The following is a 57,671-nucleotide window of genomic DNA, read 5'->3' as shown; positions in this document are numbered from 1 at the left end:
GCCAGGGCCGCGAACACGTGGAAGACCAGGCGCCCGCCGGGCGTGGTCGTGTCGAGCGCCTCGTGTAGCGAGGTGAACCCGATGCCGCGCTTGCGCAGGCCGGACACGATCGCGATGAGGTCCTGGATGGAGCGGCCGAGCCGGTCCAGCGACGGGACGACGAGGGTGTCGCCCTCGCGCAGGTAGTCGAGGGCCTTCCACAGCTCCTCGCGTTCGGCGTTCTTGCCGGACTTCTTGTCGGACTTCTTGTCGGAGAAGATCCGGATGCACCTTGCTTCGGTGAGTGCGTGGATCTGCCGGTCGAGCAACTGGCCTTTGGTGGACACGCGTGCGTATCCCACGAGGCTGCCGGTCCGTACGGCCGGAACGGGGGCGAGGAGATCGGCGGTCTCGTTGTCCTGGGGGGGGGCTGCACCTGCCAGATCGTACAGAAAAGGGTGCTCCTCAAGTTCTTGAGCACATCGACTTTCTGACACCGTTTTATGGGCATGATCCGGTGCCGATCCGGTCGCGCGCCGCCACTTCTCGATCTTGCTCATCAATCGGTCGGTTGATGAGCACCAGTGGCTGTGGGGGCGGTCCACGCAAGCAGCATGTGAAGGGCGTCGTGGGACGAGGTGTCCGGCTGGGCCGCATACGTGATCAGTGCCTGGTCGGGGTCGTCGGCAGCGCGCAGGGTCTCGTAGGTCAGTTCCAGGTCGCCGACCAACGGGTGGTGGAACCGCTTGATGCCCGAGGTCTTGTCCTGGACCGGGTGTTCTGCCCACCAGCGGCGGAAGTCCTCGCTCTTCAACGACAGCTCCCCGATCAGGTGTGCCAGTCGCGGGTCGCTGGGGTGGTTCCGTCCAGCCTCCAGGTGGAGGTAGGCCACGTTCTCGCGGGCGCAGGAAGACCAGTCCGCGTACAGGTCTCGGGACGCCGGGTCGAGGAAGGTGATCCGGGCGATGTTGCGCTCGGCCGGGTCCACGGCGGCGTAGTCGCCGAAGAGGGCGGCCGCTGCCGGGTTCCAGGCCAGGATGTCCGTGTGCCGGCCCATCACCATGGCCGGCATGTCCTTCAGCTCGTCCAGCAGCCGCTGGAGCATCGGCCGTACGTGCTGCCGGCTGACCTGGTGCCTGCGCGCCGGACGGGCGGTCTGCCGCGGTTGGGCCAGCTGGTGCAGGTGCCGGCTCTCGTCGTCGTTCAGCCGCAGTGCGCGGGCGAGGGCGTCGAGCACGGTGTCCGAGGGGTTGGCCACGCGGCCCTGTTCCATCCGGGTGTAGTAGTCGACGCTGACCCCTGCGAGCTGGGCGACCTCCTCGCGGCGCAGGCCGGTGACCCGGCGCGTGCCGCCGAAGTCCGGCAGGGCCACATCCTGCGGGTGAAGGCGGGCGCGGCGGGTCCGGAGGAAGTCGCTCAGGCTGGTTGCGGTGCTCATACGACGATTGTGGCCGATCACGGCGGTGTGCCGCCTGGCCCTGCTGGAGCCAGGCAGCACACCCACTGATCAGGAGGCAGGGACGGCGGCCCCGGCGGGTGACCGGGAAATGTCAGGCCTGGCGGGTCGGCAGGACGATCGACTGGCGCAGGTTGACGTGCCGGCGACGGCTGACGATGTACGCGACGAGGTCGGCGATGTCCTCGGCGGTGAGGGCGGGGATCGCGGTGAACATCCCGCCGAGCTGCTCGCGCAGTTCCGGGTTGTCGATGTGCCCACCGAGTTCGGTGTCGGTCAGGCCCGGCTCGATGGTGCTGACCCGGACGTCGCGTGGGCCCAGCTCGGTGCGCAGTGCGGCGGACAGCTGGGTGAGGGCGGCCTTGGTGGCCCCGTACACGGCGTAGTCGGGGAAGAGGACGTGGGAGGCGATGGAGGAGACGTTGACCAGGTCGGCGGTGCTGCCGTCGGCCGCGGCCTCGGTGAGGTCGGGAGTGAACGCGCGGATGACGCGCAGGGCGCCGGTGAGGTTGGTGTCGATCATGCGGGTCCACTCGTCGAGCCGACCCTCGGTGAGGGGATTGGGCAGCATCACGCCCGCGTTGTTGACCACCAGGTCGACCCGGCCGTAGGCATCGTGGACGGCCTTGGCGGCGGCGTCGACGGATGCCTGGTCGGTGACGTCGGCGGTGACAGCGAGGGCCTGGCCTCCGGCGGCGGTGAGTTCGGCGGCCAGCGCGTCCAGCCGGTCGGTACGCCGGGCGAACAGGGCGACACGGGCGCCACCCGCCGCGAGCAGGCGGGCGGTGGCCGCGCCCATGCCGCTGGCCGCTCCGGTGACGACAGCGGTACGGGCGGCGAGGGCGGGGTAGCTCATGGGGTGCTCCTGGGTCTGCTGCGCGGGCCGGTCCTGGTGGACCGGCCCGGCCGGTGCGGTGGGCGGATGCGGACCACTTTGCGCCCGCTCGGGACGGCTAACCAGAGCTTGCCGTTCCCTGGGAAGGCCAGGACCACCCTGGGCCGGGCGGCCCGGTCTACGCTGCGGGCATGGAGAACGCGGGCTTGGAGAACGCGGGCAGCCGCTCGGCGACCGTATCGACCAGCTCGCCATGGCGGCCGGATACGACGCGGCGGATTGGTCGCACATCGCAGACCGGCACGAGCAGACCAGCGCGCGGGAATGGCAACGCTCACGCCTCCGTACGTTCCTCGGCCAACTCCCCATCGCCCGCAGTGCGGGGGCCGGGCACCGCGGCCACTGTGAGATCGAGACGAGCGTCCATGTCGAGGTTCACCTCGCCGTACGGACGCACGTGGGACCAGAACAGCGGGGTCAGGCCGCGTCGGTCGGCCGATGTGAGCAGGTCCGCCCACTCCGGCTCGTCCAGGACGTCCTGGAGCATGAGGGTGTTCACGTAGACCAGGGCGGACTGGAGGATGCGCAGGCACAGCACGAACATCTCTTGCTCGTCGCGCCGGTTGGAGGCGATCTCCCCGCCCTTGCCGTAGGCGATCACGGAGTTGGCGCCGTTGGAGGACTCCATGACGTTCAGGCCCTCCTCGATCTCCCGCTGGAGATCCCGAAGCCGCAGGTAGCGGGCCACGAAGATGGTCTTCTGTGCGCGGCCGACCTCCAGCATCGCCGCGTAGGTGGGGTGGGAGGCGTTGCGGGTGAAGCGGCGCAGGATCGCCTCGGTGGAGGCGGTACGGGTACGGATCGCGGTGGCGTACTTGATCATCTGGTCGTACTGCCGGGCGATGAGTTCCCAGCGGATCGGGCGGGTCAGCGCCGGGGTCAACTGCGGGTAGGCGTCCGGGTCGCCCACCACCGGCCGGTACAGCTTCACCTTGTTGATCCGCTTGATACGCGGCAGCAAGCCCACATCAGCAGTCTCGTGATGCCAAACCCGATTTCCGACTGGCCATGCGAGTCCGTGTAGTTGGCCTCGACATCCATGGTGGTTCCGTGCCGCATCGCGCCCTCGATCATCGCGGCGACCTCGGAGGCCGTGCAGTTGATCAGCTGGGAGTGGATGGCCAGGGACTTCTTCTCCACGTGCCAGTAGATGAGGACCCCGCGGCCGCCGTAGCGCGAGTGCCACTCGGTGAAGAGGTTCTGGTCGTAGGCGCGGACGTGGGTGGAGTCGGAGGCGACTGCGGTCGAGCCCTGGCCCCACAGCTCCGTGCTGCGGGCGGCGAAGGTGGCGTTCGCGATCTGGACGCCGATGGCGCGAGCGGCCTCCGCCGACAGATAGCGGCGGCGTACGTAGCGCAGCTCGTCCTCGGTATGGCCGTGGCCGCCGGACGCCACGGCCTTGATCCCGGTGTTCGTGCCGTACGCGTAGATGACCAGCAGCAGGCGTTCGGCCAGCACCTCCGGCGAGAGCCTGCCGCCGCCGGCGACGGAGGTGACCGCGTCCAGGCAGCCGGTCCGCAGCACCGCTTCCTTCAGCATGTCGACGAGCGGCACGATGCCCCAACGCCGCTGTACCTCGGCCTTGATCCTGCGCAGGTTGCGCGGCTCGGGCTGGGCCTCGGCTGCCGTCAGCCGGATCGCTCCGGACTTGCGCTCGGCGATGTCCAGCCAGGACAGCTTGGGCATCTTGTCGTTGAGCAGGGTCAGTTCGGTCGTCACCTGCTCGCGCAGCTCGTCGACGAACACCGCGGCGTCCAGCGGCTTGCGCAGCTCCCGGTAGTTCTCCTCCCGCCGGGCCTCGAAGTCCTGGGGCAGGTCCTCGTCCGGGTTGCGCCACTTGTCGGCGCCGACCACCCAGATCTCCTTGCACTTGAGCTGATCGCGCAGGGCCTGGAAGGCGGCGACCTCGTAGACCATGCGCACCACCTGGCGCCGGCCCCGCTTGTCGGCGCGGTGGACGACCTCCGCCCGGTCCCCGCCCATCGCCTTGTGGACCGGAACCGTCTCGCCCAGCGGGTAGTACGTCGTGTTCCCCGCGTTCGCGTACCGCGCCACCAGCGCCAGGGCCTCGATCACCGGCCGGTGGGCGCGGTTGCTGGAGCGGAACTCCAGCACGTCCAACAGCTTGATCAGCCCGCGCCGGTAGTGATTGGTGTAGGACGCCTTCAGCGTGGTCTGCACCGTGCGTGGTCTGCACCGTGCGCCGGTAGACCGGCCCGCGGGTCTTGAACTCGTTACCAGCTCCCGCAGCGTCGCCTCGCCCCCGGATACCGCCGGGAACACCACCTGGCGGATCGTCCCCTCCGGGGTGCCGAGCGACGCCTCGGCGAGCAGCAGCGCGGCCAGCAAGGTCACCCGCAGCGCCACCGGATGCGTCCGCAGGTGGGAAGGCGACTCCACTGCGGCCCGCGCCCGCCAGCCCGCCACGACCTTCGGCGCGACGTCGATGAACAGATCCCGTGGCAGGCCGATCGCCCGCACCGCCAGGAGCTTGTCGATCTCGGTGAGCATCGTCTCCAGGCTCACGTTGCCCGGCGCTTCCTTGACCTTCGCCAGAACCGGCGGCGCGTCCTCGCCCTCCGTACCGCCACCTGCGGGTCCGGCGTCGTCCTGGTCGGCGCCGGCCACCAGAGCCGCGATCCGCTCGATGCTCTCCACGGTCAGCCGGGAGGAGATCAGGGCCGTCAGCAACTCCTCGGCCGCCCGCAGGGCAGCCGCCACGATCCGATCGCACCGGCCCGGCGTGGGCGGCTCGATGCTCTCCGTGCGGCAGCGCGCCAGCAGTTCCACCCGGACCTGCTCGGGCCTGCGTTCCTTGTTTGCGACGTGCTCGGCCAGATACGCCGTCAGGTTCTCCGCGTCCGCGACGCTGCACTCACGGAAGCCGAGGTGCTCCCGGATCTGCGCACGGTGGTACTCGACCGTGCGGCCCGTCCAGTCGTAGGACTCCAGCTCCGAGGCAGGAACCTGCGCCTGACGGGCGACGAACTCCACGGCCTCACCGGGCAGCTCTGTCCGGTTCCGGGGAAACCGGGCCGTACTGCGTAGAGAACTTCAGCAGCACGGCGAAGCCCAGTCGCGTCGCACCACGCTTGCCGGACACGAGCACCTGCTCATCCTTCAACAGCGTCCAGTGCTCGACGAGTTCATCCACGTCCAACGGAGTACGGGCCACGATCAAAATCGTCCTCGCAGAGCTTCACCCACCGCAGCCGTACAGCCCCGGACTCACCCACACGGGTGACGCCCCGCAAGATCACTGCCGTTTGCGGCTGGTGACAGCGTTCTTACCGGCACCCCAAAACCCCCACCCCCATCCCCATCCCCTCAGTCTCACCCTCAACGCCCCCCTAGCCAGCCCTCAACCACCCGCCTCAGACACGCCCTCAGACACCCCCTCCAGCCACCGCTCAACGACCGCTCAACGACCGCCCTCAGTCACCCGCACCCCCAGTCGCCCCCCTCACCCGCCCCCCTCACCCGCCCTCCAAGCCCCCTTCCACCGCCCCGCCGCAACCGCCCCCACAGCCCGCGCCTTGGACACACAGTGCACGGGCAGCAGGCTCAGGCCCCACCCCCCGGCGGCGACCGCTCCTTCCAGCGCCCCGGCGCCTGGTGCCACGGCAAGCCGTACGGCAGCCCACCACCACAGGGCGCCGAGCCCCAGAACAGCCCCCCGGCGAACTATTCGCCCCGCCACAGCCTCACCTCCAACCCCACGCCAACCTCACGCCGACTCGACGCCACTCCGCCACTCCGCCACTCCGCCACAGGTGTCAGACGCGTCACACGTTCTCCGCCTGGAACATCCAGTGATGCTTCTCCAGATCCGCGGTGATGCCGATGAAGATGTCCTGGCTGACCGGATCCGCCTCCCCCGTGGCCGACACGCGTTCCCGCATCCGGGTGATCACCGCGCCCAGCGCCGCCACCAGCGTCCCCACCGCGTCGGAGTCCTTGACCCACCCGTCGCTCACCGCGGCGATCCCGCTGCCGGCCGCCACCGTGGCCGCCCGCCCGTCCGGTGAGACGCCCAGCGCCGAGGCGCGCTCCGCCACGGTGTCGGAGTGGGTGCGGGCGACGTCCACGACCTCGTCGAGCTGGAGGTGGACGGACCGGAATCGGGGCCCTACGACGTTCCAGTGGACCTGTTTGGAGACGAGCGACAGGTCGACCAGGTCGACGAGCGCGCCCTGCAACGCCTCGGAGACGGTCTTCAGGTCGGAGTCCGAGAGCGGACTCTTCACGACGGGCATCCGTACCTCCGGTGTTCGGCTCTCGTGCTGCCCCTCCACGATGACCTCAGCACCCGACACCGGCAAACGCACACGGAAAGACCGAACGGACGCGAAAAACCCCGACCGCCGCCTCCCCGGGTCTCCCCGGAGAAGCCCCAGCCGGGGCCTCACACAATGACGCGTCGACTCACGCGCCCAGGCACATGCCCTATGCGGCGACCACGTCCACCGCCTCGGCGGGCGCCTTGATGGTCACCCGCTCCGGTGGCACACCGGTCACCGACACGGAACCCAGCATCGGACGCACCGATGTGGGCACAGGCTGGCTGGGGGTGGCCGCAGCAGACTGGGCCAGCTCGGCGAGAGCGAGCTCGTCGCTCACTTCCCGCATGAGCTCGGACATCCGTACGTCCAGCGCGTCGCAGATGGCGGAGAGCAGCTCGGAGGATGCCTCCTTCTGCCCCCGCTCCACCTCGGAGAGATAGCCGAGTGAGACTCGGGCGGACGAGGAGACTTCGCGCAGAGTACGGCCCTGGCGCTGGCGCTGCCGACGCAGCACGTCACCCAGCAGGCGACGGAGCAGAATCATCGGTGGCTCCCTCCTCGGACCGCGTAGCCGCATCCTTCACGCCCCACCGTACCGCCTTGCGCTGCGGCCGTGCGGGGAGCGATGTCGTGTTCACTCAGGGCTGCAAACATCAAAACCCCCCGTTCTGTTCCGTATCCTGTGCCCGCTCATTCCCGGTCTGTTCGCCCGCAAGCTCCTTCAGGAGCAGTGCGAGTACGCTCCGTACACTCTCTCTACGAATTTCCGCACGGTCGCCGTTCAACCGCAGGGCCTCCACTTTTCCGCCGCCGGCGGAACCGGAATCCGGCCCGAACGGCCCGTCGACGGCCACGAAGACCGTCCCGACGGGGTGCCCGTCCTGGGTGTCGGGGCCGGCGACGCCGGTGGTCGCGACGCCCCAGTCGGCGCCCAGCGTCTTGCGTACTCCCGCCGCCATCTGGGCCGCGACCTGCGCGTCCACGGCCCCGCGCGCGGCCAGCAGGCCGGCGTCGACGCCGAGCAGCTCGTGCTTGAGCCCGGTGGCGTAGGCGGTGACCGAGCCCCGGAAGACCTTGGACGCCCCGGGGACCGATGTGATCTCCGCCGCGGCCAGGCCGCCGGTCAGCGACTCGGCCACAGCGAGCGTCTCGCCCTTCACCGTGAGTAGTCGCACCACGTCGGCGGCCGGGGAATTCACGCCCGTGTCTCCTGCGAAGCGGCCTCGCGCTCGGCGATCCCCTGCCGACGCAGCACAATGGCCTGTCTCACATAGTCGAGCCCGGTCACCACGGTCAGGACGACCGCCGCGGCCATCACCCAGAACCTCAGGGTGGCCAGCCACCCCGTGAGCGCCAGGACGTACATCCCGACGGCCACACCCTGGGTGAGCGTCTTGAGCTTGCCGCCGCGCGACGCGGGAATGACGCCGTACCGGATGACCAGGAAACGCATCAGGGTGATCCCGAGCTCCCGGCCGAGGATCACGATCGTCACCCACCACGGCAGGTCGCCGAGCGCGGAGAGGCAGATCAGCGCCGCTCCCATGATCGCCTTGTCGGCGATGGGGTCGGCGATCTTCCCGAAGTCGGTGACGAGGTCGTACGTCCGGGCCAGATGCCCGTCGAACAGATCGGTGATCATGGCGACGGCGAAGGCGGCCCAGGCGAGCGAGCGCCACGCCGGGTCGTAGCCGCCGTCGGCCAGCATCAGCGCGACGAAGCCGGGCACCAGGATCAGCCGGAGCATCGTCAGCAGATTGGCGATGTTCCAGACGCTGGCCTGGTTGACGGCGGCGGCCGCCAGCTTCCCGCCACGCGGGGACCTGCCGGCGTCGTCGAGGTCGGCGGCCGACATGCTCGCCGCCGCTTCCTTCGCCTGCGGGGAGCCGCCCGCGGCCGATGCCGGAACACCCGTCATCTGCCCGCCTCCTCACTACACCCGAACGAGCCCGGCAGAGGCTCGGCGACGAGGTCGACGCCCTCGGTGCCGACCACCTTCGCCTCGACCATACGACCGACGCTCAGGGATGCGCCCGACGTGAGCAGCACCTGGCCGTCGGTCTCCGGCGCCTGGTGCGCCCCGCGGCCGTACACGCCCTCGTCGTCCACGGACTCCACCAGCACGTGCACGGTCTCGCCCAGCCGCTCCTCGGCCCGCTGGGAGACGAGCTCCTCGGCGAGCCGGGAGACCCGCGCGAGCCGCTCGGCGACGACGTCCTCGTCGAGCTTGTTCTCGTACGTCGCGGCCTCGGTGCCCTCCTCGTCGGAGTACCCGAAGACGCCGATGGCGTCGAGCCGCGCGCCCTCGAGGAAGCGCTCCAGCTCAGCCAGGTCGGACTCGGACTCGCCGGGGAAGCCGACGATGAAGTTGGAGCGGACGCCGGCTTGGGGCGCCTTGCTCCGGATGGTGTCGAGCAGCTCCAGGAAGCGGTCGGTGTCGCCGAAGCGGCGCATCGCGCGCAGCACGCCGGGCGCGGAGTGCTGGAAGGACAGGTCGAAGTAGGGGGCGATCTTCGGCGTCGAGGTCAGCACGTCGATGAGCCCGGGCCGCATCTCGGCCGGCTGGAGGTAGCTGACGCGCACCCGTTCGAGCCCGTCGACGTCGGCCAGTTCCGGGAGCAGGGACTCCAGGAGGCGGATGTCGCCCAGGTCCTTGCCGTAGGAGGTGTTGTTCTCGGAGACCAGCATGATCTCCTTGACGCCCTGCTCGGCCAGCCACCGCGTCTCGTTCAGCACATCGCTCGGTCGGCGCGAGATGAAGGAGCCTCGGAAGGACGGGATGGCGCAGAAGGTGCAGCGCCGGTCGCAGCCCGAGGCGAGCTTGACGGAGGCGACCGGGGCGCCGTCGAGGCGGCGACGCAGGGGCGCACGGGGGCCCGAGGCGGGCGCGAGGCCGTCCGGAAGGTCCACCGGGCCGTGTCCGGGCAGCGCGACCTCGGCGGCCGACTCCTGCCGCTGCGCCGGGCTGATCGGCAGCAGCTTGCGGCGGTCGCGCGGGGTGTGGGAGGCGTGGATCCCGCCGTTCAGGATGGTCTGGAGGCGGTCGGAGATGTCGGCGTAGTCGTCGAAGCCGAGGACGCCGTCGGCTTCGGGAAGGGCTTCGGCGAGTTCCTTGCCGTACCGCTCGGCCATGCAGCCCACCGCCACGACGGCCTGGGTTCTGCCGTGCCCCTTGAGGTCGTTGGCCTCCAGGAGGGCGTCGACGGAGTCCTTCTTGGCGGCCTCGACGAAGCCACAGGTGTTGACGACGGCGACGTCGGCTTCCTCGGCGTCCTCCACGAGCTGCCAGCCGTCCGCCTCCAAACGGCCTGCGAGCTCCTCCGAGTCCACCTCGTTACGGGCGCAGCCAAGAGTGACGAGTGCGACGGTACGGCGTTCAGGCATGGGCTCAAGACTACTTTGTCTCACCGACAGCCCACGTCGACGGGGGCTGGCGATCTTCGCCAACCCCCGTCCGCGCCTGACGACGCCCGCTCGGACGCCCGCTCGGACGCCCGCTCGGACGTCCACTCAGCCGACCTGCGGGTCGCCCTTCGTGTACGTCAGGCGCTCCACCGCGCCCGGCTGGAAGTCGTCCTCGATCTTCTTGCCGTTGACGAACAGATCGATCGCGCCGGCGTCGCCGAGGACGAGGTTGATCTTCTCGCTGTCCTGGAAGGTCTGGGAGTCGCCCTGCTTGAGCAGGCCGTCGAACAGCAGTCGGCCGTTGTGGTCCTTGGCGGAGATCCAACTGCGGCCGTCGGTGGCGCTGACCTGGACGGTCACCTTGTCCTGGGGAGCCGCCGCGATGGCGCTGTCGGAGGGTTCGGGCTTCTCGTCGACGGTCTTGTCGGTCTTCGGCGTGGGCGAGGCGGTCGGGCTGGTCGCCGGCGTGGAGCCCTCGGCGACCTGCTCCTTCGACCCGCCGCCGTCGCCCTTGAAGGCGGTGAAGCCGACGAAGCCGACCACGGCGACGATCGCCGCGACCATGGCCGCGGTCCAGTTCGGCCCGCGCCGCTCGGGGCGGATGCGTTCCGCCTCGAAAAGGGGCGCGGCGGGGGTGGGCGCCGGACGGCCGCCGTGGGCGGCGTCGTACTGCTCCATCAGCGGGGCGGGATCGAGGTGCACGGCTCGGGCCAGGGTCCGGATGTGCCCGCGCGCGTAGACGTCTCCGCCGCAGGGGGCGAAGTCGTCCGACTCGATGGCGTGGACGATGGCGATGCGGACCCGGGTGGCGGTACTGACGTCGTCGACGGTCAGCCCTGCGGCGATGCGCGCCTGCTGCAGGGCACGACCGATGGAGATGTTGGCTTCCTCGGACGGGTCTTCGAAGGGACGCTCGTCTTCAGGGGAGTTGCCGATGGACACGGGGGCGCCTTTCGAGCGTGTAGCCACCTGTGCTGGAAGTTCAGTCTAGGGGGGGTGCCAAAGGGAGGGGCAACCGGGCGGTGGGACTTTGTACGCCATCGGAATGGCCGGACACGCCGATGACGGGCCACGTACGGCTTCCCTGTTGAAAGCCGTACCTGTCCTCTCGCTCAACTGGACGTACGCCAAAGGGAAACGGTTGCCCTGCGTTTTCTAACGGGTGAGTCACGCTCGTCCGTCTCCTCACCAGCGCGCCTACTCCGCCGACTCCCCACGAATCACCGCGAGCACGCCGTCCAGCTCGTCGGGTTTGACGAGGACGTCGCGCGCCTTGGAGCCCTCGCTCGGTCCGACGACACCCCGGGACTCCATGAGGTCCATCAGCCGCCCGGCCTTGGCGAAGCCGACCCGCAGCTTGCGCTGGAGCATCGAGGTCGATCCGAACTGCGTGGAGACGACCAGCTCGGCCGCCTGGCACAACAGGTCGAGGTCGTCGCCGATGTCCTCGTCGATCTCCTTCTTCTGCTTGGTCCCCACGGTGACGTCGTCCCGGAAGACCGGCGCCATCTGGTCCTTGCAGTGCTGGACGACGATCGCGACCTCGTCCTCGGTCACGAAGGCGCCCTGCATACGGGTGGGCTTGTTCTGGCCCATCGGCAGGAACAGTCCGTCGCCCTTGCCGATCAGCTTCTCGGCGCCCGGCTGGTCGAGGATGACCCGCGAGTCGGCGAGCGAGGAGGTGGCGAACGCGAGCCGCGAGGGCACGTTCGCCTTGATCAGACCGGTGACGACGTCGACCGACGGCCGTTGCGTGGCGAGCACCAGATGGATGCCGGCCGCGCGCGCGAGCTGCGTGATGCGCACGATGGCGTCCTCGACGTCCCTCGGCGCGACCATCATCAGGTCGGCGAGCTCGTCGACGATCACCAGCAGATACGGGTACGGCTGAAGCTCGCGCTCACTGCCCGCGGGCGCCTTGACCTTGCCGTTCCTTATGGCCTCGTTGAAGTCGTCGATGTGCCGGAACCCGTACGCCGCCAGGTCGTCGTACCGAAGATCCATCTCGCGCACGACCCACTGGAGCGCCTCGGCGGCCCGCTTCGGGTTGGTGATGATCGGCGTGATCAGGTGGGGAATGCCCTCGTACGCGGTGAGCTCGACGCGCTTGGGGTCGACGAGGACCATCCGCACGTCCTCGGGGGTCGCGCGGACCATGATCGACGTGATGAGGCAGTTGATGCACGACGACTTTCCGGAACCGGTGGCTCCGGCGACGAGGATGTGCGGCATCTTCGCCAGGTTGGCCATCACATAGCCGCCCTCGACGTCCTTGCCGAGAGCCACCAGCATCGGGTGGTCGTCCTCGGCCGCGTCCGCGAGCCGCAGCACGTCGCCGAGGTTGACCATCTCCCGGTCGGTGTTCGGGATCTCGATGCCGACCGCGGACTTGCCGGGGATCGGCGAGATGATCCGCACGTCCGGGCTGGCGACGGCGTACGCGATGTTCTTCGTCAGCGCGGTGATCCGCTCGACCTTCACGGCCGGGCCCAGCTCGACCTCGTAGCGGGTGACCGTCGGCCCGCGCGTGAAGCCGGTGACGGCGGCGTCGACCTTGAACTCCGTGAAGACGTTCGTCAGCGAGGCGACGACGGCGTCGTTGGCCGCGCTGCGCGCCTTGCCCGGGCCCCCGCGCGTGAGCAGGTCGAGCGACGGCAGGGAGTACGTGATGTCGCCGGACAGCTGGAGCTGCTCGGCGCGCGGCGGCAGATCGCGCGGCGCGTCGGGGGCCGCCTTGGTCAGGTCGGGGACCATCCCGCTCTTGAGCTTCTCCTGCCTGGGCCGCCCGGCGGGGGCCGGGACGGGCGTCGGCGTGGTCGGCTCACGGTCGCCCACGCGCACGCCCTGCGTGAGGTCGGCGACGATCGGCGAGGGCGGCATGCCGTGCAGGACGGCGCCGTCGAGGTCGGCCGCGGCGGCCGCCGCGATGTCCACGGCGTCCAGCTGCCGGTCCATGGCGGGCTGCGGCACCGCCGAGCGCCTCGGACGGCCCCGACGCTTGGAGAGGGCCTCCTGCTCGGCCTCGTCGGGGTCGTACGCCCGATCGCCGCCCGAACGGCGACGCGGGCGGCCGGGCAGCGCCTCGCGCCACTGGTCGTCGTAGCGCGAGTCGTCGTCCGCGAACTCGTCGTACTCGCCGGCCTCGGGGTCGTCCAGCACCCCCAGCCGCACCCCGAGCTGCCGCAGCCGCTGCGGAATGGCGTTGACCGGAGTCGCCGTGACCACCAGCAACCCGAACACGGTCAGCAACACGAGCAGCGGTACGGCGAGGACCTCGCCCATGGTGTACGTCAGCGGGGTCGCCGCCGCCCAGCCGATGAGGCCGCCGGCGTCCCTTATCGCCTGCATGCCGTCACTGCGGGCGGGCGCGCCGCAGGCGATGTGGACCTGCCCGAGCACGCCGATGACGAGCGCGGACAGACCGATCACGATGCGGCCGTTGGCCTCGGGCTTCTCCGGGTGCCGGATGAAGCGCACGGCGATCACCGCGAGGAGGATCGGCACGAGCAGGTCGAGCCGGCCGAAGGCGCCGGTCACCAGGATCTCGACGAGGTCGCCGACGGGGCCGCGCAGATCGGCCCAGGTGCCCGCGGCGACGATCAGCGCGACGCCGAACAGCAGCAACGCCACGCCGTCCTTGCGGTGCGCCGGGTCGAGGTTCTTGGCGCCGTTCCCTATCCCGCGGAACACGGCGCCGACGGCGTGCGCCAGGCCGAGCCAGAGGGCGCGCACGAGCCGGTAGATGCCTCCGGTCGGGTTCGGCGCCGGCTTGGGCGCCGGCGCCGCCTTCTTCGCCGCGGCTTTCCGGGCGGGCGCTTTCTTCGCCGGAGCCTTTTTCGCGGCGGCGGCCTTCTTCGCCGGAGCCTTCGAGGGAGCGGCCGCCTTCTTGGCGGGCTGCTTCTTGGCTGCGGAGGGACGTGAGGCCATGGGTGTGAGGTTACCGGTGGAGACGACAGCGGACACGTGTGCCCACTGCTTCACCCGTTCGTGTCGCCTCCACAGAGGCCTGGATTTGACGCGCCCTGCGTAGGACGGCGGGGAACTGACATACGCTCACGCGCAACTCCTGCCGCCCCTCGCGTCAGTTCTGCGACGGCAACGAGGGCGCGCCGCTGCCGGCGCCCGGCTCCAGCGCGTCCAGAGCCCTGCGCAGGCCGGTGAGTTTGCGCTCCAGATGGGCCGCCGTGGCCACCGCCGCCGCGTCCGCCGACTCGTCGTCGAGCTGCTTGGACAGGGCCTCCGCCTGCTCCTCGACGGCCGCGAGCCGCGCGGACAGCTCGGCCAGCAGCCCGGGCGACTCCTTGGCCCCGCCGCCCGCCGACGCCTTGCCGCCGCCCTCCAACTGCAGCCGCAGCAGCGCCGCCTGCTCACGCAGCTGACAGTTCTTCATGTACAGCTCGACGAACACCGAGACCTTGGCCCGCAGCACCCACGGGTCGAACGGCTTCGAGATGTAGTCCACCGCGCCGGCCGCATACCCGCGGAAGGTGTGATGCGGGCCGTGGTTGATCGCGGTGAGGAAGATGATCGGGATGTCCCGCGTCCGCTCCCGCCTCTTGATGTGCGCGGCCGTTTCGAAACCGTCCATCCCTGGCATCTGGACGTCCAGCAGAATGACCGCGAAATCGTCCGTCAGCAGTGCTTTGAGCGCCTCTTCCCCGGACGATGCCCGCACCAGCGTCTGATCGAGCGCAGAGAGGATCGCCTCCAGCGCCAGCAGATTCTCCGGCCGGTCATCGACCAGGAGGATCTTGGCCTTCTGCACCATGGCCCGCCCTCCTCGCCCCGGCAGTGCACCGGGCGCCGCCCCTGGGGACGACTCCTTTGCGCCGCCCTTACCTGTGCCGGTCATGGTAGCCGCACCCCGACCGTCGCCACACCCTGTCACCGTGATGTCACTGTGCACGTAGCAGGAACGCGGCAGGAGACCAGAAGGTTCCCCGAATCCCGCCCCGCTACACGGCCATGGCCACCCTCGGTCAGCAACTCCGCACTCCCTCCGAAGGTTCCCCTCAGCCCTCCCGCATCCACTGCTCCATCACCGACAGCAGGTGATCGGGATCGACGGGCTTGGTGACGTAGTCGGACGCACCGGACTCGATGGCCTTCTCCCGGTCGCCCTTCATCGCCTTCGCGGTCAGCGCGATGATGGGCAGCCCGGAGAACTGCGGCATCCTGCGGATCGCCGTCGTCGTCGCGTAGCCGTCCATCTCCGGCATCATGATGTCCATCAGCACGACCGCCACGTCGTCGTGCTGCTCCAGGACCTCGATGCCCTCCCGGCCGTTCTCGGCGTACAGCACCGACAGACCGTGCTGCTCCAGGACGCTGGTCAGCGCGAACACATTGCGGATGTCGTCGTCGACGATCAGCACCTTCTCGCCGCCGAACCGAATGCCCACGCGCGCGTGCGCCGCCGCCTCCGGGCCGCCCGCCGTCCACGACTCGGGCTGCCCCAACTGCTCGCCGCCGTTCACGGAGCGGCGCCGACGCCGGAAGAGGGCGGCCGGCCCGTTCTGCGCGTCCTGATACGACTTCACCTCGGCCGGCGTCCGGATCTCCGCCTCGGACAGCTCCGACAGCTCCGCCGCCCCGTTCTCCGAGGCCACCAGGTCACCGGCCTCCAAGGCGGGCACGACCTGCTGGTAGCCCTGCGGCGGCAGCTCGCTCGGGTGCAGCGGCAGATACAGCGTGAACGTCGAGCCCCGGCCCGGCTCGCTCTGCGCATAGATCTCGCCGCCGAGCAGCTGGGCGATCTCCCGCGAGATCGACAGCCCCAAACCCGTACCGCCGTACTTGCGGCTGGTGGTGCCGTCCGCCTGCTTGAACGCCTCGAAGATCACCCGCATCTTGCTCGCGGCGATCCCGATGCCGGTGTCGGTCACCGAGAAAGCGATCAGCGGAGCGTCCGGATCGGTCAGCGAACCGGTCTCCAGGAGCTGCTCCCGGATGATCACCGGAACATCCGTCCCCGCCGGCCTGATGACCAGCTCGACCGACCCGGAGTCGGTGAACTTCACCGCGTTGGACAGCAGGTTGCGCAGCACCTGAAGAAGTCGCTGCTCGTCGGTGTGCAGCGTGGCGGGAAGCTCCGGCGACACCCGTACGGACAGGTCGAGGCCCTTCTCCGCGGTCAGCGGCCGGAAGGTGGCCTCCACGTAGTCCACGAGCTGGACGAGCGCGATCCGCGTCGGCGAGACGTCCATCTTGCCCGCCTCGACCTTCGACAGGTCGAGGATGTCGTTGATCAGCTGGAGCAGGTCGGAGCCCGCCCCGTGGATGGTCTCGGCGAACTCGACCTGCTTCGGCGAGAGGTTGCCCTCCGCGTTGTCGGCGAGCAACTTGGCCAGGATCAGCAGCGAGTTGAGCGGCGTACGCAGCTCGTGCGACATGTTCGCCAGGAACTCGCTCTTGTAGCGCATCGACACGGCGAGCTGCTCGGCGCGCTCCTCCAGGACCTGCCGCGCCTCCTCGATCTCGGTGTTCTTCACCTCGATGTCGCGGTTCTGCTGGGCCAGCAGTTCGGCCTTCTCCTCCAGTTCGGCGTTGGACGCCTGAAGGGCCTTCTGCCGCTGCTCCAACTCGGCCGACCGCTCCCGGAGCTGCTCGGTCAGCTCCTGCGACTGCTTCAGCAGCAGCTCCGTCTTGGTGTTGACGGAGATCGTGTTGACGCTGGTCGCGATCATCTCGGCGAGCTGGTTGAGGAAGTCCTTCTGGATCTGGGTGAACTTCGTGAACGACGCCAGCTCGATGACCCCGAGCACCTTGCCCTCGAACAGCACCGGCAACACGATCACCTGCGCGGGCGGCGCCTCACCGAGCCCGGAGGAGATCTTCAGATAGCCGCTCGGCGCGTTCTCCACCAGGATCGTGCGCTTCTCCTCGGCCGCCGTCCCCACAAGCGCCTCACCCGGCCGGAACGACGTCGGCATGGACCCCATGGAGTAGCCGTACGACCCCAGCATCCGCAGCTCGTACGGGTCGTCCGCGGACGCCATCGCCAGGAAGAACGCGCCGTGCTGCGCGGCCACCAGGGGAGGCAGCTCGCTCATGATCAGCGAGGCCACGTCCTCCAGGTCGCGCCGGCCCTGCATCAGAGCGGACACACGCGCGAGGTTGCCCTTGAGCCAGTCCTGCTCCTTGTTGGCGATCGTGGTGTCGCGCAGGTTGGCGATCATCTTGTTGATGTAGTCCTGGAGCTCCTGGATCTCCCCGGACGCGTCCACGTCGATCTTCAGGTTCAGGTCGCCCCGGGTCACCGCGGTCGCCACGCGCGCGATGGCACGCACCTGCCGGGTCAGGTTCCCGGCCATCTCGTTCACCGACTCGGTGAGGTCGCGCCAGGTTCCGTCGACGTCACGCACGCGTGCCTGCCCGCCGAGCTGTCCCTCCGTGCCCACCTCGCGGGCCACACGGGTGACCTCCTCGGCGAACGACGACAGCTGGTCGACCATCGTGTTGATGGTCGTCTTCAGCTCGAGGATCTCCCCGCGCGCATCGATGTCGATCTTCTTCGTCAGGTCGCCCTTGGCGATCGCCGTCGTGACCATGGCGATGTTGCGCACCTGGCCGGTCAGGTTGGACGCCATGCCGTTCACCGAATCGGTGAGGTCCTTCCAGGTGCCCGCCACCCCCGGCACATGCGCCTGACCGCCCAGGATGCCGTCCGTGCCCACCTCGCGGGCCACCTTGGTGACCTGGTCGGCGAACGAACTCAGCGTCTTCACCATGGTGTTGAAGGTGTCGGCGAGCTGCTGGACCTCGCCGCGCGCCTCGATCGTCACCGTGCGGGTCAGGTCGCCGTTGGCGACGGCCGCCGCGACCTGGGAGATGTTGCGCACCTGCATGGTCAGGTTCTTGGCCATCAGGTTGACGTTGTCGGTGAGGTCCTTCCAGATGCCAGTGACGCCCGACGCATGCGCCTGGCCGCCCAGGATGCCCTCGGTGCCCACCTCGCGGGCCACCCGGGTCACCTGCTCGGCGAAGGACGAGAGCTGGTCCACCATCGTGTTCACGGTGGTGACGAGCTCGAGGATCTCGCCCTTGGCGTCGACGGTGATCTTCTTGGACAGGTCGCCCTTGGCGACGGCGGTCGTGACATCGGCGATCTGACGCACCTGGATCGTCAGGTTGTTCGCCATGAAGTTCACCGACTGCGTGAGGTCCTTCCAGGTGCCGGAGACCCCCTGCACCTCGGCCTGCCCGCCGAGCTGCCCCTCCGTACCGACCTCGCGGGCCACCCGGGTGACCTCCTGGGCGAACGACGACAGCTGGTCCACCATCGTGTTCAGGGTGTTCTTCAGCTCGAGGATCTCCCCGCGCGCGTCCACGGTGATCTTCTGGGAGAGGTCACCGCGGGCCACGGCGGTGGCCACCTGCGCGATGTTGCGCACCTGGGCGGTGAGGTTGCCGGCCATGCCGTTCACCGAGTCGGTCAGGTCCCGCCACACACCGGCCACACCAGGCACCTGCGCCTGACCGCCGAGACGGCCCTCCGTGCCCACGTCCCGGGCCACCCGGGTCACCTGGTCGGCGAAGGCGGAGAGCTGGTCGACCATCGTGTTGATGGTGTTCTTCAGCTCGAGGATCTCCCCGCGCGCGTCGACGTCGATCTTCTGCGAGAGGTCGCCCCGGGCCACGGCCGTCGTCACCTGCGCGATGTTGCGCACCTGCGAGGTCAGGTTCCCGGCCATCGAGTTGACGGAGTCGGTGAGTTCCTTCCAGGTCCCCGACACGCCGTCGACCCGCGCCTGACCGCCCAGCCGGCCCTCCGTGCCCACGTCCCGGGCCATCCGCGTCACCTGGTCGGCGAACGACGACAGTTGGTCCACCATCGTGTTCACGGTGTTCTTCAGCTGCGCCATCTCGCCGGAGACGTCGACGGTGACCTTCTGCGAGAGGTCGCCGTTGGCCACGGCCGTCGTGACCTGCGCGATGTTCCTCACCTGTCCGGTGAGGTTGCGGAACGCCGTGTTGACGGAGTCCGTCAGGTCCTTCCACGTGCCGGCCGCGCCCGACACCTGGGCCTGCCCGCCCAGCTCGCCCTCGACCCCGATCTCGCGCGCCACGCGCGTGACCTCCGCGCCGAAGGCCGACAGCTGGTCGACCATCCCGTTGACGGTGTTCTTCAGCTCCAGCATCTCGCCGGCCACGTCCACCGTGACCTTCTGCGACAGATCGCCGCTGGCCACGGCCGTCGTCACGGCGGCGATGTCCCTCACCTGAGTGGTGAGGTTGCGGAACACCGTGTTGACGGAGTCCGTCAGGTCCTTCCAGGTACCGGCCGCACCCGGCACATTGGCCTGCCCGCCGAGCCGCCCCTCGGCCCCCACCTCGTTGGCCACACGCGTGACCTCGTCCGCGAACGTCCGCAGCGTCTCGGTCATCTGGTTGATCGTGTCGGCGAGCTGCGCGACCTCGCCGCGCGCCGACACCGTCACCTTCTGCGACAGATCGCCGTTGGCGACCGCCGTCGTCACCTCCGCGATCCCGCGCACCTGGGCCGTCAGGTTCCCAGCCATGGTGTTCACCGAATCGGTGAGCTCTTTCCACACCCCGTCCACGTCGGACACCTGCGCCTGGCCGCCCAGGATGCCTTCGGTGCCCACCTCGCGGGCCACCCGGGTCACCTCGGAGGAGAACGCGGAGAGCTGGTCCACCATCGTGTTGACGGTGTTCTTCAGCTCGAGCATCTCGCCCTCGACGTGAACCGTCACCTTCCGGGACAGATCACCCTTGGCCACCGCAGTCGTCACCAGCGCGATGTCCCGCACCTGCGCCGTCAACCGGTACGCCATCGTGTTGACGGACTCCGTGAGGTCCTTCCACGAACCCGACATACCGCGCACCTGAGCCTGTCCGCCCAGCTTGCCCTCGGTGCCCACCTCGCTGGCCACGCGCGTGACCTCGTCGGTGAACGTCGACAGCTGGTCGACCAGGTTGTTGACCGTCCGCCCGACCTTGAGGAACTCCCCGCGCAGCGGATGCCCGACGCCCTCTGGCGTGTGCGTCCTGAGCTCCATCCGTGGCGACAGGTCGCCCTCGGCCACCGCCGACAGCACCCGCCCGACCTCGGAGACCGGCCGTACCAGGTCGTCGACCAGCGCGTTCGAGTTCTCGACGGCCGTCGCCCACGAGCCCTCGCAGGCGCCCGTCTCCAGTCGTTCGGTGAGCTTTCCCTCCCGCCCGACCATGCGCCGTACGCGCGAGAGCTCTCCCGTCAGATGCAGGTTGCGGTCCGCGACCTCGTTGAAGACGGCCGAGATCTCCGACATCACGCCGTCGCCGGACACCGTGAGCCGCTTGCGGAAGTTCCCCTCCCGCATGGACACCAACGCGGCCAGCAGCCGGTTCAGGGACACCGTGTCCACCACGGTGGTCCCGCCCCGAGGCGTACGCTGCCGGCTCAGGGACTGTCCGCCTTTCGCGCGCGCCTTAGTGCTCCGCGTCGCTGCGCCAGACTCCACTTGTCCCTCCCGCAGGGATCGACCGTTACTGTTGCGCTTCCGGTGCTGCCACTCGCCGTACTGCTTACCGCGCAGAGATTTCCGCCCGATGTAATCAGGCGGACCCGACGGGCTGCTGCCCTCCGTACTCAGAAGACACCCAGTCTGCCCGGACCTTCACAACAAGCTTGCCCAGTGTTTCACCCCCGCCGAACCCGGCCATAACAGTTCGGCACCTTCACACATCGTCCGCACACCCTTGGGGCGGAAACACCGGCGACCGGCATCCGCGTGGACGGGGAAGGTAAGTAACCTTGCATGCGGCTGTCCAGCCGCGCCGGTCCGACCGGCCTGGACGGTGGCACGAGTACGAGCGGGCATCGGAGGGGCGGCCGCACACATGACCACCGGACTGATCCCGGGGGGACAGACCCCGGAACCCCGGCCTTCAGGCACCCTGCCGCCTCAACAGCGGCGCGACCAGGCCGACCAGGGGTCCCCGCACGTCGACAACCGGCCGAGGAGTTCCGTGATCACCGCGCGCGCGGCTGCCAGCTTCGAGCCCGTCGGGCGCTCCGTCGCGACCGCCCGCGCCTTCGTCCGCGACACACTCCAGGGCTGGGGCTTCGCCGACATCGTCGACGACGCCGTGGTCCTCACCAGCGAACTGGTGACCAACGCGGTCGTCCACGCGGGCACCCACGCCGACGTCCTGTGCCTGCGCAGCGACGACGGCGTACGCATCGAGGTGGCCGACCGGTACCCGGAGCGCGAGATCCCCCTCCAGGGCTCCCTCGCCACCATGGGCAGCCCCGACCGCGAGGGCGGCCGAGGCCTCCAGCTCTGCGCGGCCATCGCCGCCCGCTGGGGCGTCGACTACACGCCCACCCACAAACAGGTCTGGTTCCAACTCGACCTCCCCGACCGCCCGGTGGGCACCCGCGCCGCCGGCCCGTCCCTCCCCGCCGACCTCCTCCCGCTCGCCGACAGCCGCGTCCGCGTAGCAGTCGTCCAGATCGACCGTACGGCCGCCGTCTCGGCCTGGAACGAGGACGCCGAGGAGCTCTTCGGCTACCCCGCCGACCAGGTCACCGGCAAGCCCCTCACCGACCTCGCCGCCTGGCCGCACACCCCCGGCACCGGCACGGGCATCGCGGAGGCCCTCCAACTCTCCCGCTGGGAGGGCAGCTACGGCATCCGCGGCGCCGACGGCCGGGTCACTCCCGTCTACGCCTCCCACCTCCGGGTCCGCGACACCGACGGTGAACCGTCCACGGTCTGTCTCCTGGTCCGCGACCACGAACGCGCGGTGCTCCAGACCCCGTTGCGCGTCCCGGCCTCCGACTCGGGCCCCGCCGACGGCCAGAGCACGGACCCCTTCGAGGTGTTCATCGGCTCCCCGGCCCCGGACGACCTCGACGGCCTCCTCCAGCGCACGGTGGAACGCGCCCGGGACATGCTCGACGGCGACTCCGCGTTCCTGCTGCTGGCGACCGACGACGAAACGGAGTTGGAGGTCCGCGCCTCCACCGGCCTGCCCTCGGCCCGCCAGCGCTTCGCGCGCGTGCCCGTCGAGGCGGGCCCCGGACGCTACGGCTCGGCCCGGATGCCGGCCGTCCACGAGGACCTCCTGGCCGTCCCCGGCGCCGTGCCCCTGCTGAGCGGCACGGGCATGCGCTCGGTCGTCACGGTCCCGCTCAAGGTGGAGGGCCGCCTCACGGGCTCCCTCGGCGTCGCGGCCGAGGCCCCCGGCAGATACTCCAACGAGGAGGCGCTGCGCCTGCAGTTCGCCGCCGACCGCATCGCACTGGCGGTCGAGTCGGCCCGCCTGGGCGAGCTGGAACGCCTGCGCCGCGGCTCCCTGAGCTTCCTCGTCGAGGCCTCCGACCTCCTCGCCGGCACCCTGGACCGCGACCAGACCCTGGCCCTGATGGCCCAGATGACCGTTCCCACCCTGGCCACCTGGTGCGCGGTCTACACCATCGCCGACCAGGCCTCCGACCCGTATCTGTCGTATGTCCTGCACGAGGACGAGGAACTCATCGACGGCATCAAGTCGTTGCTCTCGAAGATCGCCCCGCCGGACCCGGTGCCCACCCCCGGCGCACGGGTCTGGGCGGCCCCCGCCGAGGCGGCGCACCGGGCGGCCCTGCGCAGCTCCATGCGCAGCCTCGGTCTGACCGGCGGCCCCATCCACCAGGTGGCGTCGGGCATCGGCCCCACGCTCGCCACGGCCTCCGCGGTCGGCGGCGAGACCGTCGTCCTGCCCCTCGTCGCCCGCAACCGCGTCATCGGCATGCTGACCCTCGGCAAGCCCACCGACGAACACTTCCGCCAGGAGATCCTGGAACTGGCCGAGGACCTGAGCCGCAGGGCCGCTCTCGCCCTCGACAACGCCCGCCTGTACTCGGAGCGCACGGCCATCAGCCAGGCCCTCCAGCGCAGCCTCCTGCCCCCGGAGACCCCCAAGATCGACGGCGTCGAGGTCGAGGTCATCTACCGCGCGGCCGGCGAGGGCAACGAGGTCGGCGGCGACTTCTACGACGTCTTCCCCATCCGCGACGGCGTCTACGGCTTCGCCATCGGCGACGTCTGCGGCACGGGCCCGAACGCGGCCGCGGTGACGGGCCTGGCCAGGCACGCCCTGCGGCTCCTGGCACGGGAGGGCCTCAGCGGCCCGGCCGTCCTGGAGCGCCTCAACTCCGCCATCCTCGACGAGGGTGCCCGCAGCCGCTTCCTGACCCTCCTGTACGGCGAGATGCGCCCCCAGGAGGACGGCAGCGCCGAGCTGAAGGTGGTCTGCGCCGGTCATCCGCTCCCCCTGCGCCTGCGCCAGGACGGCACGGTCGAACCGGCCGCCGAACCCCAGCCCCTCCTCGGCGTCATGGAGGATCTGGAGCTCTACGAGCAGACGGTCACCCTGGACCCGGGCGATGTCCTGCTCTGCGTCACGGACGGCGTCACCGAACGCCGTGAGGGCACCCGCATGCTGGGCGACGACGGCCTCGCCGACGTCCTCACGACCTGCACGGGTCTCACAGCCGGCGCGGTCGCGGCCCGCATCATGCGCGCGGTCGAGCGCTTCGCGTCCGACGCCCCGTCCGACGACATGGCGATCCTGGCGATGCGAGTGGCGTGAGACGGAAGGGCATGAGAAAAGCCCCCACCCTAAAGGGTGGAGGCTTTTTACCTGGTGGAGCCCCCTAACGGAATCGAACCGTTGACCTTCTCCTTACCATGGAGACGCTCTGCCGACTGAGCTAAGGGGGCCTGTTGCTTTTCCGGGGTTTCCCCCGTGGCAACGGAATAGATCATACCCCGAACGAGCCGGTGTTCCCAAACTCGTTCAGAAGGCGGGCTGAAGCAGTCCCCCGAGCGCGTTGCACGCCGTCACGATGCGCTGCATGTCCCGCTTCGTCAGCGAGGCGTCCACCGGCAGCGCGAGGGTCTCGTCCGCCGCCAGCTCGGTCTCCGGCAAGGACACGCAACGTCGGTACTCGGGCAGCCGGTGCAGCGGTGTCTTCACCGGCACCCGGCACTCGACTCCCCTCCCCCGCAAGGCCCGTGCGAAGGCGTCCCGATCGGGCCGCCCGTTCCCCGGCACCCGCACGACGTACTGCTGGTAGGTGTGCCCGTCCCCGCCATCGGGCGTCCGCACCCCACGCAACCGCCCATCGAGATACCCGGCCCGCTCCCGACGCTGCGCAATCTCGTCGTACGGCGCCTCGGACTCCCCGTGCTCCAACACCAGCAGCCCATGCCGCTGCCCCACCCCGTGCAGCCGCCCGACATCCGCCGGCCGCCCGAAGCGATGTACGGCAACGACGGCCGCCGTCCGCTGAGTTACGACCGCTTCGACGGCGGCCGCGTCGAGGCAGTAGCTCACCGGATCGATGTCGGCGAACACCGGCAGCGCACCGGCCAGAGCAACCGCTCCGGCGACTTCGACGTTCCCGAAGGCCGGCACGATGACCTCGTCACCGACTCCGACGCCTGCGGCCCTGAGCATTGCAGCAGTACCCATGCCGTGGATGCTGGAGGCGGAACGTGAACGACAAGTGACAGGAAACAAAAAAGGGTTGGACTCTGAACCGAAGTTCAGGGCCCAACCCTTTTTGAAAGATTGTTCGGCGGTGTCCTACTCTCCCACAGGGTCCCCCCTGCAGTACCATCGGCGCTGTGAGGCTTAGCTTCCGGGTTCGGAATGTAACCGGGCGTTTCCCTCACGCTATGACCACCGAAACACTATGAAACTGTTTCAGCCGCACCACGCCGTGACCGGACGTGGGGCTGTTCGTGGTTTCAGAACCAACACAGTGGACGCGAGCAACTGAGGACAAGCCCTCGGCCTATTAGTACCGGTCAGCTCCACCCATTACTGGGCTTCCACATCCGGCCTATCAACCCAGTCGTCTACTGGGAGCCTTACCCCATCTAGTGGGTGGGAACACTCATCTCGAAGCAGGCTTCCCGCTTAGATGCTTTCAGCGGTTATCCCTCCCGAACGTAGCCAACCAGCCATGCCCTTGGCAGAACAACTGGCACACCAGAGGTTCGTCCGTCCCGGTCCTCTCGTACTAGGGACAGCCCTTCTCAATGTTCCTGCGCGCGCAGCGGATAGGGACCGAACTGTCTCACGACGTTCTAAACCCAGCTCGCGTACCGCTTTAATGGGCGAACAGCCCAACCCTTGGGACCGACTCCAGCCCCAGGATGCGACGAGCCGACATCGAGGTGCCAAACCATCCCGTCGATATGGACTCTTGGGGAAGATCAGCCTGTTATCCCCGGGGTACCTTTTATCCGTTGAGCGACGGCGCTTCCACAAGCCACCGCCGGATCACTAGTCCCGACTTTCGTCCCTGCTCGACCCGTCGGTCTCACAGTCAAGCTCCCTTGTGCACTTACACTCAACACCTGATTGCCAACCAGGCTGAGGGAACCTTTGGGCGCCTCCGTTACTCTTTAGGAGGCAACCGCCCCAGTTAAACTACCCATCAGACACTGTCCCTGATCCGGATCACGGACCCAGGTTAGACATCCAGCACGACCAGAGTGGTATTTCAACGACGACTCACCGTGAACTGGCGTCCACGTTTCAAAGTCTCCCACCTATCCTACACAAGCCGAACCGAACACCAATATCAAACTGTAGTAAAGGTCCCGGGGTCTTTCCGTCCTGCTGCGCGAAACGAGCATCTTTACTCGTAGTGCAATTTCACCGGGCCTATGGTTGAGACAGTCGAGAAGTCGTTACGCCATTCGTGCAGGTCGGAACTTACCCGACAAGGAATTTCGCTACCTTAGGATGGTTATAGTTACCACCGCCGTTTACTGGCGCTTAAGTTCTCAGCTTCGCCACCCCGAAGAGTGACTAACCGGTCCCCTTAACGTTCCAGCACCGGGCAGGCGTCAGTCCGTATACATCGCCTTACGGCTTCGCACGGACCTGTGTTTTTAGTAAACAGTCGCTTCTCGCTGGTCTCTGCGGCCACACCCAGCTCGGGAAGCAAGTCCCCTCACCAGACGTGGCCCCCCTTCTCCCGAAGTTACGGGGGCATTTTGCCGAGTTCCTTAACCATAGTTCACCCGAACGCCTCGGTATTCTCTACCTGACCACCTGAGTCGGTTTAGGGTACGGGCCGCCATGAAACTCGCTAGAGGCTTTTCTCGACAGCATAGGATCATCCACTTCACCACAATCGGCTCGGCATCAGGTCTCAGCCTACATGTGCGACGGATTTGCCTATCGCACGGCCTACACCCTTACCCCGGGACAACCACCGCCCGGGATGGACTACCTTCCTGCGTCACCCCATCACTCACCTACTACAAGTCTGGTCCGTCGGCTCCACCACTTTCCATTCCCCGAAGGGTCCGGAACGGCTTCACGGACTTAGCATCGCCTGGTTCGATGTTTGACGCTTCACAGCGGGTACCGGAATATCAACCGGTTATCCATCGACTACGCCTGTCGGCCTCGCCTTAGGTCCCGACTTACCCTGGGCAGATCAGCTTGACCCAGGAACCCTTAGTCAATCGGCGCAAACGTTTCTCACGTTTGTATCGCTACTCATGCCTGCATTCTCACTCGTGAACCGTCCACCACTGCCTTCCGGCGCGGCTTCACCCGGCACACGACGCTCCCCTACCCATCCCAGCACCCGTTGGGGCTATATGCTGGAATGACACGACTTCGGCGGTACGCTTGAGCCCCGCTACATTGTCGGCGCGGAATCACTAGACCAGTGAGCTATTACGCACTCTTTCAAGGGTGGCTGCTTCTAAGCCAACCTCCTGGTTGTCTGTGCGACTCCACATCCTTTCCCACTTAGCGTACGCTTAGGGGCCTTAGTCGATGCTCTGGGCTGTTTCCCTCTCGACCATGGAGCTTATCCCCCACAGTCTCACTGCCGCGCTCTCACTTACCGGCATTCGGAGTTTGGCTAAGGTCAGTAACCCGGTAGGGCCCATCGCCTATCCAGTGCTCTACCTCCGGCAAGAAACACACGACGCTGCACCTAAATGCATTTCGGGGAGAACCAGCTATCACGGAGTTTGATTGGCCTTTCACCCCTAACCACAGGTCATCCCCCAGGTTTTCAACCCTGGTGGGTTCGGTCCTCCACGAAGTCTTACCTCCGCTTCAACCTGCCCATGGCTAGATCACTCCGCTTCGGGTCTTGAGCGTGCTACTGAAACGCCCTATTCGGACTCGCTTTCGCTACGGCTACCCCACCCGGGTTAACCTCGCAACACACCGCAAACTCGCAGGCTCATTCTTCAAAAGGCACGCAGTCACGAGAGTGCATGCAAGCATGCACTCCGACGCTCCCACGGCTTGTAGGCACACGGTTTCAGGTACTATTTCACTCCGCTCCCGCGGTACTTTTCACCATTCCCTCACGGTACTATCCGCTATCGGTCACCAGGGAATATTTAGGCTTAGCGGGTGGTCCCGCCAGATTCACACGGGATTTCTCGGGCCCCGTGCTACTTGGGTGTCTCTCAAACGAGCCGCTGATGTTTCGGCTACGGGGGTCTTACCCTCTACGCCGGACCTTTCGCATGTCCTTCGCCTACATCAACGGTTTCTGACTCGTCTCACGGCCGGCAGACCGTAAAAGAGAGATCCCACAACCCCGTATGCGCAACCCCTGCCGGGTCTCACACGCATACGGTTTGGCCTCATCCGGTTTCGCTCGCCACTACTCCCGGAATCACGGTTGTTTTCTCTTCCTGCGGGTACTGAGATGTTTCACTTCCCCGCGTTCCCTCCACATACCCTATGTGTTCAGGTATGGGTGACAGCCCATGACGACTGCCGGGTTTCCCCATTCGGAAACCCCCGGATCAAAGCCTGGTTGACGACTCCCCGGGGACTATCGTGGCCTCCCACGTCCTTCATCGGTTCCTGGTGCCAAGGCATCCACCGTGCGCCCTTAAAAACTTGGCCACAGATGCTCGCGTCCACTGTGCAGTTCTCAAACAACGACCAGCCACCCATCACCCCGAACCAACCGGTTCGAGTTCACTGGGGCCGGCATCAGAAGGCTTCCCGACCTCACGGCCGTGCCCTCAGACACCCAACAGCGTGCCCGATGCTCCCCGCCGCTTCCCTCATCCGTTCCACGCTCCGAAGAGCAGTACTAGGAAGGACAAGACGACCGAGTGCACCGAATAATCAACGTTCCACCCTTGAGCAACCATCGTCGAACATTCGCCGACGTAATGGCCCTGGACCACCGGGCAAGCCCGGCGGCCTAGATGCTCCTTAGAAAGGAGGTGATCCAGCCGCACCTTCCGGTACGGCTACCTTGTTACGACTTCGTCCCAATCGCCAGTCCCACCTTCGACAGCTCCCTCCCACAAGGGGTTGGGCCACCGGCTTCGGGTGTTACCGACTTTCGTGACGTGACGGGCGGTGTGTACAAGGCCCGGGAACGTATTCACCGCAGCAATGCTGATCTGCGATTACTAGCAACTCCGACTTCATGGGGTCGAGTTGCAGACCCCAATCCGAACTGAGACCGGCTTTTTGAGATTCGCTCCACCTCACGGTTTCGCAGCTCTTTGTACCGGCCATTGTAGCACGTGTGCAGCCCAAGACATAAGGGGCATGATGACTTGACGTCGTCCCCACCTTCCTCCGAGTTGACCCCGGCAGTCTCCTGTGAGTCCCCATCACCCCGAAGGGCATGCTGGCAACACAGAACAAGGGTTGCGCTCGTTGCGGGACTTAACCCAACATCTCACGACACGAGCTGACGACAGCCATGCACCACCTGTACACCGACCACAAGGGGGCGCCTGTCTCCAGACGTTTCCGGTGTATGTCAAGCCTTGGTAAGGTTCTTCGCGTTGCGTCGAATTAAGCCACATGCTCCGCTGCTTGTGCGGGCCCCCGTCAATTCCTTTGAGTTTTAGCCTTGCGGCCGTACTCCCCAGGCGGGGAACTTAATGCGTTAGCTGCGGCACCGACGACGTGGAATGTCGCCAACACCTAGTTCCCACCGTTTACGGCGTGGACTACCAGGGTATCTAATCCTGTTCGCTCCCCACGCTTTCGCTCCTCAGCGTCAGTAATGGCCCAGAGATCCGCCTTCGCCACCGGTGTTCCTCCTGATATCTGCGCATTTCACCGCTACACCAGGAATTCCGATCTCCCCTACCACACTCTAGTCTGCCCGTATCGAATGCAGACCCGGGGTTAAGCCCCGGGCTTTCACATCCGACGTGACAGACCGCCTACGAGCTCTTTACGCCCAATAATTCCGGACAACGCTTGCGCCCTACGTATTACCGCGGCTGCTGGCACGTAGTTAGCCGGCGCTTCTTCTGCAGGTACCGTCACTCTCGCTTCTTCCCTGCTGAAAGAGGTTTACAACCCGAAGGCCGTCATCCCTCACGCGGCGTCGCTGCATCAGGCTTTCGCCCATTGTGCAATATTCCCCACTGCTGCCTCCCGTAGGAGTCTGGGCCGTGTCTCAGTCCCAGTGTGGCCGGTCGCCCTCTCAGGCCGGCTACCCGTCGTCGCCTTGGTGAGCCGTTACCTCACCAACAAGCTGATAGGCCGCGGGCTCATCCTTCACCGCCGGAGCTTTTAACCCCCACCCATGAGAATGGAAGTGTTATCCGGTATTAGACCCCGTTTCCAGGGCTTGTCCCAGAGTGAAGGGCAGATTGCCCACGTGTTACTCACCCGTTCGCCACTAATCCACCCCGAAGGGCTTCATCGTTCGACTTGCATGTGTTAAGCACGCCGCCAGCGTTCGTCCTGAGCCAGGATCAAACTCTCCGTGAATGTTTTCCCGTAATCGGGACTACACACACGAGAGCGGAACGGTCAGGCGGAATAAGCCCGGCCGTTCACAGCGTCCTCGCTGTGTTTTTTTCAAAGGAACCTCATCCTCGGCTATCACTGCCGGGGACGGGGTATCAACATATCTGGCGTTGATTTTTGGCACGCTGTTGAGTTCTCAAGGAACGGACGCTTCCTTTGTACTCACCCGAGAGACTCTCTCAGGCTTTCCTCCGGGCGCTTCCCTTCGGTCTTGCGTTTCCGACTCTATCAGATCCTTTTCCGATCCGATTTCCTCGGTGCTTTCCAGGTTCCCGCTTTTGTTTCGCGGTTTCCCTTTCCGGCGGTTCCGACTTTATCAGAAGTTCTGAGTCGGTTTTCCCGGCCCCTCCCGGGGACTGGTTCCGGTGCACGAAGCAACCGGGTTCCCGTTCAGGCGGAGCCGTAAACGTACTGGAGCGGGGCTCCTCGATGCAAATCGAGGAGCCCCGCTCCAGGTTCACGCGTACGACTGGGTCGTACCGTCCGTCAGACCTCCACCACGACCGGGAGGATCATCGGCCTGCGGCGGTAGTTGTCGGAGACCCACTTGCCCAGGGTGCGGCGGATAAGTTGCTGCAGCTGGTGGGGCTCGACCACGCCGTCCTGGGCCGAGCGCTCCAGGACCTCGGCGATCCTCGGGATGACGTCCGAGAAGACCGAGTCGTCGATGCCGGAGCCACGGGCCTGGATATGCGGCCCGCCGGTGATCTTGCCTGTGGAGGAGTCCACGACGACGAAGACCGAGATGATGCCCTCGTCGCCGAGGATCTTCCGGTCCTTCAGCGCCGGCTCGCCGACGTCGCCGACCGAGAGGCCGTCGACGTAGACATAGCCCGCCTGGACCTTGCCGGAGATCTTCGCCTTGCCCTCGACGAGGTCGACGACGACGCCGTCCTCGGCGATGACGATGCGGTCGTGCGGGACGCCCGTCAGGGCTCCCAGCTCGGCGTTGGCGCGCAGGTGACGCCACTCGCCGTGGACCGGCATCAGGTTCCTCGGGCGGCAGATGTTGTAGAAGTACAGCAGCTCGCCCGCGGAGGCGTGGCCCGAGACGTGGACCTTGGCGTTGCCCTTGTGGACGACGTTCGCGCCCCAGCGGGTCAGGCCGTTGATCACGCGGTAGACCGCGTTCTCGTTGCCGGGGATGAGCGACGACGCCAGGATCACCGTGTCGCCGGGGACGATGCGGATCTGGTGGTCGCGGTTGGCCATGCGGGACAGGGCCGCCATCGGCTCGCCCTGGGAGCCCGTACAGACCAGGACCACCTCGTGGTCCGGGAGGTCGTCGAGGGTCTTGACGTCCACGACCAGGCCCGGCGGGACCTTCAGATAGCCGAGGTCGCGTGCGATGCCCATGTTGCGGACCATCGAGCGGCCCACGAAGGCGACCCGGCGGCCGTACTCGTGCGCGGTGTCCAGGATCTGCTGGATGCGGTGGACGTGGCTGGCGAAGCTGGCCACGATGATCCGCTTGCGGGCGTTGCCGAAGACCGTGCGCAGGACGTTGGAGATGTCCCGCTCGGGCGGCACGAAACCGGGGACTTCGGCGTTCGTCGAGTCGGAGAGAAGGAGGTCGATGCCTTCCTCGCTCAGCCGTGCGAACGCGTGGAGATCCGTCAGACGGTTGTCCAGCGGGAGCTGGTCCATCTTGAAGTCACCCGTGTGGACCACCATGCCGGCGGGGGTGCGGATCGCCACGGCGAGGGCGTCGGGGATCGAGTGGTTGACCGCGACGAACTCGCAGTCGAAGGGGCCGATGCGCTCACGGTTCCCCTCGGACACCTCGAGGGTGTACGGGCGGATCCGGTGCTCCTGGAGCTTCGCCTCGATCAGTGCGAGGGTCAGCTTGGAGCCGATCAGCGGAATGTCCGGCTTCTCGCGGAGGAGGTAGGGGACGCCGCCGATGTGGTCCTCGTGACCGTGCGTGAGGACGATGCCCTCGATGTCGTCGAGGCGGTCTCGGATGGACGTGAAGTCCGGCAGGATCAGGTCGATTCCGGGCTGCTCCTCCTCGGGGAAGAGCACTCCGCAGTCGACGATCAGCAGACGGCCGCCGTACTCGAAGACCGTCATGTTGCGGCCGATCTCGCCGAGCCCGCCGAGCGGGGTGACCCGGAGGCCGCCCTTGGGGAGCGGCGGGGGCGGGGCCAGTTCGGGATGCGGATGACTCAAAAGACTCTCCTCAAACACGCACGCCACGTACCGGTAGGGCACGTGGCGCGCGTGACGTTCGTGCGAATGCAGTTGTCGTGTGGATCGCAGGCACCGGTGGCCTGCTCATTCGGTGCTATTCAGTTGTGAAGTCTGTTGTCAGAGCTGTACCCCGCCTGCGGCAAGATCGATCTTGAGCTGTGCGACCTCTTCGGGCGAGCACTCGACCATGGGGGCGCGCAGCGGGCCGGCGGGCAGGCCCTGGAGGGCGAGTGCGGCCTTCGTCGTCATGACGCCCTGGGTGCGGAACATGCCCGTGTAGACCGGGAGCAGCTTCTGGTGGATCTCCGTGGCCTTCTGGACCTCGCCCGCGACGAATGCCTCGACGAGGGCGCGCAGGTCGGGGGTGACCACATGGCCGACGACCGAGACGAAGCCGACCGCGCCCACGGAGAGCAGCGGCAGGTTCAGCATGTCGTCGCCGGAGTACCAGGCCAGGCCGGTGCGCGCGATGGCCCAGCTGGCTCGGCCGAGGTCGCCCTTGGCGTCCTTGTTGGCGACGATCCTCGGGTGCTCGGCCAGCCGGACGAGTGTTTCGGTGCTGATCGGGACGCCGCTGCGGCCGGGGATGTCGTAGAGCATGACCGGCAGCTCGGTGGCGTCGGCGATGGCCGTGAAGTGGCGGTACAGGCCCTCCTGCGGGGGCTTGTTGTAGTACGGGGTGACGACCAGGAGGCCGTGCGCGCCCGCCTGCTCCGCGGCGCGGGCGAGCTCGATGCTGTGGTGGGTGTCGTTGGTGCCGACGCCGGCCACGACATGGGCCCGGTCGCCGACGGCCTCCAGGACGGCTCGTACCAGGTCCGATTTCTCCGCGTCGCTGGTGGTCGGGGACTCACCGGTGGTGCCGTTGACGATCAGGCCGTCGTTGCCTGCGTCCACCAGGTGGGTGGCGAGCCGCTGTGCGCCGTCGAGGTCGAGTGCGCCGTCCGCCGTGAACGGCGTGACCATGGCGGTGAGGACCCGCCCGAAGGGGGTCTGCGGAGTGGAGGTCGGAGCCATGGGTGACACGCTACTCGTTGCTCACCCCGGGGTCTGCCCTCGGGGGGTTGCGAAAAGTCAGGACAAAGATGGAACCCGGCACTGCCTGCTCGGGGGTTCAAGCAGTGCCGGGTCCGTTTGATCAGGCTAGATGAACTTCTCCAAATGCCGCAATACGGACACTTCACACGGATGAACCGCACATGTGTGCCGCGAGGGAGAACAGGCCTTCGTCACGGGGCGACGCGACCGTTGCCGTTGAAGGCCGCGTAGGTGAGCGGCATGAGCTTGGCCCACTCCGCCTCCATCAGCTCGCCGACCATCTCGATCTCGCGCTGCGGGAAGGACGGGACCTTGGCCAGCTCGTGCTGGGTGCGCAGGCCGAGGAAGTGCATCAGCGAGCGGGCGTTGCAGGTGGCGTACATCGAGGAGAAGAGGCCGACCGGGAGGACCGCGCGGGCGACCTCGCGGGCGACGCCCTCGGCGAGCAGCTTCTGATAGGCGGCGTACGCCTGCTGGTACGACTCGTCGAGGACGTTGCGGACCGTCTCGTGCTGGGACGGGGTCCCCTCGACGAAGACGTACTTTCCGGGACGTCCCTCCTGGACGAGCTTGCGCGACTCGCCGGGCACGTAGAACACCGGATCCAGCTCCCGGTAGCGGCCCGACTCCTCGTTGTAGGACCACCCCACGCGGTGGCGCATGAACTCGCGGAACACGAAGATCGGGGCGCTGATGAAGAAGGTCATCGAGTTGTGCTCGAAGGGGCTTCCGTGGCGGTCCCGCATCAGGTAGTTGATCAAGCCCTTGGAGCGCTCCGGGTCCTTGCCCAGCTCGTCCAGGGACTGCTCGCCGACCGTCGAGACACGAGCAGCGAAGAGGACATCGGAGTCCGATGCGCTGGATTTCACCAGCTGAACAGTGACATCACTGCGGAGAGACGGCTTGGCATCGTCGGCGGGCGTCACGAGGGGTCCTTCCCATCACATCTGCGGTTCGCGCCCACTCTACGGGGGACCCGGCACGGCTCGGGCGGTGCCCGGCCCCAGCGATTTCTGCGCGATGGGCACCTTTTGCGACGGCCGCTCGTCTGTGTCGGTGAAGCCGTTTTGTTCTCCCCCGAAAGGTGCGGTCCCCCTGATGTTCCGTCGGCGTGAACCCGTCCCGTTCGCCTTCCTCGCGGAAGCCGACAGGTTCCGGAGCAACGTCACTCCCCCACCCCGTGAGCGGTCCTCCGTCGGCCAGATGGCCGGGCGCTGGCTGCTGGGGCTCACCATCGTGGCCGCGCTGGTGGGCTCGCTGGTCATCGGCATGCCGGCGCTGAGCCTGGACCACTCCTCGCAGACGCAGCAGTCGCAGGCGTCCCGGACGTCCGAGGGGCGCTGACTCTTCCGGACCCCCGAAGGTGGTGGGCGCGGACCCTGCCGGATAGCCTCACCGGGCACAGCCCATGCATGGATTGAGTGAGGACCAGCCGTGCCCCTGCCCTTCCTGACGGCCGACCGCGCGTTCGAGGCAGCCGACGACGTCGCCCTGCCCTTCGACGACCGTGAGCGCTGGCGGCGCCCCTACCGGCCCGGGCCCTGGCGGGTCGCGGTGGCCGCGCTGGCGCTGCTGCTCGCCTCGTACGTGCTGTTCGCGGCGGTCATCATCGCGTTGACCGGCTCGCTGTCGGAGGGCGGGGTGGTCTTCGGCGTCTCGGTGCTGGTGATCGTCGCCGCCCTGCGGCTGCTGCGGATGGGCGTGTGGGTGAGCACGCGCGGGCTGCGGCACGTCGGCTTCCTCAGGACGCGGACGACGCCGTGGGATCGGGTCACCGCGGTCCGTACGGTGCAGCAGCCGGTGCGCTGGCTGGGCCTGCCGCGGACCGTGCAGGGACAGGCCCTGACGCTCGTACGGCAGGATCGGGCCGCGCAGGGCGGTGCGGCGCTGCTGACGACGCACGGGGCCGACTTCCTGGGGCGGGCCGAGGCGTTCGACCGGGCCGCGGACTCGATCGAGGCGTGGGCCGCGGAGAACCGGCGCGGCTGAGGCGAAAACGAAGTGATGGGGCCCGGTCCGTGGGTGCGGACCGGGCCCCACTGCTTTGTGAGCGGAACGTGGTGAGCGGGCGTGGTGAGCGCGACGTGGTGAGCGGATTCAGGCAGCGGACCGGTGCAGTGCGATCGCCTGTTGCATCGCCTTGCGGGCCCGGGGGGTGTCGCGGGCGTCGTGGTAGGCGACGGCGAGGCGGAACCAGGTGCGCCAGTCGTCGGGGGCCGCTTCGGTCTCGGCCTTGCGCTTGGCGAAGACCTCGTCGGCCGAGTCGCGGTCGATACGGCCGCCGGCGGTGCGCTTCAGCTCGTCGACGGGCAGACCGCCCTCGGCGTCGAGTTGGGCGGCGAGGGCGTTGGCCCGGTGGACGAACTGGGTGTTCTTCCACAGGAACCACACACCGATGACCGGCAGGATCAGCACCGCCACACCGAAGGTGACGGTCAGGAGGGTGCCGGTCTGTATGAGCATGACGCCGCGGCTGCCGACCAGGACGAAGTAGAAGACCAGGGCGACGGCCGTGACGGCGTAGGAGAGCTTGGCTCGCATGTCGTGTGCGGTTTCCCGGTCAGCCCAGGTCCAGGAAGTTCTCCAGGCCGAAGGTGAGGCCCGGAGTCGTCACCACCCGGCGGGCTCCGAGCAGGATGCCCGGCATGAAGCTGCTGTGGTGCAGCGAGTCATGGCGGACCGTAAGGGTCTCGCCCTCCCCGCCGAGCAGGACCTCCTGGTGGGCCAGGAGGCCGCGCAGCCGGACCGCGTGGACGGGGACGCCGTCCACGTTCGCGCCCCGCGCGCCGTCCAGAGCGGTCGCCGTGGCGTCCGGTGCGGGGGCCGTGCCGGCCGCGCGTCGCGCCTCGGCGATGAGCTGAGCGGTGCGCGTGGCGGTGCCGGAGGGGGCGTCCACCTTGTTCGGGTGGTGCAGCTCGACGACCTCGACGGACTCGAAGTAGGGCGCGGCGATCTGCGCGAACTTCATGGTCAGGACGGCCCCGATGGAGAAGTTGGGCGCGATGAGCACGCCCGTCTCCGGGGACCGCTCCAGCCAGCCCGTCAGCTGCGCGAGGCGCTCGTCGGTCCAGCCCGTGGTGCCGACGACGGCATGGATGCCGTGCCCTACGCAGTAGTCGAGGTTGGCCATGACCGAGTCCGGGGTGGTCAGTTCGACCGCGACCTGGGCGCCGCTCTCCGCCAGCGTCTCAAGCTTGTCGCCCCGGCTCAGGGCGGCCACCAGTTCCATGTCCTCGGCGGCCTCGACCGCCCGTACCGCCTCGGCGCCGATCCGGCCCTTGGCGCCGAGGACCGCCACGCGCAGCTTGCTCATGTTCCTGCTTCCTTACGGGTGAGTTAGGCGACCGCGTCGTGCAGCCGGGCGGCCTGCTTGTCCTTGAGCGGGCCGATGACCGACAGCGACGGGCGCTGTCCCAGGATGTCGCGGGCCACGGAGCGGACCTCGTCCGGGGTCACCGCGGCTATCCGGGTGAGCATGTCGTCGACGGACATCTGCTCGCCCCAGCACAGCTCGCTCTTGCCGATGCGGTTCATGAGCGCGCCCGTGTCCTCCAGGCCGAGGACCGTGGAGCCTCTGAGCTGGCCGATGGCGCGGCCGATCTCGTCGTCGGTGAGACCGTCGGCGGCGACCTGGTCGAGTTCGTCGCGGCAGATCTTCAGCACGTCGTGGACCTGGCTGGGGCGGCAGCCCGCGTACACGCCGAAGAGACCGCAGTCGGCGAAGCCCGAGGTGTACGAGTACACGCTGTAGGCCAGGCCGCGCTTCTCCCGGACCTCCTGGAAGAGGCGGGAGGACATGCCTCCGCCGAGGGCCGTGTTGAGGACTCCCAGCGCCCAGCGGCGCTCGTCCGTGCGGGCCAGGCCCGGCATGCCCAGGACGATGTGCGCCTGCTCGGTCTTGCGGCCGATCAGCTCGACGCGCCCGGCGGTGCGCAGGGTGCGCCGTCCGTCGCGCGGGGCGATCGGCGCGGCGTCCGGGTTCTTGAGGGCGCCCGCCTTCTCGAAGGCCGCGCGGACCTGGCGTACGACCGTGTTGTGGTCGATGTTGCCGGCGGCCGCGACCACGAGGTGGGTCGGGTCGTAGTGCTTCTTGTAGAAGCGGCGGATGCGGTCGGCGGTGAGGGCGTTGACCGTGTCGACGGTGCCGAGGACCGGGCGGCCGAGGGGGTTGTCGCCGAACATCGTCTGCGCGAACAGGTCGTGCACGCAGTCGCCGGGGTCGTCCTCGGTCATCGCGATCTCTTCGAGGATCGCGCCGCGCTCGACGTTGACGTCGTCTTCGAGGATGAGGGAGCCCGTGAGCATGTCGCAGACCACGTCGATGGCGAGCGGCAGGTCGGCGTCGAGCACGCGTGCGTAGTAGCACGTGTACTCCTTGGCGGTGAACGCGTTCATCTCGCCGCCGACCGCGTCGATCGCGGAGGAGATGTCCAGCGCGGACCTGCGCCCGGTGCCCTTGAAGAGAAGGTGTTCCAGGTAGTGCGTGGCGCCGTTCAGGGACGGGGTCTCGTCGCGGGAGCCGACGTGCGCCCAGATGCCGAAGGTCGCGGAGCGGACGGACGGCAGGGTCTCGGTGACGATGCGCAGGCCGCCCGGGAGGGTGGTCTTGCGGACCGTTCCGATGCCGGCGGCCCCCTTGATCAGGGTTTGCGTACGGGCGACGGCCCGCGCCTCCGAAGAGGTGCGGGCCGTCGTCGTGGAGCTACGGGACGTCACTTGTCGCCGTCGTCCTTCTTGTCGTCCTCAGAGCCTTCCTCGCCCTCGATCACGGGGATCAGGGAGAGCTTGCCGCGGGAGTCGATCTCGGCGATCTCGACCTGGACCTTGGCGCCCACGCCGAGCACGTCCTCGACGTTCTCCACGCGCTTGCCGCCGGCGAGCTTGCGGATCTGCGAGATGTGCAGCAGACCGTCCTTGCCCGGGAGCAGCGACACGAACGCACCGAAGGTGGTCGTCTTCACGACCGTGCCCAGGTAGCGCTCGCCGACCTCCGGCATGGTCGGGTTGGCGATGCCGTTGATCGTGGCGCGGGCGGCCTCGGCCTGCGAGCCGACCTGGGCACCGATGTAGATGGTGCCGTCGTCCTCGATCGTGATCTCGGCGCCGGTGTCCTCCTGGATCTGGTTGATCATCTTGCCCTTCGGGCCGATGACCTCGCCGATCTTGTCCACGGGGATCTTGACGGTGATGATCCGCGGGGCGTTGGGGGACATCTCGTCCGGCGTGTCGATCGCTTCCATCATCACGTCGAGGATGTGGAGGCGGGCGTCACGGGCCTGCTTGAGAGCGGCGGCCAGGACGGAGGCCGGGATGCCGTCCAGCTTGGTGTCCAGCTGGAGGGCGGTGACGAACTCCTTGGTGCCGGCGACCTTGAAGTCCATGTCGCCGAAGGCGTCCTCGGCACCGAGGATGTCGGTGAGGGCGACGTAGTGCGTCTCGCCGTTGATCTCCTGGGAGATCAGGCCCATGGCGATGCCGGCGACGGGGGCCTTGAGGGGCACACCGGCGTTCAGCAGGGACATGGTGGAGGCGCAGACCGAGCCCATGGACGTCGAGCCGTTGGAGCCGAGGGCCTCGGACACCTGACGGATCGCGTAGGGGAACTCCTCGCGCGTCGGCAGGACCGGCACGATGGCGCGCTCGGCGAGCGCGCCGTGGCCGATCTCGCGGCGCTTGGGGGAGCCGACGCGACCGGTCTCGCCGACGGAGTACGGCGGGAAGTTGTAGTTGTGCATGTAGCGCTTGCGGGTCACCGGGGAGAGGGTGTCCAGCTGCTGCTCCATCCGGAGCATGTTGAGGGTGGTGACGCCCAGGATCTGGGTCTCGCCACGCTCGAACAGCGCCGAGCCGTGCACGCGCGGGATGGCCTCGACCTCGGCGGCGAGCGTACGGATGTCCGTGACGCCACGGCCGTCGATGCGCTTCTTCTCCTTGATCACGCGCTCGCGGACCAGCTGCTTGGTGAGCGAGCGGTACGCGGCGGAGACCTCCTTCTCGCGGCCTTCGAACTCCGGCAGGAGCTTCTCGGCGGCGAGCGCCTTGACGCGGTCCAGCTCGGCCTCGCGGTCCTGCTTGCCCGCGATCGTCAGCGCGGAGGCGAGCTCCGGGCGGACGGCGGCGGACAGCGCCTCCAGGACGTCGTCCTGGTAGTCGAGGAAGACCGGGAACTCGCCGGTGGGCTTGGCGGCCTTGGCGGCGAGGTCGGCCTGGGCCTTGCAGAGCACCTTGATGAAGGGCTTCGCGGCGTCCAGACCGGAGGCGACGACCTCTTCGGTCGGCGCCTCGGCGCCGCCCGCGACCAGCTGGATGGTCTTCTCGGTGGCCTCGGCCTCGACCATCATGATCGCGACGTCGCCGTCCTCCAGGACGCGACCGGCGACGACCATGTCGAAGACGGCGTCCTCGAGCTCGGTGTGCGTCGGGAAGGCGACCCACTGGCCGTTGATCAGCGCGACGCGGACGCCGCCGATCGGGCCGGAGAAGGGCAGACCGGCCAGCTGCGTGGACGCGGAGGCCGCGTTGATCGCGACGACGTCGTACAGGTGGTCGGGGTTGAGCGCCATGATCGTGGCGACGACCTGGATCTCGTTGCGCAGGCCCTTCTTGAAGGACGGGCGCAGCGGGCGGTCGATCAGGCGGCAGGTGAGGATCGCGTCCTCGGAGGGGCGGCCCTCACGGCGGAAGAAGCTGCCGGGGATCTTGCCGGCGGCGTACATCCGCTCCTCGACGTCCACCGTGAGGGGGAAGAAGTCGAGCTGGTCCTTGGGGTTCTTGGAGGCGGTGGTGGCCGACAGCACCATGGTGTCGTCGTCCAGGTACGCCACGGCGGAGCCGGCGGCCTGCTTGGCCAGGCGGCCCGTCTCGAAGCGGATGGTGCGGGTGCCGAAGGCGCCGTTGTCGATGACGGCCTCGGCGTAGTGGGTCTCGTTCTCCACTAGCGTTTTCTCCGTTACTTGTCGTCTTTCGTCCCGTGGCTGCCCGTGTGGCAGGGGGACGGTGGCGGAGAAGCGCTCCGTGCGGTGCGGGCCGGTCTTCGATCGAAGCACCCGGGGCTCTTCCCCCGGGGGCCACTACCGAGGACCGGCGGCGGCTTGGTGCGCTTCGCGCCTCTCCTCGTGCTCTGTTCTGCGTGCTTTGTTCTGCGTCGTTCGTACTGCGTTGTGCTACCACACTACAAAGAGTGAGTGACACTCCGCATGTTTCCCCACATACGGCAAAGGGAGCGGTCCCCGATGATCAGGGGAACCGCTCCCTTCATGGCGTCTTACTTGGCGCCGGCCGCACCGCGGCGGATGCCGAGGCGGTCGACCAGCGCACGGAAGCGCTGGATGTCCTTCTTGGCCAGGTACTGCAGCAGCCGACGGCGCTGACCGACCAGGATGAGCAGACCACGACGGGAGTGGTGGTCGTGCTTGTGGGTCTTGAGGTGCTCGGTCAGGTCGGAGATCCGACGGGAGAGCATGGCGACCTGGACCTCGGGGGAGCCGGTGTCGCCCTCCTTCTGGCCGAACTCGCCGATGATCTGCTTCTTCGTAGCGGCGTCGAGCGACACGCGTACTCCTCGTAGTCTGTGGGTGGCCGCCGAGTGCCCCCGGTCTTTGTCTCGGGGGAGCTTCGGTAACTCGGGAGGCGGGGATCCGCTGGGCGCGGCCTCCGGGACCGGTCAGGGTTTCCTGAGGGGTTCCGGGGGTGCGTACACAAACGGCCGTCAGCCAGGGTACCAGGAGGTGGCGGGCAACTTCGCCCCGGTATCGGATCCGCCCGGTGGAGCGGAGGGGGCGACTAGGGTGACTGCCCGGATCGATCGTGGGTCGATCGCGGTCGAAAGTGGACCGCACCGTGGACCGTACATGGGGAAGGGGTCGCTGCGGGATGGCGGAGACGGAGACGCAAGCGGAGATCAAGGCACGCAAGGAGCGGGAGCGGGACGAGCTGTACGCGCTCGACATCTCCGGCGTCGTGTGGACGTGCGCGCCCGGCGCGGAGGAGCACGAGGAGCGCGTCGAGATCGCCGAGCTGCCCGACGGGGCGGTGGCGATGCGGTCGTCGCTCGACCCGGACACCGTGCTGCGCTACACGGAGGCGGAGTGGCGGGCCTTCGTGCTGGGCGCCCGGGACGGCGAGTTCGATCTGGAGCCCGCGCCGCACAACGGCGGGCAGGCGGCGGAGGCCCCGTAGCCGCGCGGTAGTCGCACCCTGGCCGCGGCGGCGGCCGGCTCTCGGGACACCCCGGGGCCGGCCGCCGCCGTGCAGCGGTCACGGCGTGCGCGACGCGCCGCTCTCGCCGTTCCCCGCGTTCTCCGTGCTCTTGCCGTTCCCCGTGCTCTCCGTGTTCTCGCCGTTCCGCGCGTTCTCCGTGCTCCCGGCGCTCCCCGTGCTCCCGGTGCTCTCGATGCCGAGGACCAGGTAGATCCACTTCGGCTCGTCGGCGGTGGGGCCGTCGACCTTCTTCCTGCCGAAGAAGACGCGCCCGTCCTGGACGAGGATGTCGTTGTACTCCGTCATGGTCATCGTCTCGGCCTCGGCCGGCAGGTTGAAGTAGAAGTACGGGGTCTCCTTCCCCGTCTTCGGGTCCAGGCCGACGAGCGCCGTGGGCGCGATGTGGTCGTCGCTCTCGCGCAGGGCGAGGAGCCGGCCGCCGCTCATCCGCACCGGGTACAGCAGCGAGCCCGGGCCGGAGTCGAACTTCTTGGTGGTGTTGCCGGTGGCCAGCTCGAAGCCGACGATCCAGTTGGCGTCGGCCTTGTCACCCGTCTCCTTGCTGCGAAGGAAGACCTGGTCGGCGCCGACGGCGATGGTCGGGCAGTCGTCTACGACGAGGTAGTCGTCGTACGTCGAGCACTCCCCCACGTAGGTGCCGTTCTGGAGGCGGATCGTCGCCCGGTCGGCGCCCTCGGCGTCGAGGGAGAGCAGTTCGGAGATGCCGATCTCGCCGGCCTGGACGGCGAGGACGGCCGGTTCGGCGGAGGGGATGTCGAGGTCCCGGATGCCCTTCGCGGCGGAGTAGGTCCACAGGACGTCGCCGGTGTTCGGGTCGATCTTGCGGGCCTTGTAGGCGACGCGCTCCAGCGAGTCGACGGGGAGGCTCTCGTCGTCGTTCCAGCACTGCTGGCGGACGATGAGCGCGCCTCCGCCGGCCGCGCCCATGTCCTGGCAGGCGCCGGTCGACGTCGTACGCCAGCGGCGCTTGCCCGTGTCCATGCTGTACGCGTCGGTGCCGCCGCCCCAGGTCACGACGACCGTGCCGTGGGTCAGGGTCACGCTCGGGGCGTCCTGGTCGTCGCCGCCGGTGGCCATGCCCGGGTCGTCGCCGTACTGGGAGTAGGGGAAGTCGCCCTCCCAGACCTCGCGGCCGTCGTCGAGGTCGAAGAAGGCCACGTGGTTGCAGTAGGCGCCGCCGCGGTCGTTCGCCCGGAAGAGGACGGCCGTGCGGTTGTCGCCGGTGACATGGCGGGTGTAGCCGCAGATCGGGCCGTCGAGGGGGAGCTTCCACTTCTCGTCGCCGGGGGAGGCGTCGGTGCCGACGGTGAGGCCGACGACGGTCTTGTTGATGCCCTTGGCGAGGATCTTGTCCGTGGCCCACATGCCCGGCAGCTCGAAGTGCTCGCCGGGGCCCATGTCGTCCACGGAGAAACGGAAGGCCATCTTGCCCACGGTGCTCGCGGGCGGCTCCTCGACCGACTCCCGGACGTCGAGGCGTCCCTGGCCGGCGGCGACCGGCTGGTCCGAGGTCTTCGTGCCGTCGTCGGCGCCGGAACGGAGCAGCCAGCCGCCGACGCCGAGCGCCGCGACGAGGACGAGCGCGAGCAGGCCGACCGCCCACTTGCGGCGGCGCGTGCGCTGGAGGGCCTCCGCGGTCACGGTCGACTGGGTGTAGAGGGAGGGGGGTGGGCCGAAGCTCACGCTCGACGTTCCTTTCCGTTGGCTGTCGGCGTCGCAGTGGGCGGGCGGGTCAGCCGGTCATCGACCGGGCGGCCGTGTACACGTCGAAGACGGCCAGGGCCGACGGCACCAGGGTCGGCAGGGTCACCGGGACGAAGCTCTCGGCGATCTCCGTGAACCGTCCCAGGAGGTCGCCGCACCACAGGGTGTGCCCGCGGGTCACGGCCGCGGCGACCGCCTCGGACACGTCGTCCTGGACGGCGGGCGGCGGCGACTCGGGGAGGGGCGCAGGGTGCGGAGGTCGCCGTCGAGGACGGCTCCGTCCCGGTGTACGAGGTGGTAGCCGACCGGGTCGCCCTCGGCAGGGGTCTGCCGGGCGGGCCGGAGGATCTCCGGGGAGAGGTCGACGACCGGGATGTCGTCGGACAGAGCCACGTCGATCCGGCTGTCGGGCGCGACGATCGTGACCCGGCAGAAGCCGAGGCCCGTCCCCGCTGCGGCGACGCCCGTCGCGCGCCCTCCTCCGGTGGCTGCCGCGGAGGCCGTGATGCTCACCTGCTGCTCCCCCTCAGTGATGCTTCAGTGCTGCTTCCGCCCATCACGCATCCGCTCGCGATGCTTCCGCTCGCGATGCTTCCGCTCGCGATGCTTCCGCGTCGGCGGTGTGAAGGTCCCGTGTCCGCTCCGGAATCGCCCGGAACATCCCGGCTGCTTCTGCCCTGTTAGCGTGTGCTCACGCGAACATCCGGCACCCTACCGCCCGTTCGTCGCACGAGCAGTCAGTAGGATCGCGCGGCGGCCCGCGGCCCCGTGACACGGGGTGGCGGACGGTACTTACCCTCTCGTGCCGGTCCCGTGGAACAGCGGGAACCGCTGACGGCGGGCGCGCTCCAACGCCGGCTTCCTCACGATCAGCGGCGTCTCGCTCCCCCGGACTCCTCCTCGAGATGCCCCCGGCGAGCCCACCGGGACCGACGGCGACCTCTCCCCCGTCGTACAGCCTGGTGCGTTGCGGCTGGAATCGGAACATCGGGCGGAATACGAGGAGACGGCCGACGTGCTGTCCTACGAGTCGGCCGAGGTGGTCGCCGGCAGTTGGCGCCGCTGCCCGCCCGGCACACGACGTCCTGGGCGCGGCCCGGCACATCGGCGCGGCACGTCGGCGCGGCACGTCAGCGCGGCACGTCGGCGCGGCACGTCAGCGCGGCACGTCAGCGCGGCACGTCAGCGCGGCACTCGCCCGCCTCGACGTCGCCTCCGGGTCCTGGCAGTCCGTGCCGGCGCTGCTGCCGTGTCGCAGTCCGACCGCCCCGCGGTTGCTGCGACAGGCCCGGCTCGTCGGCGTGCAGCGGATCACGCCGGACGAAGCCGGGGAATTGAGCCGGATGTTGACGCTCCCCCAGGGGGATGTGGAGGCACTGCCCACGCTCGTCGACGGCCTCACCCTGTGGTGCGCCGACCGCGACCGGCAGCATGTGAGGACGCAGCCCACGGATGCGGAGATCGGGTTGCTGGGCACGCCTCGGCGGATGGACCGAGTGGACTGGGCGGACTGAGGCGGACTGAGGCGGACTGAGGCGGACTGAGGCGGACTGAGGCGGACTGAGGCGGACGCCGAACAGCTGTCAGGCGGTTTGGTGACGGCTTGGTGACAGCTTCTTCGCCGTCCCTGCGCGGCACTTCGGACGTTTTGGCCGGTTTGTTGGGTGACGTGATGAACTCGGGCTCCCCCATCGGGGAGTTGGTGACGTGGTGGACTGGTTCTGAGGGGTGGGCGGGCCTGCCGAGGCGGGGCGTCCGATGATTAGGCTGGTGCGGGACGCGACGCCGAAAAAAGCCTTGGGGTGGGCGTCGACGTCTCCGGGGGAGGGCCGACGCATCGGACGACCTCAGACCGCCTCGAACCACTTCGGACGACAAGAAAACGGTCGCCCCGGCACGGCATGAGGGTGCTCGACCACATCAGGAGGAACTGTGAGCAGCGATCGGGACGGGAACCGCGGGGGCTGGGCCACACCCGGCGATGACCAGCCCGACGCGGAGTCCGCCATCGAGACGACGGGCGAGTTCACCATCGACTACGCACCGCCCGCCTGGTACACGCAGAACGCGGGCGGGGGTACGGCGGGAGGCCCGACGGGGGCTGCGGACGCGAACCCTGCGGTGCCTGGCGCGCCGGGCACGCCGGAGGCTCCGTTCGCCCCGCCCGCGCCGCCGGCTCCACCGGTCCCGGGGGTCCAGGGACTGCCGTTCGCGCCGCCCGTGCCCGCCGCCGGGCCTGGGGCGCCGTTCGCACCGCCTGTGCCTCCTGCCCCGGGTCCGGCTCCGGCTCCGGGTGTGCCGTTCACGCCGCCGGGCCAGGGGCTCGGGCTGCCGTTCGCGCCCCCCGTACCGCCCTCCGTACCGCCCTCCGCGCCTGCCGCTCCCCCCGTCGGGGAGCCGGTCGCCGTGCCCGGACTTCCGACGGACGGCGGGTTCGAGCCCCAGGGGCCGCAGGCCGCCGAGGAGGACGGTTCGGGCAACGGGGACCTGGAGAGCGGCGCCACGATGCGTTTCTCGGCGGTCGCCCTCAAGCGGGAGATCGCGGAGCACGCCGCTTCGGTGGAGGCCGAGGACGGCGACGGCTCTGCCGACGGGCCCGCTGAGGCCTCGGAGGTCGCAGCGGACGGTTCGCAGGCCGTGCCTGAGGCGGACTCGGGTGCGAGCGAGGCCGCCGCGGACTCGGCGGCGGATGTCGATGTGGAGGCCGAGCCCGCGATCGACGGTACGGCCGACGAGGTCGACGCCGCTGGGCCCGCCGAGGTCGTGTCCGAGGCCGCCGCGCCTCAGGACGCCGAGGCCGTGACGGACGCGGAGCCCGGGGGTGCTGCCGTCGTCCAGGACGCCGTCGCCGTCGAGGACGCCGTGCCGCAGGACGACTCCGTCACCGACGAACCGTCGGACGCCGTCCCCACAGACACATCCAGCCCCTCGGACGCCGCTCCCTCGGATGCCGTTCCCTCCGACGCCGTCCCCGTCGCCGTCCCCGAGCCTCAGGACGCCGTCCCCGCGGACGCGGAGGCCCCCGAGCCTCAGGACAGCGCGCCCCAGGACGTCGTCCCCGCCGCGCCGCCCGCCTGGACTCCCCCGCCCGCCTCGCCGGGCGAACTGCCCCCGCTGCCGCCGTCGTATCAGCCCGCCGCGCCCGCTCCTGCCGCCCAGTGGCCGGCCCAGCCGCAGGCGGCCCCGCCTGCGCCACCGGCCTGGAACCAGCAGAACCAGCAGGCCCCGGAGCCCGCCCCGCCGGCGCCGCAGCCCGGCTACGGCTTCCCCCAGCCACCCGCCCCGGAACCGGCGGCAGCGCAGCAACCCCCCGCCCAGCAGCCGGGCTACGGCTTCCCGCAGCCCCAACCCCAGCCCCAGCCGCCGCAGTCCCAGCCCCCTGCCCCCCACGGCCAGCCCGGCTACGGTTTCCCGCAGCCGTCCGCGCCCACGCCTCCGGCCGCCCCCGGCGGCTACGGCTTCCCCCAGCCCCCGGCGCCGCAAGTGCCCCACGCACCGCACGCCCCCCAGCCGTACCCCGCCCACCCCGGCATCCCGCCGCAAGCGGACGCGCAGCCCCCGACGGCCGGCCCGCAGGGCGGTCCCCAGGGCGCCCCTCAGGGATTCCCCCAGGGCCCCCCGCAGAACGCACCCCTGAACGCGCCCCAGGGCTTCCCCCTCCAACCCCCGCAGGGAACCGCTCCGGCCGCTCCGCAAGCCCCCCAACCCCCCGCCCCTGACGCTTACCAGCTCCCTCAGGCCCCGCAGCCTCCCCAGCAGCCCCTCGACCCCCGGGCCGGAGCCGCTTGGCCGCAGCCGATCCAGCACGACCATCGGCAGCCGGTCAACCCCGGTGCCGCGCCGCTGGGTTACACCGCTGCCGTGGAGCTGTCCTCCGACCGGCTGCTGAACAACAAGAAGCAGAAGGCGAAGAGCGGCCGACCGGGCGCAGGCTCCTCCCGCTTCAAGATCGGCGGAAAGAAGGAGGAGGCCGAGCGGCAGCGCAAGCTCGAGCTGATCCGGACGCCGGTGCTGTCCTGCTACCGCATCGCCGTCATCAGCCTCAAGGGCGGTGTGGGCAAGACCACGACCACCACCGCGCTCGGCTCCACCCTCGCCAGCGAGCGGCAGGACAAGATCCTCGCGATCGACGCCAACCCGGACGCCGGCACGCTCGGCCGCCGGGTGCGGCGCGAGACCGGGGCCACCATCCGCGACCTCGTCGGGGCGATCCCGTACCTCAACTCGTACATGGACATCCGGCGGTTCACCTCGCAGGCGCCCTCGGGTCTGGAGATCATCGCCAACGACGTCGACCCGGCCGTGTCCACGACCTTCAACGACGAGGACTACCGGCGCGCGATCGACGTCCTCGGCAAGCAGTACCCGATCATCCTCACCGACTCGGGCACCGGCCTGCTGTACAGCGCGATGCGCGGGGTGCTCGACCTCGCCGACCAGCTCATCATCATCTCCACGCCGTCGGTGGACGGTGCGAGCAGTGCCAGCACGACGTTGGACTGGCTGTCGGCGCACGGGTACGCCGAACTCGTCTCTCGGTCCATCACCGTCATCTCCGGGGTCCGCGAGACCGGCAAGATGATCAAGGTCGAGGACATCGTGTCGCACTTCGAGACCCGCTGCAGGGGCGTCGTCGTCGTACCGTTCGACGAGCATCTGGCGGCCGGCGCCGAGGTCGACCTCGACATGATGCGGCCGAAGGTGCGGGAGTCCTACTTCAACCTCGCGGCGATGGTCGCGGAGGACTTCGTCCGGCACCAGCAGATGCACGGCCTGTGGACCAACGACGGCAACCCGCCGCCGGTGGCCTCCCCGCCCATGCCGGGCCACTCCATGCCCGGACAGCCCACGCCGGGACAGCCCTACCCCGGTCAGCAGATCCCGGGCCAGCCGTACCCGCCGCAGCCCCAACCGGGCCAGCCGTACCCGCAACAGCATCCCCAGCCTCCGCAGCCCGGCCAGCCGTACCCCCCGCAGCCCCCCGCGGGCTACGGCTACCCCCACCAGCCGCAGCCCCCGCAGCAGTGAGGCAGTAGCGGCAGTAGACGAACGAAGGGCGGCCGGTGTCCGAGGACACCGGCCGCCCTTCGTTCGTCGTGGGAACAGACGCAGAAACAGCCGTGGAACAGGTCGGCTACTCCGCCGCCACCAGCTCCCGGCAGCGCTGCACGTCCACCGCCATCTGCTCCAGCAGACCCTCCAGCGAGTCGAACTTCGCCTGGCCGCGCACGAAGGCGAGGAAGTCGACGGCGACGTGCAGGCCGTACAGGTCGAGGCCGACGCGGTCGATGGCGTACGCCTCCACCGTGCGCTCGGTGCCGTCGAACTGCGGGTTCGTGCCGACGGAGATCGCGGCCGGCATGGCCTCGCCGTCCGCGTGCAGCCAGCCGGCGTAGACGCCGTCGGCCGGGATCGCGGTGTGCGGCAGCGTCTCCACGTTCGCCGTGGGGAAGCCGAGTTCCCGCCCCCGCTGCGCCCCGCGCACCACGACGCCCTCGACACGGTGCGGCCGGCCGAGGATCTCCGCGGCGCCCGCCACGTCGCCCTCGCCGACGAGGCGTCGGGTCAGGGTCGAGGAGAACGGCTGGCCGCCGCCCGCCTCGCCGCACAGCACCAGGTCGACGACCTCGACCTCGAAGTCGTAGACCTTGCCCTGCTCGGTGAGGAAGTCGACGTTGCCCGCGGCCTTGTGGCCGAAGCGGAAGTTGGGGCCCTCGACGACCGCCTTGGCGTGCAGCTTGTCGACCAGGACCTTGACCACGAAGTCCGCCGGGGACAGCTTGGAGAACTCCTGCGTGAAGGGGAGGATCAGCTGCGCGTCGACGCCGAGCTCCGCCATCAGTTCGGCGCGGCGGTGGTGCGGGGCGAGCAGCGGCGGGTGGCTGCCGGGGCGGACGACCTCGCTGGGGTGGGGGTCGAAGGTGACGACGACGGCGGGGACGCCCAGCTCGCGGGCGCGGTCCACGGCGTGCCGGATGATCAGCTGGTGCCCGCGGTGGACCCCGTCGTAGGAGCCGATGGTGACGACGCTGCGTCCCCAGTCCTCGGGGATGTCCTCCAAGCCACGCCAGCGCTGCACTGTGACCGCTCTCCTCGAACCCGTGTCCGTATGTTTCCTTGCCTCTTACGCAGCTCTAAGAGTGCCATGCCGGGTGCTCCCGGCCCGCATCGGCATGGGGGTGTGACCCGATGCACGGTCAGGCGGGCACCCGCACCCCCGCCAGGTTCTCGATCATGCGGCGCGCGCTGGGGCCGACCACGGCCGCCCACTCCCCCGGCGCGTCCGTGAGCCAGTCCACCACCTGCGCGGCGAACCCGGGGACGTGCCGGGCCAGGTCGACCAGTCCGCGGTCGAAGCGGGCCGCGCCGTCCGGCGTGCGGACGAGGAGCAGGCCGGTGCGGTGGACGAGGGCCCGCAGGTCCTCCCCTGTCCGTTCCCCGGCCGCGTGCAGGACGGCGTCCAGGACCTCCGGGGCGTGCTCGTGCGCCAGCAGGAACTCCAGCAGTTCACGGCGCAGCGGCCGGGAGTCGGGCGTGCCGGGCGCGGCCAGCACGACGGCCAGGGCGGCCCGTACGGGCTCCGGGCCGCCGCCGTCCAGCAGGCCCGTGACCAGCGGAAGGAGGACGGCGCGGGCGGCGGGGCCGTGGTCGAGGCGCCGGTCGACGTACCCGGCCACGGCGCCTGCGGTCTCCGGACGGTCCGCCGACACCTCCCCGACGAGGGCGGCGACCCGGCGGGCGAGCGGGGACGTGGTGACGTCGGCGAGCGTGCGCAGGATGCGGCCGGCGTCCGCGTCGGGGCGGCGCAGCCGGGTCCGGAAGGCCTCCAGGACCGGCTCGGGGTGCGTGGTCAGGGCGGCGAACAGCGCGCTCGGCGGCAGCTGGGGATCGCCGTCCCCGAACCGCTCCAACGCCCGCGGGAGATGCCGGTCCCGGCTTCGCGGATCCCGTACGAGCAGGGCGAGCGCGCCGCCGTGCAGGGCGTCGTCGGCGGGGCGGGCGAGCAGGGCGAGGGCCGCGTACCGCAGCAGCCGGCGGTCGGCGTCCGTCGTCACGTGCGGGGCGGCGCGCAGCCCGTAGTCCATCGCCGCGACCCGCCGGTACGGCCGCTCGTCGCGCGCCCATCGGTCCACGGCCCGGCACAGCGCGGACGGCTCCTCCTCCGCCAGCACGGCCAGCAGCTCGTCGGCCCGCCGGTGCGTTCGGTCGACGAGCACCTCCGCGAGATCGTCCAGGGCGCGGTGCCGATGCGTGTGCAGCAACGCCTGCGCGGCCGTCGCCACGGTGGCGTGCGGGGTCGCGGGCAACGCCCGCTCGTCGTCGAACCACCGGACGAGCTGCGGCTGTACGGCGGTGGGGTCGGCGGCGAGAAGCCGGGCGACGGCGTCGAGATAGCGGGGCGGCGCGGCGCCCGCATGGCCCGCATCGCCCGCATGGCCTGCATCGCCCGCATCGCCCGGGGCCGCGTCGGCGAGGACCAGGCGGCGCAGGAGGTCGAGACGGGCGGCGGGCGCGAGGACGAGCCGCGTCCAGAAGGCATGGCCGAACTCAGCCCGCCCACCGGCTTCCGCACGGCCGCCGGTCTCCTCCGCCCCCGCCCCTCCCCCGACGATCCGGTCGGCGAGGATCCGCAGGACGTCGGTGTACGGGGTGGCGTCCGGGACGCGCAGCAGGGTCTCGGCGAGCAGCCGGGCGGCCCACCACGAGCCCGGGTCGGCGTCCAGGGCGTGGGCCAACTCGCGCAGACGCTCGGCCAGTTGCGGTGTGCCGTGCTGGCGGGCGAGGAGCAGCAGGGCCTGGACGACGGGGCCGATGCGGTGGTGCGGGACGGGGAGGGAAGGGCGGTCGTCGGGGGTGCGTCGGCGGTGGACCAGGGCACGCAAAGCCTCGTCCAGGTCGAGGTGGACGCCCTGGATCCAGTCGGCGAGTTCCTCGTGGGCGAACCGGTAGCCGTCGCCCGCGGGCACCAGCAGCCCCTCGGTGAGGACGGCGGACGCCCAGCCGGTGCCGCCGCCGAGCCGGGCGGGCGCCGGACCCCAGGGGAACACCGCCTCGAACGACTCCCGGTCCAGCTCTCCCTGCCCCGGCCCGAGACTGCGGCGGGCGGCCTCGTGCACCTGCCCGGAGACCTTCGCCGCGAGCCGTCGTACGGCGGCGCCGCGCAGACCGTTCTCGGCGGCGAGGCGCACGGCCACACGCAGGCACATCAGGTCGAGGTAGGCGGAGAGGACGTCGTCGCGGTCCACGGGGGCGGCGGCGGGCGGGGCGTCGGGGAGGGCGGCGCGGATCTCGGAGAGCAGACGGAGGGTGAGGGGGTGTCGGGCGTCGGCGGCGGCGAGCGCGGTGTCGGGCACGGCGTGACGGGCGCGGACCTCCCGGGCCTCGTCGGGGGTGAGGTCGCCGAGCGGGACGCAGGGCGGCAGCGCGTCCCGCGCCTCTTCGCCTCCCTGCGCCGTCCCGTACAGCGTCCCGGGCGGGAACTCCGCGCCCGCCCGTTCCCAGTACTCCGCCCGACACGCCACCACCAGCCGCGCCCCGCTCTCCCGCAGCCACTCGACCGTCCCGTCGGTCCACTCGGAAAGCCGGTGCGCGAGCACGGGAGGCATCTCCTCGGGCCCGTCGAGCAGCAGCAGCAACGGCCGCCCTTCGGCACGGGCGAGCCGGGCGAGCCGCTCGACGCCGATGTCCCCGAGGACGCCGGAGCCGCCGGAGGCGCCGGTGGAACCAGGGGCGCCGGCGGCCACGATGCGTCCCGCCCGGACCAACGCCCTGCGGGCCGCGTCCGCGACCGAGGCGTCCTCGTCCCTCAGGTCGGCGCCGCGCAGCCACAGCGTGGGCTGCGGTCGGGGGCCCCGGTTGCGGCGGGCGGCGAGGGCCGCGAGTTCCGTCGTACGACCGCTGCCGGGGGCGCCGACGAGGGCGAGGACGGCCGCCGGGCTCGTCGCGAACGCGGCGAACTCCCGGGCCGGGACGGCGCGTTCGACGGGTGCGACCGTCGCGCCGAAGGAACCGAAGGAACCGACGGAACCGACGGAACCGACGGAACCGACGGAGCCGACGGAGCCGAAAGATCCGCCGTCGGTCCGGCCGAGGCAGCCCGACAGCGCTCCCGGCAGGCCGTCCGAGCCCACCGAGGTGGCCGTGAGCTCCAGGACGCCCGCCAGGTTGAGGTCGGCGCCGTAGGCGGGGACGGTCGCCGCGTTACGGGCGAGGAGCTCGGCCAGTGGGCCCGCGGCGGGGCGCAGCGGGACGGCGAAGCCGACGTCCCGGTGGTCGGACTGCAGGGCGGTGCCCAGGACGGCGACGACCGTGCCGGTCGCGGCGTCCAGCACCGGTCCGCCGGCCGCGCCCCCGCCCAGCCGCAGCGCGTCCCGGCCCGCCGTGCCGATCGCCAGCTCCAGCGCGCCGTCGAGCAGGTGGAAGCGGTCCGTGGCCGTGTACGTGACCGTCGCCTCGGCCAGCACCCGCGCCTCGCGCCAGCAGCCCGCGAGCAGTCTGACGTACGTGCCGGTCTCGACGTGGTCGCGCACGGTCACCGGGAGCGGGTCCGCGCCGAGTCCCTCGGTGCGGACGAGGGCCAGGTCGAGCTCCGGGAGGGGTGTGACGGCGTCGGCGGTCACGACGCAGCTGCGGTCGCCTGCGCCGTACAGGACGAGTCGGGGCAGGCCGTCGACGGCCTCGTGGCTGGTGAGGACCGTGCCGTGGTGGTCGGCGGCGAAGCCGGTGCCGCGGGGGCGGCCGGCGAGGTCGCGGATGCGGACGAGGGAGGCGTCCAGCTGTGCGTGGAAGGCGTCCGGATGGTCCGGATGGGCGGGGAAGACGCCCGTGGGTTCGGTGGGTGCGCGGTGGCCGCCGCCGGTCCGCGGGTCCCGTCCCGCCATCGTGGTACCTCCCCGCCGCGCCCGCGTGCCCTCCGTTCGACGGTAGGGGCCGGATGATCAGCGGGACAGATCGCGGAATGAACGCGCCCCCCTGCGCTCCCTCGGTTCACTCCGAGCGCCTGCCCGGACGGGTGAATGAACGGGGGCGGTTGGATACACCCTAGGGGTGGGGGAACCGAGGGGGGACCGTGGAGCGGCGGCGCAGCACAACCCCGTGTTCGCCGCTCCACGGGCAAGAAGAGAAGCGCCTCAGCCGAACACGGCCAGGCTCTTCGCCTTCCCCTTCTGCGCCTCGACCAGGGCCAGGAAGCCGCCCTCGGGGTCGAAGACGGCGACGGGACCGGCCTCGGCGTACTCGTCGGGCAGCTCCAGGCGGACGCCGTTGAGGAGCAGCCGGGCGCGCTTGGCGTCGACGTCCCAGCGGGGGAACGCGGCGGCGGCCGCCTCCGCGATCGGCATCACGGTCAGCTCCTGCTGGAGCTGGTCGAGCGTCTTCGCCGAGTCCAGCTTGTAGGGGCCGACGCGGGTGCGGCGCAGGGCGGTGAGATGGCCGCCGACGCCGAGGTCGGCGCCCAGGTCGCGGGCGAGGGCGCGGATGTAGGTGCCGGAGGAGCAGACCACCGAGACGACCAGGTCGAGGACGGGGGTGCCGTCCTCGGCGACGGCGTCACGGACGTCGTACACCGAGAAGGAGGAGATGGTCACCGGGCGGGCCGGGATCTCGAAGTCCTCGCCGTCGCGGGCCCGCTTGTACGAGCGCACGCCGTTGATCTTGATGGCGCTGACCTTGGACGGCACCTGCATGATGTCGCCGCTCAGTTTGGCGATGCCGGCGTCGATGGCGTCCCGGGCGACCTTGGAGGCGTCGGCCGAGGAGGTGAGGTCCCCCTCCGCGTCGTCCGTGAGGGTGTTCTGGCCCAGGCGGATGGTGCCCAGGTACTCCTTCTCGGTGAGGGCGAGGTGCCCGAGGAGCTTGGTCGCCTTCTCGATGCCGAGGACGAGGACGCCGGTGGCCATCGGGTCGAGCGTGCCGGCGTGGCCGACGCGGCGGGTCCTGGCGATGCCGCGCATCTTGGCCACGACGTCGTGCGAGGTGAAGCCCGACGGCTTGTCGACGATGACGAGGCCGTCGGGCGGGGTCTGCTTGCTCATTCGGCGGCGTCGTCCTCGTCGTCGCCGGGCTTGCGGTACGGGTCGGCCTCGCCCGCGTACCCGGCGCCCGCGGACGCCTCGCGCACCTTCTCGTCGGACATGCGCGCCTTGTCGAGGAGGTCCTCGATGGTGCGGGCGTTGTCCGGCAGGGCGTCGGCGACGAAGGCCAGGGTCGGCGTGAACTTCACGCCCGCCGCGCGGCCCACCTCGGAGCGCAGGATGCCCTTGGCACTCTCCAGGCCGGCGGCCGCGGCGGCCCGCTCCTCGTCGTCCCCGTACACGGTGTAGAAGATGGTCGCTTCCCTGAGGTCACCCGTGACCCGGGTGTCCGTGATGGTGACGTGGGAGCCGAGCCGCGGGTCCTTGATCCCGCGCTGCAGCTTCTGGGCCACCACCTCTCGGATGAGGTCCGCAAGCCTCTTGGCGCGCGCGTTGTCGGCCACTGGTCCGTCTCCCGTTCTTTCTTCTCTTACGTTCTCTGGTCGGTCAGTCGTCTTCGCCGTGGAAGCGGCGTCTGACCGACAGCAGCTCCACTTCGGGGCGGCCGGCGACCAGCCGTTCGCACCGGTCCAGTACGTCGGTCAGGTGTTCCGCGTCCCCGGAGACCACGGCGAGGCCGATGACGGCCCTGCGGTGGAGGTCCTGATCGTCCACCTCGGCCGCGCTCACCGCGAACCTGCGCTGGAGCTCGGCGACGATGGGCCGGACGACGGAACGCTTCTCCTTCAGCGACCGTACGTCGCCGAGAAGGAGATCGAAGGACAGAGTCCCCACGTACATGTATGTGCCGGTTCACCCGCCGGTACGGGATCGATGGCCCTGTCGTCCGTGTGGGACAGGGGCATCAAGAACGGTACAACGATCCCGGCGACGGCTCGACGGGGTTTTCCCCGTCTCCCCGTCGCCGGACGGCGGACCGGCCGGCGGGGACTGCTCCCCGCCGGCCGGTCCGCACCGTGGGCACTACGCCCGCGGCTTCTCCCGCATCTCGTACGTCGCGATGACGTCGTCGATCTTGATGTCGTTGAAGTTTCCGAGGTTGATACCGCCCTCGTAGCCTTCGCGGATCTCGGTGACGTCGTCCTTGAAGCGACGCAGGCCCTCGATGTTGAGGTTCTCCGCGATGACCTTGCCGTCGCGGATGAGTCGGGCCTTGGTGTTGCGCTTGACCTCGCCCGAGCGGACCAGGACACCGGCGATGTTGCCCAGCTTGGACGACTTGAAGATCTCGCGGATCTCCGCCGTGCCGAGCTCGACCTCCTCGTACTCCGGCTTCAGCATGCCCTTCAGGGCCGCCTCGATCTCCTCGATCGCCTGGTAGATGACCGAGTAGTACCGGACGTCCACGCCTTCGCGCTCGGCCATCTGCGCCGCGCGGCCGGCCGCACGGACGTTGAAGCCGATGACGATGGCGTCCGAGCCCATGGCCAGGTCGATGTCCGACTCCGTGACCGCACCGACGCCGCGGTGCAGGACGCGGATGTCGACCTCTTCGCCGACGTCCAGCTGGAGCAGGGAGGACTCGAGGGCCTCCACCGAACCGGAAGCGTCACCCTTGATGATCAGGTTCAGCTGCTGGACCTCGCCGGCCTTCAGGGCGGCGTCCAGGTTCTCCAGGGAGAACCTGCGCGTGCGCTTGGCGAAGGCGGCGTTGCGCTCGCGGGCCGCACGCTTCTCGGCGATCTGGCGGGCCGTACGGTCCTCGTCGACGACGAGGAAGTTGTCGCCCGCACCCGGGACGTTGGTCAGGCCCAGGACCTGGACCGGCGTCGACGGGCCCGCTTCGGCGACGTTGTTGCCGTTGTCGTCGAGCATGGCGCGCACCCGGCCGTAGGCGTCGCCCACGACCATCGTGTCGCCGACCCGCAGGGTGCCTCGCTGGACGAGGACCGTCGCCACGGCGCCACGGCCGCGGTCGAGACGGGACTCGATCGAGATGCCCTGCGCGTCCTGGTGCGGGTTGGCCCGCAGGTCGAGCGAGGCGTCGGCGGTGAGGACCACGGCCTCCAGCAGGGAGTCGATGTTCAGACCCTGCTTGGCGGAGATGTCGACGAACATGGTGTCGCCGCCGTACTCCTCGGCCACCAGCCCGAACTCGGTGAGCTGACCGCGCACCTTGGTCGGGTCGGCGCCCTCGACGTCGATCTTGTTGACCGCGACGACGATCGGGACGTCGGCCGCCTTGGCGTGGTTGAGCGCCTCGACCGTCTGCGGCATGACGCCGTCGTTGGCCGCGACGACCAGGATCGCGATGTCCGTCGACCGGGCACCACGGGCACGCATGGCGGTGAACGCCTCGTGACCCGGGGTGTCGATGAACGTGATGGCACGGTCTTCGCCGTTGACGTCGGTCGAGACCTGGTAGGCACCGATGTGCTGGGTGATGCCGCCGGCCTCGCCCGCGATGACGTTCGTCTTGCGGATGGCGTCGAGCAGTCGGGTCTTACCGTGGTCGACGTGACCCATGACGGTGACGACCGGGGGACGGACCACCAGGTCGTCCTCGTCGCCCTCGTCCTCGCCGAACTCGATGTCGAAGGACTCGAGCAGCTCGCGGTCCTCCTCCTCGGGGCTGACGATCTGAACCTGGTAGTTCATCTCGCCGGCGAGGAGATGCAGCGTCTCGTCGGAGACGGACTGCGTGGCCGTGACCATCTCGCCGAGGTTCATCATGACCGCGACGAGCGACGCCGGGTTGGCGTTGATCTTCTCCGCGAAGTCGGTGAGCGACGCACCGCGCGACAGGCGAATGGTCTCGCCGGCGCCGCGAGGCAGCATCACGCCGCCGACCGACGGGGCCTGCATGGCCTCGTACTCCTGGCGCCTCTGCCGCTTCGACTTGCGACCGCGACGCGCGGGACCGCCGGGACGACCGAAGGCGCCCTGCGTGCCACCACGGCCACCGGGACCGCCGGGACGACCGCCGAAGCCGGGACGGCCACCGCCGCCGCCGAAGCCGCCGCCACCGCCGCCGGGACCGCCGCCGCCGGGACGACCGGCGAAGCCGCCGCCGCCACCGGGACGAGCGCCGCCGCCGGGACCGGCCGGACGGCCGGCGAAGCCGCCGCCGCCACCGGGACGACCGCCGCCGGCGCCGCCGGGACGACCCGCACCGCCGGGACCGCGGCCGCCGGGGCCGCCGCCGGGACGCGGGCCGGCAGCGGGACGCTGCGGCATCATGCCGGGGTTGGGACGGGGGCCGCCGCCGGGACGCGGACCGCCGGGGCCTGCGCCCTGCGGGCGAGGCATGCCGCCCGGGGACGGACGGGCGCCGCCCGCGGACTGCGGACGAGGACCACGGTCCTGGCCACCGGGGGCCTGCGGACGGGGGCCTGCGCCCGGAGCGCCGCCGGGGCCGCCGGGACGCGGAGCGCCCTGCGGACGGGGCGCCTGCGGGCGCGCCATGCCGGCGTTGCCGCCGGACGTGAAGGGGTTGTTGCCCGGACGCGGACCGGCCGGACGGGCGCCGCCCGGACGCGGGGCGCCGCCACCGGGGCGCTGGCCCTGCGCGGCGGCCGGGCGCTGGCCCTGACCACGGTCCTGGCCACGCTCGTGGCCGCGGTCCTGCTGACCCTGACCGGGCGCGGGACGGCCGCCGGGGCGGGGGGCGCCGGGGCGCGGACCCTGTCCCTGGGAGGCCGGACGCTGGCCGGACTGGGCCGGGGCGGCCGGAGCCG

Annotated in this window: 36 protein-coding genes, 1 tRNA gene, 3 rRNA genes and 3 pseudogenes (2 of these 43 only partly in view); 6 read left to right on the top strand and 37 right to left on the bottom strand. The window is 69.6% G+C overall.

Annotated features, from left to right (window positions below):
* The 15 genes and pseudogenes from OG562_RS46060 to OG562_RS31465 form a co-directional block, all read right to left on the bottom strand.
* Positions 1 to 539, bottom strand: partial view of a recombinase family protein gene (locus OG562_RS46060; RefSeq protein ID WP_323187577.1) — the 5' portion only. The gene continues 427 nt to the left of window position 1, outside the view; only the first 539 of its 966 coding nucleotides appear in the window; it begins with the start codon at positions 537 to 539; its stop codon lies off the left edge, out of view.
* Positions 539 to 1,417, bottom strand: a complete 879-nt coding sequence (locus OG562_RS31530) for a helix-turn-helix transcriptional regulator (protein WP_266403954.1) — start codon at positions 1,415 to 1,417, stop codon at positions 539 to 541. The genes OG562_RS46060 and OG562_RS31530 overlap by 1 nt, the downstream gene beginning before the upstream one ends.
* 112 nt (positions 1,418 to 1,529) lie before the next feature.
* Entirely contained in the window at positions 1,530 to 2,291 is a 762-nt protein-coding gene (locus tag OG562_RS31525) for an SDR family oxidoreductase (protein WP_266403952.1), read from the bottom strand.
* Between the two features lie 313 nt (positions 2,292 to 2,604).
* Positions 2,605 to 5,324, bottom strand: a pseudogene (locus OG562_RS31520) (Tn3 family transposase).
* Positions 5,325 to 5,328: 4 nt separating this feature from the next.
* Positions 5,329 to 5,484, bottom strand: coding sequence for a hypothetical protein (locus OG562_RS31515; protein ID WP_266403950.1), 156 nt, complete (start codon positions 5,482 to 5,484; stop codon positions 5,329 to 5,331).
* A gap of 309 nt (positions 5,485 to 5,793) precedes the next feature.
* Positions 5,794 to 6,030, bottom strand: coding sequence for a hypothetical protein (locus OG562_RS31510; protein WP_266403948.1), 237 nt, complete (start codon positions 6,028 to 6,030; stop codon positions 5,794 to 5,796).
* Positions 6,031 to 6,115: 85 nt separating this feature from the next.
* On the bottom strand, positions 6,116 to 6,586 hold the full coding sequence (locus tag OG562_RS31505) for a Dps family protein (RefSeq protein ID WP_266403947.1): 471 nt from the start codon (positions 6,584 to 6,586) through the stop codon (positions 6,116 to 6,118).
* Between the two features lie 190 nt (positions 6,587 to 6,776).
* Positions 6,777 to 7,157, bottom strand: a complete 381-nt coding sequence (locus OG562_RS31500) for a helix-turn-helix domain-containing protein (RefSeq protein WP_057575292.1) — start codon at positions 7,155 to 7,157, stop codon at positions 6,777 to 6,779.
* 109 nt (positions 7,158 to 7,266) lie between these two features.
* A complete protein-coding gene (locus tag OG562_RS31495; RefSeq protein WP_266403941.1) occupies positions 7,267 to 7,812 on the bottom strand; it encodes a CinA family protein in 546 nt (181 codons plus the stop codon).
* On the bottom strand, positions 7,809 to 8,531 hold the full coding sequence (gene pgsA / locus OG562_RS31490; RefSeq protein WP_266403938.1) for a CDP-diacylglycerol--glycerol-3-phosphate 3-phosphatidyltransferase: 723 nt from the start codon (positions 8,529 to 8,531) through the stop codon (positions 7,809 to 7,811). The genes OG562_RS31495 and pgsA overlap by 4 nt, the downstream gene beginning before the upstream one ends.
* The gene (rimO, locus tag OG562_RS31485; protein WP_266403935.1) at positions 8,528 to 9,997 is read right to left on the bottom strand and encodes a 30S ribosomal protein S12 methylthiotransferase RimO; all 1,470 of its coding nucleotides are present in this window, start codon (positions 9,995 to 9,997) and stop codon (positions 8,528 to 8,530) included. Before rimO ends, pgsA begins: the two co-directional genes overlap by 4 nt.
* Positions 9,998 to 10,123: 126 nt before the next feature.
* Positions 10,124 to 10,960, bottom strand: coding sequence for a helix-turn-helix domain-containing protein (locus tag OG562_RS31480; RefSeq protein ID WP_266403933.1), 837 nt, complete (start codon positions 10,958 to 10,960; stop codon positions 10,124 to 10,126).
* A 255-nt stretch (positions 10,961 to 11,215) separates the two neighbouring features.
* Positions 11,216 to 13,945 carry a DNA translocase FtsK gene (locus tag OG562_RS31475; protein WP_266403931.1) on the bottom strand — a complete coding sequence of 910 codons (2,730 nt, stop codon included), beginning with the start codon at positions 13,943 to 13,945 and terminating at the stop codon, positions 11,216 to 11,218.
* A gap of 154 nt (positions 13,946 to 14,099) precedes the next feature.
* Positions 14,100 to 14,786, bottom strand: coding sequence for a two-component system response regulator (locus tag OG562_RS31470; protein ID WP_266403930.1), 687 nt, complete (start codon positions 14,784 to 14,786; stop codon positions 14,100 to 14,102).
* A 244-nt stretch (positions 14,787 to 15,030) separates the two neighbouring features.
* Entirely contained in the window at positions 15,031 to 20,484 is a 5,454-nt protein-coding gene (locus OG562_RS31465; RefSeq protein WP_266403929.1) for a HAMP domain-containing protein, read from the bottom strand.
* Positions 20,485 to 20,863: 379 nt separating this feature from the next.
* On the opposite strand from OG562_RS31465, the gene OG562_RS31460 reads away from it, so the two are divergent.
* Positions 20,864 to 23,602 (top strand): SpoIIE family protein phosphatase, encoded by a 2,739-nt coding sequence (locus OG562_RS31460; RefSeq protein ID WP_266403928.1) that lies wholly within the window; start codon positions 20,864 to 20,866, stop codon positions 23,600 to 23,602.
* A gap of 55 nt (positions 23,603 to 23,657) precedes the next feature.
* On the opposite strand, the gene OG562_RS31455 is transcribed toward OG562_RS31460, so the two are convergent.
* From OG562_RS31455 to thyX, 8 genes are all read right to left on the bottom strand, one after another.
* Positions 23,658 to 23,733, bottom strand: a tRNA-Thr gene (locus tag OG562_RS31455).
* A gap of 76 nt (positions 23,734 to 23,809) precedes the next feature.
* Entirely contained in the window at positions 23,810 to 24,472 is a 663-nt protein-coding gene (locus OG562_RS31450) for a DegT/DnrJ/EryC1/StrS family aminotransferase (protein WP_266409628.1), read from the bottom strand.
* Positions 24,473 to 24,588: 116 nt separating this feature from the next.
* A 5S ribosomal RNA gene (gene rrf / locus OG562_RS31445) occupies positions 24,589 to 24,705 on the bottom strand.
* A 90-nt stretch (positions 24,706 to 24,795) separates the two neighbouring features.
* Positions 24,796 to 27,919 (bottom strand): 23S ribosomal RNA (locus tag OG562_RS31440).
* A 322-nt stretch (positions 27,920 to 28,241) separates the two neighbouring features.
* Positions 28,242 to 29,767, bottom strand: a 16S ribosomal RNA gene (locus tag OG562_RS31435).
* The 16S, 23S and 5S rRNA genes sit together here, the layout of an rRNA operon.
* A gap of 525 nt (positions 29,768 to 30,292) precedes the next feature.
* Positions 30,293 to 31,978, bottom strand: coding sequence for a ribonuclease J (locus OG562_RS31430; RefSeq protein WP_266403927.1), 1,686 nt, complete (start codon positions 31,976 to 31,978; stop codon positions 30,293 to 30,295).
* Between the two features lie 138 nt (positions 31,979 to 32,116).
* Positions 32,117 to 33,016, bottom strand: a complete 900-nt coding sequence (dapA, locus tag OG562_RS31425; protein WP_266403926.1) for a 4-hydroxy-tetrahydrodipicolinate synthase — start codon at positions 33,014 to 33,016, stop codon at positions 32,117 to 32,119.
* Positions 33,017 to 33,228: 212 nt separating this feature from the next.
* A complete protein-coding gene (gene thyX / locus OG562_RS31420) occupies positions 33,229 to 33,963 on the bottom strand; it encodes an FAD-dependent thymidylate synthase (RefSeq protein WP_266403924.1) in 735 nt (244 codons plus the stop codon).
* A 172-nt stretch (positions 33,964 to 34,135) separates the two neighbouring features.
* On the opposite strand from thyX, the gene OG562_RS31415 reads away from it, so the two are divergent.
* Entirely contained in the window at positions 34,136 to 34,381 is a 246-nt protein-coding gene (locus tag OG562_RS31415; protein WP_266403923.1) for a hypothetical protein, read from the top strand.
* Positions 34,382 to 34,471: 90 nt separating this feature from the next.
* A complete protein-coding gene (locus OG562_RS31410; protein ID WP_266403922.1) occupies positions 34,472 to 35,026 on the top strand; it encodes a hypothetical protein in 555 nt (184 codons plus the stop codon).
* A gap of 108 nt (positions 35,027 to 35,134) precedes the next feature.
* Here OG562_RS31410 and OG562_RS31405 read toward each other — a convergent pair whose 3' ends face one another.
* The 5 genes from OG562_RS31405 to rpsO form a co-directional block, all read right to left on the bottom strand.
* Positions 35,135 to 35,578, bottom strand: a complete 444-nt coding sequence (locus tag OG562_RS31405) for a hypothetical protein (protein WP_266403921.1) — start codon at positions 35,576 to 35,578, stop codon at positions 35,135 to 35,137.
* A gap of 19 nt (positions 35,579 to 35,597) precedes the next feature.
* The gene (gene dapB, locus OG562_RS31400; RefSeq protein WP_266403920.1) at positions 35,598 to 36,350 is read right to left on the bottom strand and encodes a 4-hydroxy-tetrahydrodipicolinate reductase; all 753 of its coding nucleotides are present in this window, start codon (positions 36,348 to 36,350) and stop codon (positions 35,598 to 35,600) included.
* 23 nt (positions 36,351 to 36,373) lie between these two features.
* Positions 36,374 to 37,753 carry a pitrilysin family protein gene (locus tag OG562_RS31395; RefSeq protein WP_266403919.1) on the bottom strand — a complete coding sequence of 460 codons (1,380 nt, stop codon included), beginning with the start codon at positions 37,751 to 37,753 and terminating at the stop codon, positions 36,374 to 36,376.
* Positions 37,750 to 39,972, bottom strand: a complete 2,223-nt coding sequence (locus tag OG562_RS31390; protein ID WP_266403917.1) for a polyribonucleotide nucleotidyltransferase — start codon at positions 39,970 to 39,972, stop codon at positions 37,750 to 37,752. The genes OG562_RS31395 and OG562_RS31390 overlap by 4 nt, the downstream gene beginning before the upstream one ends.
* Before the next feature lie 329 nt (positions 39,973 to 40,301).
* Positions 40,302 to 40,589, bottom strand: a complete 288-nt coding sequence (gene rpsO, locus OG562_RS31385; protein ID WP_073494901.1) for a 30S ribosomal protein S15 — start codon at positions 40,587 to 40,589, stop codon at positions 40,302 to 40,304.
* A gap of 320 nt (positions 40,590 to 40,909) precedes the next feature.
* On the opposite strand from rpsO, the gene OG562_RS31380 reads away from it, so the two are divergent.
* Complete coding sequence (locus OG562_RS31380; RefSeq protein ID WP_266403906.1) at positions 40,910 to 41,215, top strand: DUF397 domain-containing protein; 306 nt, start codon at positions 40,910 to 40,912, stop codon at positions 41,213 to 41,215.
* Between the two features lie 78 nt (positions 41,216 to 41,293).
* Here the strand turns inward: OG562_RS31380 and OG562_RS31375 are convergent, their stop codons facing one another.
* The 3 genes and pseudogenes from OG562_RS31375 to OG562_RS31365 form a co-directional block, all read right to left on the bottom strand.
* Entirely contained in the window at positions 41,294 to 42,940 is a 1,647-nt protein-coding gene (locus OG562_RS31375) for a PQQ-binding-like beta-propeller repeat protein (protein ID WP_266403904.1), read from the bottom strand.
* Positions 42,941 to 42,989: 49 nt separating this feature from the next.
* Positions 42,990 to 43,067 (bottom strand): hypothetical protein, encoded by a 78-nt coding sequence (locus tag OG562_RS31370; protein WP_266409627.1) that lies wholly within the window; start codon positions 43,065 to 43,067, stop codon positions 42,990 to 42,992.
* Positions 43,068 to 43,106: 39 nt separating this feature from the next.
* Positions 43,107 to 43,474, bottom strand: a pseudogene (locus OG562_RS31365) (EsaB/YukD family protein); the annotation flags it as partial.
* A 676-nt stretch (positions 43,475 to 44,150) separates the two neighbouring features.
* On the opposite strand from OG562_RS31365, the pseudogene OG562_RS31360 reads away from it, so the two are divergent.
* Positions 44,151 to 44,475: pseudogene (locus OG562_RS31360) on the top strand (hypothetical protein); the annotation flags it as partial.
* A gap of 418 nt (positions 44,476 to 44,893) precedes the next feature.
* Positions 44,894 to 47,989, top strand: coding sequence for an SCO5717 family growth-regulating ATPase (locus OG562_RS31355; protein WP_266403902.1), 3,096 nt, complete (start codon positions 44,894 to 44,896; stop codon positions 47,987 to 47,989).
* 106 nt (positions 47,990 to 48,095) lie between these two features.
* Here OG562_RS31355 and OG562_RS31350 read toward each other — a convergent pair whose 3' ends face one another.
* From OG562_RS31350 to infB, 6 genes are all read right to left on the bottom strand, one after another.
* Positions 48,096 to 49,040 (bottom strand): bifunctional riboflavin kinase/FAD synthetase, encoded by a 945-nt coding sequence (locus tag OG562_RS31350; RefSeq protein WP_266403901.1) that lies wholly within the window; start codon positions 49,038 to 49,040, stop codon positions 48,096 to 48,098.
* Positions 49,041 to 49,158: 118 nt separating this feature from the next.
* The gene (locus OG562_RS31345; RefSeq protein WP_266403899.1) at positions 49,159 to 52,842 is read right to left on the bottom strand and encodes a trypsin-like peptidase domain-containing protein; all 3,684 of its coding nucleotides are present in this window, start codon (positions 52,840 to 52,842) and stop codon (positions 49,159 to 49,161) included.
* A gap of 249 nt (positions 52,843 to 53,091) precedes the next feature.
* Positions 53,092 to 53,994 carry a tRNA pseudouridine(55) synthase TruB gene (truB, locus tag OG562_RS31340; protein ID WP_266403897.1) on the bottom strand — a complete coding sequence of 301 codons (903 nt, stop codon included), beginning with the start codon at positions 53,992 to 53,994 and terminating at the stop codon, positions 53,092 to 53,094.
* Positions 53,991 to 54,437 (bottom strand): 30S ribosome-binding factor RbfA, encoded by a 447-nt coding sequence (rbfA, locus tag OG562_RS31335; RefSeq protein WP_266403896.1) that lies wholly within the window; start codon positions 54,435 to 54,437, stop codon positions 53,991 to 53,993. The genes truB and rbfA overlap by 4 nt, the downstream gene beginning before the upstream one ends.
* 43 nt (positions 54,438 to 54,480) lie before the next feature.
* Positions 54,481 to 54,774, bottom strand: coding sequence for a DUF503 domain-containing protein (locus OG562_RS31330; protein ID WP_266403895.1), 294 nt, complete (start codon positions 54,772 to 54,774; stop codon positions 54,481 to 54,483).
* Between the two features lie 183 nt (positions 54,775 to 54,957).
* Positions 54,958 to 57,671, bottom strand: partial view of a translation initiation factor IF-2 gene (gene infB / locus OG562_RS31325; RefSeq protein ID WP_266403894.1) — the 3' portion only. The gene runs 433 nt beyond the window's last position; 2,714 of the gene's 3,147 nt are visible here — the last part of the coding sequence; its start codon lies off the right edge, out of view; its stop codon occupies positions 54,958 to 54,960.

Source organism: Streptomyces sp. NBC_01275, from assembly GCF_026340655.1.
Lineage (GTDB): Bacteria > Actinomycetota > Actinomycetes > Streptomycetales > Streptomycetaceae > Streptomyces.
The sequence above is the reverse complement of the archived record's forward strand: the minus strand, read 5'-3'. Positions and strand labels throughout refer to the sequence as shown.

Excerpts from the sequence above, each read along its gene's own strand:
- OG562_RS31530 (WP_266403954.1), bottom strand. The coding sequence starts at position 1,417 with ATGAGCACCGCAACCAGCCTGAGCGACTTCCTCCGGACCCGCCGCGCC.
- OG562_RS31525 (WP_266403952.1), bottom strand. The coding sequence starts at position 2,291 with ATGAGCTACCCCGCCCTCGCCGCCCGTACCGCTGTCGTCACCGGAGCG.
- OG562_RS31505 (WP_266403947.1), bottom strand. The coding sequence starts at position 6,586 with ATGCCCGTCGTGAAGAGTCCGCTCTCGGACTCCGACCTGAAGACCGTC.
- OG562_RS31500 (WP_057575292.1), bottom strand. The coding sequence starts at position 7,157 with ATGATTCTGCTCCGTCGCCTGCTGGGTGACGTGCTGCGTCGGCAGCGC.
- pgsA (WP_266403938.1), bottom strand. The coding sequence starts at position 8,531 with ATGACGGGTGTTCCGGCATCGGCCGCGGGCGGCTCCCCGCAGGCGAAG.
- rimO (WP_266403935.1), bottom strand. The coding sequence starts at position 9,997 with ATGCCTGAACGCCGTACCGTCGCACTCGTCACTCTTGGCTGCGCCCGT.
- OG562_RS31475 (WP_266403931.1), bottom strand. The coding sequence starts at position 13,945 with ATGGCCTCACGTCCCTCCGCAGCCAAGAAGCAGCCCGCCAAGAAGGCG.
- OG562_RS31470 (WP_266403930.1), bottom strand. The coding sequence starts at position 14,786 with ATGGTGCAGAAGGCCAAGATCCTCCTGGTCGATGACCGGCCGGAGAAT.
- OG562_RS31460 (WP_266403928.1), top strand. The coding sequence starts at position 20,864 with ATGACCACCGGACTGATCCCGGGGGGACAGACCCCGGAACCCCGGCCT.
- OG562_RS31450 (WP_266409628.1), bottom strand. The coding sequence starts at position 24,472 with ATGCTCAGGGCCGCAGGCGTCGGAGTCGGTGACGAGGTCATCGTGCCG.
- dapA (WP_266403926.1), bottom strand. The coding sequence starts at position 33,016 with ATGGCTCCGACCTCCACTCCGCAGACCCCCTTCGGGCGGGTCCTCACC.
- OG562_RS31415 (WP_266403923.1), top strand. The coding sequence starts at position 34,136 with ATGTTCCGTCGGCGTGAACCCGTCCCGTTCGCCTTCCTCGCGGAAGCC.
- OG562_RS31405 (WP_266403921.1), bottom strand. The coding sequence starts at position 35,578 with ATGCGAGCCAAGCTCTCCTACGCCGTCACGGCCGTCGCCCTGGTCTTC.
- dapB (WP_266403920.1), bottom strand. The coding sequence starts at position 36,350 with ATGAGCAAGCTGCGCGTGGCGGTCCTCGGCGCCAAGGGCCGGATCGGC.
- OG562_RS31380 (WP_266403906.1), top strand. The coding sequence starts at position 40,910 with ATGGCGGAGACGGAGACGCAAGCGGAGATCAAGGCACGCAAGGAGCGG.
- OG562_RS31345 (WP_266403899.1), bottom strand. The coding sequence starts at position 52,842 with ATGGCGGGACGGGACCCGCGGACCGGCGGCGGCCACCGCGCACCCACC.
- truB (WP_266403897.1), bottom strand. The coding sequence starts at position 53,994 with ATGAGCAAGCAGACCCCGCCCGACGGCCTCGTCATCGTCGACAAGCCG.
- OG562_RS31330 (WP_266403895.1), bottom strand. The coding sequence starts at position 54,774 with ATGTACGTGGGGACTCTGTCCTTCGATCTCCTTCTCGGCGACGTACGG.